General features: G+C 30.5%; 55 protein-coding genes, 2 pseudogenes and 1 other annotated feature. Of the genes and pseudogenes, 42 read left to right on the top strand and 15 right to left on the bottom strand.

The features are described 5' to 3' along the window. Positions 1–170 precede the first annotated feature (170 nt). From KTF99_RS14440 to lysS, 6 genes are all read left to right on the top strand, one after another. On the top strand, positions 171–932 hold the full coding sequence (locus KTF99_RS14440; RefSeq protein ID WP_003539299.1) for a MurR/RpiR family transcriptional regulator: 762 nt from the start codon (positions 171–173) through the stop codon (positions 930–932). Then, a complete protein-coding gene (locus KTF99_RS14435) occupies positions 919–1608 on the top strand; it encodes a hypothetical protein (protein ID WP_029482213.1) in 690 nt (229 codons plus the stop codon). The genes KTF99_RS14440 and KTF99_RS14435 overlap by 14 nt, the downstream gene beginning before the upstream one ends. 199 nt (positions 1609–1807) lie before the next feature. Continuing rightward, a complete protein-coding gene (locus tag KTF99_RS14430) occupies positions 1808–2635 on the top strand; it encodes an alpha/beta hydrolase (RefSeq protein ID WP_336244702.1) in 828 nt (275 codons plus the stop codon). Between the two features lie 456 nt (positions 2636–3091). Beyond that, positions 3092–4375: an O-acetylhomoserine aminocarboxypropyltransferase/cysteine synthase family protein gene (locus KTF99_RS14425; RefSeq protein ID WP_003539302.1), complete on the top strand. Its 1284-nt coding sequence runs from the start codon at positions 3092–3094 to the stop codon at positions 4373–4375. A gap of 126 nt (positions 4376–4501) precedes the next feature. After that, entirely contained in the window at positions 4502–4747 is a 246-nt protein-coding gene (locus KTF99_RS14420; protein WP_020994447.1) for a helix-hairpin-helix domain-containing protein, read from the top strand. 42 nt (positions 4748–4789) lie between these two features. Then, positions 4790–5025 (top strand) — a binding site (T-box leader). Between the two features lie 35 nt (positions 5026–5060). Next, positions 5061–6545, top strand: a complete 1485-nt coding sequence (lysS, locus tag KTF99_RS14415) for a lysine--tRNA ligase (RefSeq protein WP_003539309.1) — start codon at positions 5061–5063, stop codon at positions 6543–6545. A gap of 357 nt (positions 6546–6902) precedes the next feature. On the opposite strand, the gene KTF99_RS14410 is transcribed toward lysS, so the two are convergent. Further along, a complete protein-coding gene (locus tag KTF99_RS14410; RefSeq protein ID WP_029482226.1) occupies positions 6903–7568 on the bottom strand; it encodes a helix-turn-helix domain-containing protein in 666 nt (221 codons plus the stop codon). 336 nt (positions 7569–7904) lie between these two features. Between KTF99_RS14410 and KTF99_RS14405 the strand changes: the two genes are divergently transcribed. The 6 genes from KTF99_RS14405 to KTF99_RS14380 are packed head-to-tail and all read left to right on the top strand — an operon-like array spanning position 7905 to position 12062. After that, positions 7905–8870, top strand: a complete 966-nt coding sequence (locus KTF99_RS14405) for an AAA family ATPase (protein ID WP_029482228.1) — start codon at positions 7905–7907, stop codon at positions 8868–8870. Further along, positions 8867–9061, top strand: a complete 195-nt coding sequence (locus KTF99_RS14400; protein WP_029482230.1) for a hypothetical protein — start codon at positions 8867–8869, stop codon at positions 9059–9061. Before KTF99_RS14405 ends, KTF99_RS14400 begins: the two co-directional genes overlap by 4 nt. Beyond that, entirely contained in the window at positions 9062–10297 is a 1236-nt protein-coding gene (mobV, locus tag KTF99_RS14395) for a MobV family relaxase (RefSeq protein ID WP_029482232.1), read from the top strand. A gap of 12 nt (positions 10298–10309) precedes the next feature. Beyond that, a complete protein-coding gene (locus KTF99_RS14390; protein ID WP_029482233.1) occupies positions 10310–10549 on the top strand; it encodes a helix-turn-helix domain-containing protein in 240 nt (79 codons plus the stop codon). A gap of 3 nt (positions 10550–10552) precedes the next feature. Then, a complete protein-coding gene (locus KTF99_RS14385) occupies positions 10553–11707 on the top strand; it encodes a site-specific integrase (RefSeq protein WP_029482234.1) in 1155 nt (384 codons plus the stop codon). A 1-nt stretch (position 11708) separates the two neighbouring features. Further along, positions 11709–12062 carry a TnpV protein gene (locus KTF99_RS14380; protein WP_029482236.1) on the top strand — a complete coding sequence of 118 codons (354 nt, stop codon included), beginning with the start codon at positions 11709–11711 and terminating at the stop codon, positions 12060–12062. Positions 12063–12093: 31 nt separating this feature from the next. Here the strand turns inward: KTF99_RS14380 and KTF99_RS14375 are convergent, their stop codons facing one another. Next, positions 12094–12810 carry a TRM11 family SAM-dependent methyltransferase gene (locus KTF99_RS14375; protein ID WP_029482237.1) on the bottom strand — a complete coding sequence of 239 codons (717 nt, stop codon included), beginning with the start codon at positions 12808–12810 and terminating at the stop codon, positions 12094–12096. A gap of 174 nt (positions 12811–12984) precedes the next feature. Between KTF99_RS14375 and KTF99_RS14370 the strand changes: the two genes are divergently transcribed. The 17 genes from KTF99_RS14370 (at position 12985) to KTF99_RS17445 (ending at position 26351) form a co-directional block, all read left to right on the top strand. Continuing rightward, complete coding sequence (locus KTF99_RS14370) at positions 12985–13833, top strand: DNA adenine methylase (protein ID WP_029482239.1); 849 nt, start codon at positions 12985–12987, stop codon at positions 13831–13833. Continuing rightward, the gene (locus tag KTF99_RS14365; protein WP_195992520.1) at positions 13826–15166 is read left to right on the top strand and encodes a type II restriction enzyme; all 1341 of its coding nucleotides are present in this window, start codon (positions 13826–13828) and stop codon (positions 15164–15166) included. Before KTF99_RS14370 ends, KTF99_RS14365 begins: the two co-directional genes overlap by 8 nt. A gap of 14 nt (positions 15167–15180) precedes the next feature. Beyond that, positions 15181–15663 carry a hypothetical protein gene (locus KTF99_RS14360; protein WP_029482241.1) on the top strand — a complete coding sequence of 161 codons (483 nt, stop codon included), beginning with the start codon at positions 15181–15183 and terminating at the stop codon, positions 15661–15663. A gap of 241 nt (positions 15664–15904) precedes the next feature. Next, entirely contained in the window at positions 15905–16213 is a 309-nt protein-coding gene (locus KTF99_RS14355) for a hypothetical protein (protein WP_155854238.1), read from the top strand. 160 nt (positions 16214–16373) lie between these two features. Then, positions 16374–17537 (top strand): AIPR family protein, encoded by a 1164-nt coding sequence (locus tag KTF99_RS14350; protein ID WP_029482247.1) that lies wholly within the window; start codon positions 16374–16376, stop codon positions 17535–17537. Between the two features lie 49 nt (positions 17538–17586). Then, the gene (locus KTF99_RS14345; protein ID WP_029482249.1) at positions 17587–17796 is read left to right on the top strand and encodes a helix-turn-helix domain-containing protein; all 210 of its coding nucleotides are present in this window, start codon (positions 17587–17589) and stop codon (positions 17794–17796) included. Between the two features lie 388 nt (positions 17797–18184). Next, complete coding sequence (locus KTF99_RS14340) at positions 18185–18460, top strand: ArsR/SmtB family transcription factor (RefSeq protein WP_003539311.1); 276 nt, start codon at positions 18185–18187, stop codon at positions 18458–18460. Positions 18461–18560: 100 nt separating this feature from the next. Further along, on the top strand, positions 18561–19565 hold the full coding sequence (locus KTF99_RS14335) for a permease (protein ID WP_029482251.1): 1005 nt from the start codon (positions 18561–18563) through the stop codon (positions 19563–19565). Positions 19566–19846: 281 nt separating this feature from the next. Continuing rightward, the gene (locus KTF99_RS14330; protein ID WP_003539315.1) at positions 19847–20182 is read left to right on the top strand and encodes a thioredoxin family protein; all 336 of its coding nucleotides are present in this window, start codon (positions 19847–19849) and stop codon (positions 20180–20182) included. Between the two features lie 93 nt (positions 20183–20275). Beyond that, positions 20276–20686, top strand: coding sequence for an arsenate reductase/protein-tyrosine-phosphatase family protein (locus KTF99_RS14325; protein WP_008792624.1), 411 nt, complete (start codon positions 20276–20278; stop codon positions 20684–20686). 601 nt (positions 20687–21287) lie between these two features. Next, positions 21288–22466 (top strand): S8 family peptidase, encoded by a 1179-nt coding sequence (locus KTF99_RS14320; RefSeq protein ID WP_009008873.1) that lies wholly within the window; start codon positions 21288–21290, stop codon positions 22464–22466. 102 nt (positions 22467–22568) lie between these two features. Then, positions 22569–23141, top strand: a complete 573-nt coding sequence (locus tag KTF99_RS17305; RefSeq protein ID WP_254210192.1) for a LysR family transcriptional regulator — start codon at positions 22569–22571, stop codon at positions 23139–23141. Between the two features lie 21 nt (positions 23142–23162). After that, a complete protein-coding gene (locus KTF99_RS17300; protein ID WP_254210190.1) occupies positions 23163–23462 on the top strand; it encodes a hypothetical protein in 300 nt (99 codons plus the stop codon). Positions 23463–23574: 112 nt separating this feature from the next. Then, the gene (locus tag KTF99_RS14310) at positions 23575–24543 is read left to right on the top strand and encodes an aldo/keto reductase (RefSeq protein WP_008792627.1); all 969 of its coding nucleotides are present in this window, start codon (positions 23575–23577) and stop codon (positions 24541–24543) included. A 166-nt stretch (positions 24544–24709) separates the two neighbouring features. Next, entirely contained in the window at positions 24710–25765 is a 1056-nt protein-coding gene (locus KTF99_RS14305; RefSeq protein ID WP_003539326.1) for a YdcF family protein, read from the top strand. A gap of 24 nt (positions 25766–25789) precedes the next feature. Next, the gene (locus KTF99_RS14300) at positions 25790–26152 is read left to right on the top strand and encodes an MmcQ/YjbR family DNA-binding protein (RefSeq protein ID WP_003539327.1); all 363 of its coding nucleotides are present in this window, start codon (positions 25790–25792) and stop codon (positions 26150–26152) included. A 73-nt stretch (positions 26153–26225) separates the two neighbouring features. Continuing rightward, positions 26226–26351: a hypothetical protein gene (locus KTF99_RS17445; protein WP_003539328.1), complete on the top strand. Its 126-nt coding sequence runs from the start codon at positions 26226–26228 to the stop codon at positions 26349–26351. Here KTF99_RS17445 and KTF99_RS14295 read toward each other — a convergent pair. Further along, on the bottom strand, positions 26333–26995 hold the full coding sequence (locus tag KTF99_RS14295) for a Crp/Fnr family transcriptional regulator (RefSeq protein WP_008792629.1): 663 nt from the start codon (positions 26993–26995) through the stop codon (positions 26333–26335). The genes KTF99_RS17445 and KTF99_RS14295 overlap by 19 nt on opposite strands. A 130-nt stretch (positions 26996–27125) precedes the next feature. On the opposite strand from KTF99_RS14295, the gene hcp reads away from it, so the two are divergent. The 4 genes from hcp to KTF99_RS14275 all read left to right on the top strand — a co-directional run bounded on the left by hcp (position 27126) and on the right by KTF99_RS14275 (position 31478). Continuing rightward, complete coding sequence (gene hcp / locus KTF99_RS14290; RefSeq protein WP_003539332.1) at positions 27126–28964, top strand: hydroxylamine reductase; 1839 nt, start codon at positions 27126–27128, stop codon at positions 28962–28964. Between the two features lie 10 nt (positions 28965–28974). Then, complete coding sequence (locus KTF99_RS14285) at positions 28975–29547, top strand: hypothetical protein (protein WP_003539334.1); 573 nt, start codon at positions 28975–28977, stop codon at positions 29545–29547. Between the two features lies 1 nt (position 29548). After that, the gene (locus tag KTF99_RS14280) at positions 29549–30037 is read left to right on the top strand and encodes a hemerythrin domain-containing protein (RefSeq protein WP_003539336.1); all 489 of its coding nucleotides are present in this window, start codon (positions 29549–29551) and stop codon (positions 30035–30037) included. Between the two features lie 124 nt (positions 30038–30161). Further along, positions 30162–31478, top strand: a complete 1317-nt coding sequence (locus KTF99_RS14275; RefSeq protein WP_029482256.1) for a sensor domain-containing diguanylate cyclase — start codon at positions 30162–30164, stop codon at positions 31476–31478. Positions 31479–31588: 110 nt separating this feature from the next. Here KTF99_RS14275 and KTF99_RS14270 read toward each other — a convergent pair. Continuing rightward, a pseudogene (locus KTF99_RS14270) lies at positions 31589–32308 on the bottom strand (glucosamine-6-phosphate deaminase). A gap of 882 nt (positions 32309–33190) precedes the next feature. Between KTF99_RS14270 and KTF99_RS14265 the strand changes: the two are divergent. After that, positions 33191–33766, top strand: a complete 576-nt coding sequence (locus KTF99_RS14265) for a histidine phosphatase family protein (protein ID WP_003539341.1) — start codon at positions 33191–33193, stop codon at positions 33764–33766. 39 nt (positions 33767–33805) lie between these two features. On the opposite strand, the gene KTF99_RS14260 is transcribed toward KTF99_RS14265, so the two are convergent. The 4 genes from KTF99_RS14260 to KTF99_RS14245 form a co-directional block, all read right to left on the bottom strand. Then, complete coding sequence (locus KTF99_RS14260) at positions 33806–34873, bottom strand: 6-phosphofructokinase (protein WP_029482258.1); 1068 nt, start codon at positions 34871–34873, stop codon at positions 33806–33808. Positions 34874–34907: 34 nt separating this feature from the next. Next, complete coding sequence (gene ppk1, locus KTF99_RS14255; protein WP_029482260.1) at positions 34908–36938, bottom strand: polyphosphate kinase 1; 2031 nt, start codon at positions 36936–36938, stop codon at positions 34908–34910. A gap of 225 nt (positions 36939–37163) precedes the next feature. Beyond that, positions 37164–37931 (bottom strand): protein-ADP-ribose hydrolase, encoded by a 768-nt coding sequence (locus KTF99_RS14250; protein ID WP_008792635.1) that lies wholly within the window; start codon positions 37929–37931, stop codon positions 37164–37166. Next, positions 37928–38779, bottom strand: coding sequence for an SIR2 family NAD-dependent protein deacylase (locus KTF99_RS14245; protein ID WP_003539353.1), 852 nt, complete (start codon positions 38777–38779; stop codon positions 37928–37930). Before KTF99_RS14245 ends, KTF99_RS14250 begins: the two co-directional genes overlap by 4 nt. Before the next feature lie 161 nt (positions 38780–38940). On the opposite strand from KTF99_RS14245, the gene KTF99_RS14240 reads away from it, so the two are divergent. The 4 genes from KTF99_RS14240 to KTF99_RS14225 all read left to right on the top strand — a co-directional run bounded on the left by KTF99_RS14240 (position 38941) and on the right by KTF99_RS14225 (position 43630). Beyond that, on the top strand, positions 38941–39264 hold the full coding sequence (locus KTF99_RS14240; RefSeq protein ID WP_003539364.1) for a winged helix-turn-helix transcriptional regulator: 324 nt from the start codon (positions 38941–38943) through the stop codon (positions 39262–39264). 185 nt (positions 39265–39449) lie between these two features. Beyond that, complete coding sequence (locus tag KTF99_RS14235) at positions 39450–40517, top strand: GTP pyrophosphokinase (RefSeq protein WP_254210189.1); 1068 nt, start codon at positions 39450–39452, stop codon at positions 40515–40517. A 277-nt stretch (positions 40518–40794) separates the two neighbouring features. After that, the gene (locus tag KTF99_RS14230) at positions 40795–42447 is read left to right on the top strand and encodes a glycoside hydrolase family 13 protein (protein WP_003539376.1); all 1653 of its coding nucleotides are present in this window, start codon (positions 40795–40797) and stop codon (positions 42445–42447) included. Positions 42448–42490: 43 nt separating this feature from the next. Next, positions 42491–43630, top strand: a complete 1140-nt coding sequence (locus tag KTF99_RS14225; protein WP_008792639.1) for a hypothetical protein — start codon at positions 42491–42493, stop codon at positions 43628–43630. Positions 43631–43770: 140 nt separating this feature from the next. Here the strand turns inward: KTF99_RS14225 and KTF99_RS14220 are convergent, their stop codons facing one another. From KTF99_RS14220 to KTF99_RS14210, 3 genes are read right to left on the bottom strand one after another with little or no spacing between them, the layout of a single operon-like run. Next, positions 43771–44367: a sugar O-acetyltransferase gene (locus KTF99_RS14220; RefSeq protein WP_003539380.1), complete on the bottom strand. Its 597-nt coding sequence runs from the start codon at positions 44365–44367 to the stop codon at positions 43771–43773. After that, positions 44368–44994, bottom strand: coding sequence for an HAD family hydrolase (locus tag KTF99_RS14215; RefSeq protein ID WP_008792640.1), 627 nt, complete (start codon positions 44992–44994; stop codon positions 44368–44370). It abuts the gene before it with no gap. After that, entirely contained in the window at positions 44981–45976 is a 996-nt protein-coding gene (locus KTF99_RS14210) for an ROK family protein (RefSeq protein ID WP_008792641.1), read from the bottom strand. Before KTF99_RS14210 ends, KTF99_RS14215 begins: the two co-directional genes overlap by 14 nt. A 172-nt stretch (positions 45977–46148) precedes the next feature. On the opposite strand from KTF99_RS14210, the gene KTF99_RS14205 reads away from it, so the two are divergent. Next, complete coding sequence (locus KTF99_RS14205; RefSeq protein WP_003539387.1) at positions 46149–46703, top strand: DUF3795 domain-containing protein; 555 nt, start codon at positions 46149–46151, stop codon at positions 46701–46703. A gap of 43 nt (positions 46704–46746) precedes the next feature. Here the strand turns inward: KTF99_RS14205 and KTF99_RS14200 are convergent, their stop codons facing one another. The 4 genes and pseudogenes from KTF99_RS14200 to KTF99_RS17685 form a co-directional block, all read right to left on the bottom strand. Beyond that, positions 46747–47139, bottom strand: a complete 393-nt coding sequence (locus KTF99_RS14200; RefSeq protein WP_003539388.1) for a GntR family transcriptional regulator — start codon at positions 47137–47139, stop codon at positions 46747–46749. Then, positions 47136–48509, bottom strand: a complete 1374-nt coding sequence (locus KTF99_RS14195; RefSeq protein ID WP_022007583.1) for a PH domain-containing protein — start codon at positions 48507–48509, stop codon at positions 47136–47138. The genes KTF99_RS14200 and KTF99_RS14195 overlap by 4 nt, the downstream gene beginning before the upstream one ends. A 137-nt stretch (positions 48510–48646) precedes the next feature. Further along, complete coding sequence (locus tag KTF99_RS17295) at positions 48647–48808, bottom strand: hypothetical protein (RefSeq protein WP_029482262.1); 162 nt, start codon at positions 48806–48808, stop codon at positions 48647–48649. Between the two features lie 132 nt (positions 48809–48940). Further along, a pseudogene (locus KTF99_RS17685) lies at positions 48941–48994 on the bottom strand (hypothetical protein); the annotation flags it as partial. Positions 48995–49014: 20 nt separating this feature from the next. Here KTF99_RS17685 and KTF99_RS14185 point away from each other — a divergent pair. The 3 genes from KTF99_RS14185 (at position 49015) to KTF99_RS14175 (ending at position 50424) form a co-directional block, all read left to right on the top strand. Then, positions 49015–49368 carry a hypothetical protein gene (locus tag KTF99_RS14185; protein ID WP_254210187.1) on the top strand — a complete coding sequence of 118 codons (354 nt, stop codon included), beginning with the start codon at positions 49015–49017 and terminating at the stop codon, positions 49366–49368. Positions 49369–49633: 265 nt separating this feature from the next. Next, positions 49634–50095, top strand: a complete 462-nt coding sequence (locus tag KTF99_RS14180; protein WP_003539392.1) for a helix-turn-helix transcriptional regulator — start codon at positions 49634–49636, stop codon at positions 50093–50095. After that, entirely contained in the window at positions 50095–50424 is a 330-nt protein-coding gene (locus KTF99_RS14175; RefSeq protein ID WP_029482266.1) for a hypothetical protein, read from the top strand. The genes KTF99_RS14180 and KTF99_RS14175 overlap by 1 nt, the downstream gene beginning before the upstream one ends. The last annotated feature ends 96 nt before the right edge of the window (positions 50425–50520 follow it).

Genomic DNA, 50520 nt, shown 5'->3' with positions numbered 1-50520 from the left:
AGAGGGCTGGCTCAGGCAGGAGCAAATGGAATCATCGTAGCACGTCATATTATTGAACATCTTAAATAGTAAGGTAAAAATCCTGTTTTAGACAGGATTTTTCTATTTTGACAGGTGTAGTATCATGGTGGTAAACTTAATAATAAGACCATAGGGAAGGAGAAACTTAAATGAATGTTTTTGTTACTTCATTATTAAAAATAATTAATAATCCGGATATTCAAGATACTAATTATAATATTGCTTATTATTTATTACTGCACTATTATGATGTTTTTGAAATGACACTTCAGGAAATTGCAGATGCATGTTATGTTTCTGTTTCTACTCTCAATCGCTTTTTTAGAATATTTGGATTTAAAAAATTTTCAATTATTAAAGATTTAATGCAAGTCCATGCGGCGGCACGAATAAGTCAGTTGGAGGAACGTTCGATTCGCAAAAATAATCAACAAGTTAATCAGCTTTTAAAACCGCTATTAGATAACGATGATTATTGGACAGTATCAGATCAAGGATTAATAAATCAGTGCTGTGAGATGATTAAAAAATGTAGCCGTGTTATTTTAATCGGTTCGAATGAGATGATGGATTCATTATTGCGTTTTCAAGGTGATATGGTGATGATGCAAAAACTTGTGATTCAAAATACTATTTATAATAATAATTATATCGAACCTCAAGCGGATGATTTAATTATTTTGCTTTCAATGACAGGAAGAATTGCGGAGTTAAAACCAACTTTGATTGAACATTTATTAGTGGGGAAAAACAATCTTATTTGTGTTGGCTATAAAAATTTTCTTTGTGAAAAAGCCCTATTTTTAAAAATTCCTAGTTACCTAGATGAGACGCTAGAAAATATGATTTTAGATAACTATTTTCAAAATATAGCTTATTGTTATTATGGTGGTTATTATGATAATAGGTAAACTAAACTTAATTTTGTGTACTTCTTCATATAATAGTAATGATTATCTTTTAGCAGCGTATCTGATCAAAAAAAGTAATCAGATTGAATCAATCAAGATGGTTGATATTTTAAAAGATACAAAAGTATCAAAATCAACTTTATTACGTTTTTTAAAAAAATTAGGCTATAAAAACTACACTGACGTTCAATACTTGATTACTAAAGAGAAAAAACATCAAGAAATATTTAAAGAGAGAATTATTGAGAAAAATTTAAGAGATAAGTTAGCAAAAAAACAAAGACTTATAGTAATTGGTGATAGTTACTCAGTTAGCTCACTAATTGTATATAAACAAAAGTTTTATGAAATTGGGATAGATTTAGATATCCAATTATCATTAAAGTCATATGGACAGATGGTAGTTGAAAAAAAGTTTACTGAGAGTGACTTAATAATAGTCGTATCTCTATATAAAAGTGATTTGGATTTAATGGCAGAATTTTTTAGTGGCTATCTTGAATTGAAACATTTTATTAAAGAACAAAAGATTGATCATTTATATGTAGGAAAGATTGCGACGGGGAATCGTAATCTTGATGAGTGCTATAGAATTGATGATAACATTAATTTTAGTGAAGCAATTTATCAGCTTTGTAGTTTGTTTGAGAAAATTTATAATTTTTATGCTTTGTAAGGTTCAAAATATGCCCCTTTTTATTATTTATCAATGATTTTCTTTATTATAGAAACCACGCCAAATAAAAGCAATTTCAAAATGAGGTTGTGATAAAATATTAATAGAAAAGAGAAAAGGAGGCTAGATTTATGAGAAGATTAAAATTAGAAATAATCAGCTTATTATGTTTATCATTTATAGAGGCTAATATAACAACATTGATGGCAGTAGCCAGCCGTTAGGTATATATTTACCGCATGACTATGATACAAATAAAACTTATAAGACAATTTATCTTGCACATGGTGGTGGGGGAAATGATGTTGAGTGGATGAATATCGCTTCAGCAAATAATATTATGGATAATCTAATTGCTGATGGTGAAGTGGCTGACGCAATTGTGGTTACTAAGGATAATACATATTTTAACTTTGAAAAGGGTGATAGCCTAAAAAATCTTACAGAATGCATTATGCTTTACATTGAAAAGAATTATAGTGTTTCAGCAAATTCCCAAGATAAAGTACTAGCTGGTCTGTCTAGTGGAGCTACAGTTACAGTTCAAGCAATGTTCTATAGTAATGAAACATTTGGCTATTATGGTGTATTTTCACCGAGTCGTACATTAGATTTTGTTGAAGAAACATTAACACTGGAAATGGTTGCAGCGTTTCCCAAAGTATCACAATACTATGTGAGTGTAGGAATTTTTGATATTTTTGTTAGGCGGAATGTCAATGTTCAAATTAATGAAGAATTGATAAAAGCCGGAGCTAATGTAGTTTTTGAATGGAAAAATGGAGCTCATGACTGGGGTGTATGGCGTAGTCAGTTCAGTGAATTTGTAAAAGATTATTTGTGGGATCGTGAAACAGTAGTTTCAACTCCATCTAATCCTGATGCCGATGTTGCTCCCCAATCAAATTCAACAGCTGCTGTAAAAACTGGCGATAGTGTCGATATGACAGGATTGTTGATCATAAGCGGTTTATCATTATTAGGAATTTCAATACAATACTATTATAGACATCGTAAAACACATTAATAAAAACTTTTAAATAATTAGATATAATCTCGCCAAAGTAGATAGATGTGATAATATAATCTTACCAAGACTATAGAAGTGAGATTTTTATTATGGAAAAAATTGAAAGGTATAGCAATATATTTAAGTTTTAGAAAGAACAAAAATTAAAGAAAGGAAATCATTAATAATATAAGACTATTGCTACCCCATAAAATGCTAGTTTATATCTAGTAAGTTAATTATTTTTGACCATTTGACAATAGATACATATAAATTTATAACATGACTTTTTATTTCCCTATTGACAGGTAGGAAATAGTTTAGTATACTCTATTCATACTATAACAGTAGGATAAGGGGAAGAAAAATGAATTTTGAACTACTACAACAGCTCAGAAATAATTTTCGGAATGGACGAATGTATTGTTTTTTATAAATCATAGATAACAAACATTAAGAAAAGAGGAAAATAAAATGAGTAAAGACAATTTAAGATTTGAAACTAAACAGTTACATGTAGGACAAGAAATAACTGATCCTACCGGAGCAAGAGCAGTGCCTATTTACCAGACAGCAGCTTATGTATTTGATAATTGTGATCATGCGGCAGCACGTTTTGGATTAAGTGATGCTGGTAATATTTATGGACGCTTAACTAATCCAACTGAAGATGTTTTTGAACAAAGAATGGCAGCTTTAGAAGGTGGGGTAGCAGCATTAGCAGTAGCTTCAGGAGCGGCTGCAGTGACTTATGCGATTGAAAGTATTACACGAAGTGGTGATCATATTGTGGCAGCTAAACAAATTTATGGGGGGACATATAATTTATTAGCTCACACACTGACAAATTATGGTGTTAATACAACATTTGTTGATAGTGATGATCCCGAGAATTTTAAATTAGCGTTACAAGAAAATACCAAAGCGATTTTTATAGAGTCATTAGGAAATCCTAATTCAAGTTTAGTTGATGTTGAGGCAGTTAGTAAAATTGCTCATGAGCATGGTATTCCATTAATTATTGATAATACATTTGGAACACCATATTTATTTAGGCCAATTGAACATGGAGCAGATATTGTTGTGCATTCAGCAACTAAGTTTATTGGCGGGCATGGAACTACTTTAGGTGGTGTAATTGTCGATTCTGGAAAGTTTGATTGGCAGGCTTCAGGGAAGTTCCCACAATTAAGTAAACCTGATCCAAGTTATCACGGTGTTATTTTTACTGAAGCTGCTGGAGCTGCCGCCTTTGTAACTAGAATTAGAGCAGTAGTATTACGTGATAAGGGAGCGACTATTTCTCCGTTCAATGCTTTTCTTTTATTACAAGGATTGGAGACATTATCACTACGAGTAGAGCGTCATGTAGAAAATGCTTTAAAAGTGGTTGATTATTTAAGTAAACATCCTAAAGTTGCAAAAGTTAATCATCCATCACTAAATAATAGTCCTTATCATGAATTATATCAACGATATTTCTCACATGGAGCTGGATCAATTTTTACTTTTGAAATTGCTGGTGACGAAAATGATGCTAAGAAATTTATAGATAATTTAGAAATTTTTTCTTTATTAGCAAATGTAGCTGATGCGAAATCATTAGTAATTCATCCTGCTTCAACAACGCATTCACAAATGAATGAAGCTGAATTAGCAGCATCTGGAATTAAAGCTAACACTATTAGATTGTCAATTGGTTTAGAGCATATAGATGATTTGTTAGAAGATATCGAAAATGCATTTGACCATGTATAAAAAATAAAAATACGTCAATAATATAACTAGAAATTGTTGTTGCTTAAAATTTCTATTGACCAAAAGCTATCCCAGAGGATAGCTTTTAAGTTATTAGTGGCTTATAATGTAATTGAGGTGATCATTATGAGTGAGTTAACTAAAATACCTTATGTTGGTAAAGCAACTGCTGCATCATTGAATTTAATTGGTTATGAAACGATAGCTTCTTTAAAAGGCGCTGACCCAGAAGAAATGTATCAAAAAGAATGTGATGTTAGAGGACAAATGGTAGATCGCTGCCAACTTTATATGTACCGTATGGTAGTATATTATGCAAGTAGTAAAAATCCAGATCCCAAAAAGTTAAAATGGTGGATTTGGAAAGATTGATATTGACAATAATTGGAAGATAAGTTAAGATTACAAAGATGAATAAAGGCGATGAATAGAGGAGTAATTGTATTTTATGTGTTTAAGAGAGTCTCGGCTGGTGGAATGGGATAACACAGGATATAATGAAAAAAGACTAGGAGCTGTATCTAGGATATTAAGGTTGATTAGATAACGTGAGCCACGTTACAGGCAAAACTATTATTTGATAGTTGTTGAGGTTAATAAGGTGACTTATTAACGAATTAGGGTGGTACCACGATACTCTCGTCCCTTTAGCGGATGAGAGTTTTTTATATTTTAGGAGGAAAAAATGGAAGAAAGAAAGTTTAGCGAACAAGAGTTAGTTCGCCGTGAAAAATTACAAGAGCTAGTAGATAAGGGAATTGATCCTTTTGGACAACGGTTTGATGTTACTGCATATTCAAAAGAAATTAAGGAAACTTACGGTGATAAGACGCATGAAGAATTAGAAGAAATGGCTGTTGAGGTTAAAGTCGCTGGAAGAATTATGACAAAGCGTCGCAAAGGGAAAGTGTGCTTCATGCATATTCAAGATCGAGATGGTCAAATCCAGTTATATGTACGTAAGGATGCAGTCGGTGAAGATGTTTATGAAATTATCAAAAAAGGTGATATTGGAGATATCGTTGGTGTAAAAGGAACCGTATTTATGACAAATACAGGGGAATGTTCTATTAAGGTTGAAGAGTATACTCATTTAACTAAGGCTTTACGTCCTTTACCAGAAAAATATCATGGATTAAGTGATGTTGAAGAACGTTATAGAAGAAGATATGTTGATTTAATCATGAATGAAGAAGCTCGTAAAATTGCTTTTGCAAGACCAAAAATAATTCGTTCTATTCAACATTATCTAGATAATCAAGGCTATGTTGAGGTAGAAACACCTGTATTAAATCCAATTTTAGGTGGTGCCAGTGCGAGACCTTTTGTTACTCATCATAATGCTTTGGATATGAATTTTTATTTACGTATTGCAACTGAATTAGGATTAAAGAGATTAATTGTTGGTGGTATGGATGCGGTTTATGAAATTGGACGTTTATTCAGAAATGAAGGAATGGATAGAACACATAATCCTGAATTTACAACAATTGAAGTTTATAAAGCCTTTAGTGACCTTGAAGGGATGATGGATTTAACTGAAGGAATTATTTCAAATGCAGCTAATGAAGTTTGTGGTACATATGAGTTAGAATATAAGGGAAATAAGATTTCTTTAGCACCAGGATTTAAACGTATTTCAATGACAGATGCAATTAAAGAAAAAACAGGAATTGATTTTGCTGATCAATTAAGCTTTGATGATGCTAAGAAATTAGCAGAAGAGCATCATATTGAGGTAGAACCTCATTTTGGCTATGGTCATATTATCAATGAATTCTTTGAAAAATATGTTGAAGAAACAATTATTGAACCGACATTTGTCTATGGTCATCCAATTGAGATTTCACCACTTGCAAAGAAGAATTTAGATGATCCACGTTTTACACAACGTTTTGAATTATTTATCTGTGGTAATGAATATGCTAATGCATTTACTGAATTAAATGATCCAATTGATCAGTATGAAAGATTTGCTAATCAGTTAAAAGAAAAAGAATTAGGTAATGATGAAGCTAATGAAATGGATTTAGATTATGTAGAAGCATTGGAATATGGATTACCACCAACAGGTGGAATGGGTATGGGAATTGATAGACTTGTTATGTTATTAACTGGACAAGAATCAATCCGTGAGGTAATTTTATTCCCTCATATGAAAAATAAGTAAGATAATTGCAAGTGAATAGAGATTGAAAAAGCTCGTTATAATCGTATAAACTCACGATTTTACGGGCTTTTTGCTTTGTGTGGGAAAGGAGTGATTTTAAAAAGAAAACTGTCAAAAAACTGTCAAGAATGTGAGGTGGAAAAATAAGTAAAGATTGTCATCACAGTGAGGCGACAATTCAAAACGATTAAAATAAATAAAATATTTTCCACGTAGTAAGTGGAAAATCATGATGGGAAGAAATATTGGACTCATTGAATCCAATATTAGAAAGTTTTTATATGTGAGTATAAGAGTACGGACTAAAGTACTGACTAAAAAAGGCTACCTTATGGCAACCTTCAACCTATGTATTTGTTATGTAAGTGATACTGTTCTAGTAACTGTACCATTCTTTACATCAAATTCAACAATATTTAAATTGAATTTTAATGGTAATTTATGACCTGAAAAAAGTCCAATAAACATTTCTATTGTTTGATCTATTTCATTAACAACAATATCAACACGTTTGAATTCATTGATTTTATCAAACATGAAGAATGGTGCTATGAAATCAGCCACAGTTCTTTGATTTACATTTTCTCCGTCTTTAATATTACATCTAGCATGAAATGAATCAACTAAGATTTTATTATTAGGCTCACGTTTTTTAGTAGCAACACCAGAAAAAATCATTTGTGAACCATCTAATGTAGTATATGAAGGATTAAAGATGACATTATATCCATTAAGGTATAAATAACATAAGTATCTTTGATATACGGAAATTTTATTGATTTCATCAGGTGTTAATCCATTTTTTTCAGTAGGTATTGTACACAGTATTTGTTGAGCAATATCAATTGGTTGAACTTCTAATATTTCAGCTAGTTTATGTATTGTTTGCATACTTGGATTTTTAACATTATCAGCAAGTATCTTACGAATTGCGACAGTAGTCATATCTAACTTGTTTGCTAATTCATCAAGTGACATATTTGAATTGTCTATTAAATTTTGCATAAATGTTGCATAACTCATTATATTCACATCCTTTACATGTTGATTATAACATCATTGAAGTGGAAAATAAACACTAAATTAAATAAACGCAAATAAATTATTGCAAATAGTTTAAATCTGTTATATATTATAGTTGTAAACTAAAGGCAATAATATATAATGCAAATAGTTTACAGAGAGGAGTGATGCTTATGATTGTATTAGAGATTGAAAATAAAAAGGTTAATTAGCCGCGTCTGGTAAACTTGCTAATTAACCACCAACCGAAAGAAGAACCCTTAGGTATTTTTCTTTCATTTAGAATTATATCAAATTTTGGTTCTTCTTTCTATCATTTATGAAAGGAGATTTAAAATGCCAAGTTATACACAAGAAGAATTGTTAAAAAAAGATTTTAAAGATGTTGATAAAGGTATTTTCGGTGGATTGCTTAGAAGTGGATTATATATTCTAGGTGCAACAAGTAAAGTCGGAAAAACAATGATTGCAACATCATTAGCCAATGCAGTAGCAACTGGTACAGAATATTTAGGAAGAACGAACAGAAAGGGGAAGGTTATTTATTTTGATAATGATAACTATGATTTTGAAACGAAAGATAGAATACTAGCCCTAAAATTCGTTGGAACACCTAATATTAGATATGTATTTGGAGAAGATGCATCAAGTATTCGCAATGTTAAAAATGAATTGAAATATGAAATAGAGGACTTAGAAAATTATATATTAGTGATTATCGATTCATTTATTGGACTAGATGAATTTATTGAAGAAGATCAAAGTTATCAAAAATTATATCCAGTTATTAAAGATTTAAGAGATTTCATTATAGAAAGAGGTTTAGTATGTATTATCTTACATCATACAAAGAAAGGTGAAGCAACTGGACAAGATAAGTTAATTGGTTCTAAAGCAATGACTGGTGCAACTACTGGAACAATTATTATCAATGTAGCAACAGAGTTTTCTAAAACAGGAACGCTAGAATTTATCTTAAGACATAAAAAAGATAGTATTCCAATTAAGAAAGATGTTGATGATATTAATTGGATTCTTGGCGAAGATGAAGAAGATGGAATGGAGGAAATTCCAAGAAATATTTTAAACTTAATCAACGCAGTAGTTTCTAGAGAAAGCAAAGAAATTAAAGGTACAGCCCAAGAAGGTGTAAATGAAACTAAAATGGAAGTCAATCCTTTTTCTTTGTTTAAGTATCTAGTAAAACACAAAGAAATTCTTGAACAAAATTATATTTATTTTGAAAAAGGCAAATCGGGAAAAAGATTTATTTTAGTTCGATATGAAGGAGAAAACGTATGATTTGGGACAGTTGGACAGTTACGAACGTATATGCTTTAAAGTGTCCGAAGTGTCCAATGATAAGATTAAAATTCGTGATTAAAAAATCAAAAGCAACACCAAAAAAATATGGTGTAGCAAGTTATACCAAAATGCGTGGCTTTTGGAAACTTGCCCTGCTGGGAGCTTTTGTTTTAAGTAGTGTGATGTAAATGGCACACGTTGAAAAGTATATGAGAAGTGATATTACAGGTTTAGCAATTCATTATGAACGTCGTGATGGACATCAGTTATCTAATGAAGATATTGATATAAGTAGAAAGCATTTGAATTATAATCTAGCAAGTGAATTACAACCTTTAACATCAGAACAATTTATCAAACAACGATTAAGTGAAGTGAAACATATCAATCGTAAAGATATAAAAGTGATGGTAGATTGGATTGTAACTTTACCAAAGAATGTACTTGAACAATACGAAGATAACTTCTTTAAATTCACTTATGAATTTTTAAAAGAAAGATATGGTGCTAAAAATATAGTTGGTGCATGGGTACACAAAGATGAAAAAACACCACATATTCATTTTAGTTTCGTTCCAGTAATTGAAGTTGATGGAGTTGAAAAATTGAATTGCAAGACAATAATTTGTAGATCAGAATTAAAGAGGTTCCATCCAGAACTACAACAACATTTAGAAGAGAAACTTGGATATACACCAGAAATTTTAAATGAAGCAACAATCAATGGAAACAGAACGATTAAAGAGTTAAAACAACATGAGGATCTAAACTTTAAAAAGAGTATAACGAATATCACGAATCATATAAATGCAAGTCAAGAAATAGTTGCACAAGCAGAGAAGATTGACTTTGAGGCATCAGGATTATTGGAAAAAACGAAATCACTAAAGAAAAGTAATGAAGTGATTGATGAGTTTAAATATCAAAATAAAGTATTACAAGCAGATAATATATCTTTAGGTCAATTGGTTGTTGTTCAAAAAGAAGAACTTGATTGTTATCGCAGAATGCCTTTGGCAAAACAATTAAAAGAGAAAGAACAGGTAATTGATAATTTGTATTCATCCATTGGTTCGCTCGAAAAAGAGATTGATGATTATAAATATGATAATTATAAACTTAGAGAAAACAATCATATAGCGACTAATAAGATTGACAAGTTAAAGCAAGAAAAACATCTGTTTGAAACATTTATTGAGATGGTCGGTTTATCAAAGGTGTTTGAAACTTTCAAAAGAAAGTATATTGCGAATGATTATCAAATAGATATTCATGATTTAAAAGATATTTGTGAGAAAGCAATTTCCAAAGTGAAAAAAGTGTTTGAAACCATCTCAAAGAGAATTGATTTCTTGAACAAAAATAATAAAGAACAGGATGAAATAATTATTCATCGAAAGAAAAACGAAGAACATTTACGTTAGGAGGTATATTGTATGACAGATTTAAGAATGTATACACAAGAAGAAGTGGCAGAAATGTTGCATACACATATTGGTACGATTACAACATTAAGAGAAATTGGTATTCTACCTGCAATTAGAACTGGTAAGAATTATATGATTACTAAAGAAAGTATTATGGAGTTTCAAAAGAATTATGCTGGATTAGATGTTTCTAATCGTGTAAAAGCAATTGAAGCTTATAGATTAGTTAAAAATAGATTGGAGGCTTAATATATGTCGATTCGTAAAAGACCAAGTAAGAAAGCATTGTCGGGGTACACTTATCAAGTGTACTTCCCATATGTTGATTCTATGGGAATTCATAGAGAATATTTTAAAGGTGGATTTACTACAAAGAAAGATGCGCAAACTCATGAAGCAATTAAGCGAAAAGAGTTTATGGATTATGGTGATGTGTTGGCAAATAGAGAAATTACTTTTAATGAAGTGTTTGAGGAATATATGGAAGTGGAAGGTATGGCGAAATATGCTCATTCAACCAAACTTTATTATCAGAATACCTATAAGAAACATATTAAAAATACAATTGGTATGTGTAAGTTAAGAATGTTGAAATATAAAGATATTCAGAAATATTTTAATGATTTAAAAGTTGGTTTAAGTACAGCAAAAAATATTAAGAAAGTATTTCATGTAACATTTAAATACGGTTTGCGTGCTGATTATATAAGAGAAAATCCTATGTCTTATGTACAGTTGCACATTGAACCTACCAAAAATGAAGAAAAGGAAACAATTGTGATTACAAAAGAACAGTTAGATGAAATGTTACAAAAGATTATTGTGGTAAATAAACATACTCGTGATTTTGATTACACACAGTTTAACTATTACTCATATGCAGTTGCTTTATTTATCGGTTGGTATACTGGACTTAGAATTAGTGAAACCTTAGGGTTAAAGAAAAGTAACTTTGATTTAGAAAATAATACGATTAAGATTGAAAGAAGATTGCAGTATCATGGTGTACGAAAGAAAGATTTACATGATACAAAGAGATTGAAATCAAAGAAAGCAAATGCGATCTTGCCTATGGCAGAAAAGTTAAAAGAAGGTTTGAAGATTTGGTTTGAGAAAAATCCATACGATAATGTAATTTGTGATATTTATGGTAATAAGATTTTACCAGCATCTATGAATTATCGTGTCAAATGTGTTGCAGTTGAAATGGGTATCCCAGAATTTCATTATCACTGTTTACGTCATACATTTTCTACTGCATTAGCAGATAATGATATTCGACCAAGAGTAAGAATGGAGCTGGTTAGACATTCAAATATTGATTTAACTGAAAGAGTTTATATGCATGTGAAAGAATCAAGCAAAGTAAAAGCGATTGAAAATGTGTTTGGAAAGGAAGGGATGTAGTATGAATAAAATTGAATATAGCAAGGTTGGGGATTATTATATCCCTAACCTTAAAGTAAAACCTAGAAGAAATGTATCATTAGGTAAATATGGAAGAATGAGATTAAATTATTTAAAAGAACACGAGAGTGCACATTACAATGCTCTCTTGATGAATGATGAATTATATGATCATTTGATTGAGATAGATAAACAAGCTTATGAAATGCACGATAGACTTGTTGAACAGTATAAAGAAAAATGGACAATTACTGAAGAATTAAAACAAACGAATCAAATGGAATGGGTTAGACAGATGAATTTGATAAAAAGAATAATTGAACAAATTGTGTATGATGCTCTTATTATGAAGTAAAAATTACTCCCCATGAAACGTGGGGAGTAGTTTATTTAGATAAAACAAAAATATATTCATGAGCTAAGAGATAAAAATTAAGATTTTGTATTTTGTTTTGCCAGTATTTTGTTGAACTACAATTATGTTGTTCCTTGATTATAATCTCTTTTAAAGTGAAGCCATTATTTAAGAAAACTTGCATTGTATTAAAACCTAAAGGTATAACATTCCCATTTTTTCTAATATCGCCAATCATAAAAGAACAATTATGTCCTTGTTTTAAAACACGATACAATTCTTTACTCACTTTATCCATATGTAATAAAAAATCTTTATAATCTAGTAATGATAAATCGTTCTCAAGATTTTTACTATATTTGATTATATTTGTATAAGGTGGATGAGTACAGATGAAGTCTATTGAATTATCTTTGAGCATAGTCATTTTTTTAGCATCACATTGATATAATTCGATTTTAGCAGAATTGTGACAATCAAAATGTAATCGTTTTTTAGAAATATTGAGAGCATCATTGTTAATATCTACTCCAATAGCATTTCTATTTAATAATTTTGCTTCAATAAGTGTTGTTCCTGAACCGGCAAAACAATCTAGTATAAGATCATTCTGTTTGGTATATTTGAGAATTAAATTTTTAGGGATATGAGGAGACCAATTTCCTCTATAATCGCCTTTGTGTGTAGCCCAACTTCCTCGATCAGGAAAACTCCATATAGTTGTATTTTGTAATTCGTATGTTTTCATATAAAACACCTCCTATTATATATATACGTAGAAAAATACAAAATTCCTTTAAAAAAATGCAAAAAGATTTAATTTTCTTTAGTTGAGTTTATTTTTCCTTGAAAAAATTCGTTTTTATTTAGTTTTACCTGAGAATATGATAAAATAGCCATGATATAGGAAGGAGTGTTTTTAATGGCAAATCAGAAAAATTTAGTATTAAGTCCAGTTTTAAAATGGGTCGGTGGCAAAAGACAGCTATTGAATGATATAATTCCTATGATACCTAAAAATTGTTCAACTTATGTTGAACCGTTTATTGGAGGTGGGGCTGTATTATTTGAATTACAACCCAAGAAAGCGATAATAAATGATTTTAATAGTGAGTTAATTAATGTTTATACAGTTATCAGGGACTACTCTGAAGAACTAATCAAAGAATTACAATTTCACAAAGATAATAATACATCAGAACACTTTTATGCAGTTAGAGAATATGATAGAAAACCAGAATTTTTTTCTCAAATGACCCCTGTACAAAAAGCAGCAAGAGTTATTTATTTGAATAAAACTTGTTATAATGGCTTGTATAGAGTGAATTCTGCTGGACAGTTTAATTCTCCATATGGGAAGTACAAAAATCCAAATATAGTGAATGAAACGGTCATTAGAGCGATGTCAAAGTATTTCAATGAAAATAATATTGTCATTAAAAATGAAGATTTTAAAGAAGCATTAAAAGGATTGAGAAGAGGTGCATTTGTTTATTTAGATCCACCATACATGCCAATATCTAGTTCATCTTCATTTACAGGTTATACTGAAAATGGTTTTAATGAAGACAAACAAAGAGAATTAAAAGAATTATGCGATAAATTAGATAAAAAAGGTATAAAATTCTTACAATCAAATTCTGATTGTGAATTTATACGAGAGTTATATAGTGGTTATAGAATAAAAACTATTAAAGCGAAAAGAGCTATTAATAGTAAAGGGAATTCTAGAGGAGAAATAAATGAGGTGTTGATATACAATTATGAGTAAAAATAAGGATTTATCAGTAGATGAAGCTTGGGAAAAGTTATTAGAAAAATATGACATTGTAAAGAAAATAGAAGAAGATGGGATATTTCATATTGAGGCTTCACAAATAAAAGAATTTAAAGAGCCGAGATTAATGTCAAAATGGGATAGTTCAGAACAATTGCCTTCTGCTTTGAAGCGCAATAAAATCAATATCTTGCCTAATAGTAGACGTTCTTATGTATTAGGAGATTTTCTTTTGTACCAAGATATTCCTGAACTGGAAGAACATGTAACAAAAATGACTGCAGTAGAATTACCAGAATATGAAAGTATAGATATTAACAATATTACATCTGAAGCTAATGCGATTAATGTATTAATATTATCAAAAATATTAGATGACTTTTTGGGTACTGATGAAAATGTTGGTACATTTAATGGGCGTATGGGTACAGGTACATTTGATTTCGATGTTAATACTGTGGGAGGATCGAAACAACATATTCTAGTCAATAACGCTCAATGTGAAATAGATGGTGGATTTGAAAATTCAGAGTCAGTAGTAATTATGGAAGCCAAAAATGTAGTCCATCCTGATTTTCACATTAGACAACTTTATTATCCATATAGATTATGGAAAACTAAAGTTAACAAACCGATTAGACTTGTTTTCTCAATATATTCAAATAAAATTTATCGTTTATTTGAATATGAATTTACTGATATAAACGATTATTCATCAATCAAATTGATTAAGAATAAAAACTATTCTCTTCAAGATACAGAAATTACATTAGAAGAACTAATTGAAGTTAGAAATGCTACACCAATAAAGTTTGATGATAATCAAGAAGATAAGAGTTTACCTCCATTTGTTCAAGCGGATTCATTTGATAGAATAATTTCTTTATTAGAGAATATGAATGATAATCCAATGAATGATGAAGAAATAGCAGAGTTAATGCATTTTGGTTCTAATTTAAGTAACGGAAAACCAGTTTTCAGACAATCTCAATATTATTACAATGCAGGAAAGTATTTAGGATTATTTGAAAAGATTCGTACTGAAGAAAATGAAGTGAAATCAGTTTTAACATCTTTAGGTAAAAAAATTTATAAAATGCAATATAAAGAAAGGCAATTAAAGTTAGTTTCTTTAATTTTAGAACATCAGGTATTTGCTGATTTCTTTGATGAGATTATTGCGAATTTTGGTGAATTACCTGAAAACAAGGATATTCAAGAAAGAATGAGAGAATTAAATGTTTGCAACGAAGGACAGATTGCTAGAAGGTCACAATCTGTAAGATGTTGGTTGAAGTGGATTTTCAATTTAATTAGATTATCATAAAAGGAGGTAATTTAGTGAACTTTTTGAATAATTTTCAATCTGAATTAATTTCTCAAACATCAATAGTTCATTATATTGAATTTCAATTTGAACAAGAATTAAACAAAGTAAGAAGATATCTTAATGTTGAAATTAAAGATGAGCTTTATAATAATAATTCAAATTATATGAAGTTGATTCTTTCGACTTGTGATGAGTTATTAAGTCGAAATTCTAAATCTTATGTTGCAGAGAAAGAGTTACCTGCTATCGCTAGAAATGTTGATGTTAGAGAACCTATAGGTGAAGTGATTGAATATTGCATTGAAACCTTGGAAGCCGGAGGAGAATTAGGAGTTGCTGAGTTAAAACAAGAATTAGATAAAATAAACAAAGAAAATGATGAAGATTATTGTTACTATGATTTTACAGAACAGCAGATAGAAGAAATGATTGATTCTGCATACATTATTAAAGATTATAGAAAAAATTATGAATTGAAAGAGCGAGATGAATGATCAATTCATTTAAAACTAGTATTAAACTTGTAGATAATTCATCATTATCAAATATATTTAGACAATCTTTTATAAATATTTTTTCGATTTTTGATGCTTATGTATTTGAATATATAGAAGAATTCTTTTGTGCTTATCCAAAAGAATTAAGCCTATTTTTAGAGGTGAAAAATAACGAAAAATTAAATTTACTTTAGACGAAGTAGTAGATTTTGAAGATATAGAAAATCTAAAAAACGAGATGATACATAAGCAACTTGCAGGTAGATACTTGAGCGAATTAATAAATAAATTAAAAAAATATAGACCTTCTCTATTTACAGGTGTTGAATATCCAGTGTTAATGGAAATGATCGAACGTAGAAATATTCATTTACATAATAAGGGAATTGTGGATGAAAAATATTGTGGTTTTTTTAATATATATCATTTTTGTGATGGAGAATACGCATTTATTGATGATAAATATTTATTCACTATAGTTTTTAATACATTATCTCAATTTACCAAAAACATGGAAAAAGAGTTGAATATTGATAATGTAAAATGATGATTTAAAAAATTATTTTCTATTAAGAGAGTAATTTTTTTTATTAATTTATTGACAATATAACGAAATAGCGTTATTATGATAATGCGATATCCGGAATATCGAATTATATATAAGTCTGTTAATATTATGGTGTTAACTAGACAGAAAAGAGGTAAATATGTTAGAAAAAACAATGGTGGTAAAAGATAGTTCGTTTAGAAAGTTGGACGATCCATTTGAAAATGGAAAATCAAGAAAATACGTGTTTTATGTAAAGGTTGATGATGTTGCTGAAGGAATTCCAATGACAACAAATCCAAGAGATCAGAAATTGACATCAAATGTAGCAAAAGCGATTACTGACTCTTTGACAAGCAACGATGGATATTTTCATTTGAAAAATAGAGGTATTGTTGTATCTGCACAAAAAGTGAATTATAATAATAAAACCGGAAAGGTTACTATTTATTTTGAGAATACACAATATCATGGGAATATAGATGGAGGACATACTTATAAAATTGTATGTGATCACAAAGGTGAAAATCTAGACCAATATGTTCAATTCGAGATAATGACAGGGGTAGAAGATATAATTGAAAATCTTGCTGAAGCAAGAAATACGTCTGTTCAAGTAGATGAAAAATCAATGGCAGAATTAGCTCAAAAATTTGATCCTATAAAAGAAGCTTTAGAAGGCATGCCTTTTTATAGAAGAATTGCATTTAGACAAAATCAAAGTTCAGTTGATGAGGAAACAGGACGAAATGAAAAAATGATTGATGCACGAGAGGTAGTCGCTATTATAAATATGTTTAATGTTGATAAATTTACTGGTAGCAATCATCCGATTCAAGCCTATTCGTCAAAAGCAAAAATGTTAAGTATCTATTTATCTGATGTAGAATCATATAGAAAATATGTAAATATCATTCCAGATATTTTTGATTTATACGATGGAATTGAACAAGAGTTTGCAAAGGCATATAATGAAGCTGGAGGAAAATATGGTAGAAAGAAATATTCTGGATTCAAAGATGGAAATGTAATTGCAAAAAGTAAATTTGGATTACATGAGTTACAATACAAGATTCCAGATGGAATAATGTATCCAGTAGTTGCGGCATTTAGATCGTTAGTTAAATTTAACGAAAGTACAGGAAAATATGAGTGGAATTCAGGGGTAAATCCTCTAAAAATCTGGGACAAATGTAAAACAGAATTAGCTAGCAAGGTGATGAGTTTTGCTTCTTCAATTGGAGATAATCCAAATGCAGTAGGAAAAGATCAAAATGTGTGGGATTTAGCATATATGACAGTGCTTTTAAATAAAAGCAATTAATTTTGTATCAATAAGTAAAGAGAATAATTAATTGAATGGAGGGATATTCTTGACATATGAAATTAAATTAAAGGTAAAGGATTTGATTGATGAAAAAGGAATGACACAAAAAACTTTGGCACAACTATCAGGCATTCGAGAATCAACAATTAGTGATATAGTACGAGGTACAAGAACAGTTATAAATTTTGAACATTTGTCAAAAATAGCGGAAGCCTTGAAAGTAAATGATATTAGAGAACTTATTGATTTTAAATAGTAAGTATTGAGAATGAACAAATATGAATAGTAAAATATATTGGAATAACTGTCAAAAAGCTGTCAATTTTCTTTTAAATGGTGTACAATAAGGATACACAAATGAAAATATTAAGTATTTAAGGGATATTATTGAACTGCTTATTTTCCTAGATAACGATACTTTTTCAATCTCACATGAAGAATAAGTAAAGTCATGTATTTTCTTGTGAGAATTTCGTGAGAATGAAGCAGATTTCTTAAATGATATCTGCTTTTTATATGCATGAATCTAAGAATAATATCATTTCTTTCAAGCACTATAATTACGATATATTTTACAAATATATTGACGAATATCGATATGTATGTTAATATCACATCGAAGAAGATAGATATGAGGTGGTTTGATGGAAAAACAGTTTAATCAAGATGCTAAGGTTTTTAAAGCATTCTGCGATCCTAATCGTTTAAGAATATTAGATATTTTGAAATCCGGTGAACATTGCGCATGTAAATTGTTAGATATATTAGATGTTAGCCAATCTACGTTATCGCACCATATGAAACTGTTAACTGACGCTAAAATTGTAAATGTTAGAAAAGATGGGAAATGGTCTCATTATTCTTTATCTAAAGATGGTATACAGTTTGCAATAGAATATTTACAACAGCTCAAAGTATGAAATATGTAAATAAGTTAACTGTTGTATAAATTACCACCACTAAATAGGTGGAAATTTATTTGTTTTATACATCGAAATATATCGATATAAGGAGGGTGCTATGAGTCAAATTTTGCTATTTTTTCAAGACCAGATTCTTGGGATGCGATGGTTAAATGAATTGATTGGATCAATATTAACTAGCATTGGATTAAATATAGATGAAAAAATAGGTGGGATGTTGCATTTTTTTATTTATGATAGTATTAAGATATTTATATTATTATCGGTATTGATTTATATTATTTCATATATTCAAAGTTATTTTCCACCAGAAAAAACAAAAAAGATATTAGGAAGATTTTATGGTATTTGGGCAAATATATTAGGAGCTTTACTTGGAACAGTTACACCGTTTTGTAGTTGTTCATCGATTCCTATCTTCATGGGATTTACAAGTGCAGGCTTACCCTTAGGCGTAACATTCTCGTTTCTGATTTCTTCACCTATGGTTGATCTAGGAGCGCTGATATTATTAATGAGCATATTCGGATGGAAAGTGGCTGTGTTATATGTTATAGCTGGTTTGATTATATCTGTTGTTGGGGGAAGGTTGATAGAAAAACTTGGTATGGATGACCAAGTGGCTGATTTTATTAAACAGACAGATAATGTAGATGTTGGTTTTGTGAGCTTAACAGTCAAAGATAGACGAAACTTTGCAAAAGAACAAGTCATAGAAACAGTTAAGAAAGTATCAATATATATATTTGTAGGTGTTGCTATTGGATCAGTCATTCATAATGTAATACCCGAACATTGGATACAGTCTATACTAGGTGATCATAATTTTTATTCTGTTCCACTTGCAACAGTAGTTGGTGTACCTATGTATGCTGATATATTTGGAACAATTCCTGTAGCAGAAAGTCTATTGTTAAAGGGGGCAGGGCTTGGAACTGTTTTATCATTTATGATGGCTGTTACAACATTATCTTTACCATCAATGATTATGCTATCAAAGGCAGTGAAGAGAAAACTTATGATTGTATTTGTGGCAATAGTAACAGTAGGTATTATATCTGTAGGTTTTATGTTTAATATATTTTCATTTCTATTATTGTAGAAGATATGTTTAATATGAGAAATATTGTACATTTTAATATAACGATGGAGATTAATTAAATGTTAAAAAGTGGTTTTAACTATTCAATTCACTCAGTTGGTGGATGTACATGTTTGGGGTTATAATTAAGGTAGGACGGGAAAGAAGATTTTGTTAAAGAAATTATTTTAGTTATAAATCAATATCTAGATGATAAATGGATGATGGCAGTTCCTAGATAAGAAAATCCATTATTAGATGTTGTCTCAAAATTTAATTATGAATAAAAGGAGAAATAAGTGATGAAATTATTTAAGAAAAAAGAGAAAAATTGTTGTAATGTTCAATGTGGTGATGGGAGTATGAAGAGAGGATTGGAAAAGAAAGATAAGGGTTCAAGAATTAAAGTCTTAGGTTCTGGCTGTGCTAAATGTGCAACTTTAGAGAAAAATGTTAAAGAAGCCTTGGATGAATTAGGACAGGAAATGAGTATAGAACATATCACAGATTTTACAGAAATAGCAAGCTATGGGATTATGTCTACACCTGCGCTTGTAATTGATGAGAAAGTAGTATCTTTTGGAAAGGTTTTAACGATAGAAGAAGTTAAGAATATCATATTAACAATAGATGGATGAATCATTGAAACAAGGTGTTTTTTGTGAAGGGGATTTAAGCGAGATGAAATTGCTTATTATTGTTTTTATTTAATATTAAACAATTTGAAAGAAATGAATAATATGCCAAGAGTCGCATTTATATGTGTTCATAATTCTTGTAGAAGCCAGATTGCAGAGGCAATAGCAAAATTGTTTGCTTCTGATGTATTTGAAAGCTATTCAGCAGGAACAGAAGTAAAACCGCAAATAAATCAGGATGCTGTTAGGATAATGAAAAAACGATATGATATGGATATGGAAAAAACACAACACCCTAAGTTACTAGTCGATATTCCAGAAGTAGATATTGTTATAACTATGGGATGTAATGTTAATTGTCCATTTCTTCCTTGCAGATACAAGGAAGATTGGAATTTGGATGATCCAACAGGTAAGAGTGATGAAGAATTTGGCAGAGTGATAGATAATATATTTGCAAATATTAATGAATTATCTACAAGAATATCCAAAATGAATATCTAAGGCAAATAAAATTTATAGGATAGGGAGTAATTCTATTCTTGTTGAGAATAATTATTATATATTTCAACTGACACACTTTCCATCTAATCTTTATACGCCCATAAATAAAAGTCATAGATTTTCCGTAAAAATAGAAATAAATAATCTTCAAAAATATATTAAACATAATAAGAATATGATTAAATCAGTACTTTTTGATTTTATAAAAGATGTACTATTACGTTACACATGAAGAAAAAATAGATAAACAATCAGGCAAGATGTAATAAGGATATTGTTTTATTTAGTACACAAGTTCTCAATATTAAAAAAGGTAAGTTGAATTGAAATTTATTTTTTTTAGTACGTATAATTAGTTGAAAAAATTAACGACAGGAGAAAATATATGAAATTATAAAAAATATAAAGATAATTTGATTAAGTTTTGGATTGACACTTTCACATGTTAAGAGTCAATTTTTTAATTACCATAGTTTAGCAAACAAAATTCACTTTATTCCTGCTATACAGTTTTATTTTCAACAAAGCGCTGCAATAAATATAGTAATGAATTGGAAATAGTATCATAAAATATAAAGTATATAGGTAAGGAGGAAGTAAAATGAATAATAATTATGAGCTTGGAAAAGTAATTGTAGCATTAAATATAAATATTACTTCTAAAGATGTACTAGACTATTATATTGATCTTGTTTTAGATGGGATTGATTATGAAAAAGCAGAAATCATCTTCCATTCAAAGAATACTGAAAGTCTAAATGAGGGAACTAATATAGTTCTTATTTATTTAAAAGATAAAAATCCTCATGCAGTTACTAATGCAGTTGCAAAATTATCATCAAGTCCATATATTGTTTATGCAGAACCGGATTATATTGAAGAAATGCATATTATCTCAAATGATCCTTTATACAATCAGCTTTGGGGAATTCAAAAAATCAATGCACCGCTTGCATGGGATTATACAACTGGTGATAGTAGTATCAGTGTTGGAGTGATTGATACAGGAATAGATCAAAATCATCCGGACATAAGAGAAAATATGTGGACTACGTGGAATGGAAGATTAATTTATGGCTGGAACTTTGCAGATAATAGTAGTGATTCAATGGATCTAGATGGTCATGGTAGTCATGTTGCAGGGACGATTGGTGCAGTTGGAAATAATCGTATTGGTATTACTGGAGTATGCTGGCAAGTAAGAGTAGCAGCTTTAAAATTTGGTCTTGATGTTGCTTCGGCAATTGCGGCAATAGATTTTGCAAATTATTATAAGATTTCTATTTTAAATGCCAGTTGGGGTGGACGAGCTTATTCACAAGCTTTAAAAGATGCCATTGATCAGTATGATGGCTTATTTGTTGCTTCGGCTGGAAATGATGGAACTAACAATGATGTTGATCCAATGTATCCAGCATCATATGATTGTAAAAATATTATTTCTGTAGCAGCGGTCGATCCCTATGATACTTTAGCCCGTTTTTCAAATTATGGTCTTAAAACTGTTGATATAGCAGCCCCTGGAACAAACATTCTCAGTCTTGACCTTGCTGGTGAGTATAGCCCCTTGAATGGAACTTCAATGGCAGCCCCACATGTAGCAGGAGCAGCAGCGTTATTAAAATCAAGTATGCCGAATATCTCAACAATAACTTTAAAAAGAATTATTTTATCAAGTGCGATGGAAAACCCAGAACTTAAGGGAAAGATATTAACGGGAGGAATATTAGATATGGAAACAATGTTTAAACTAGCTAACTGCTGGCATGGACGAGAATAACAATATATATCTAATAAAAATGTGATGAATAAGAAAAATAGGTTATAAAAACATTTTAACTATTCTTTAAATAATTTAAAATAGAATAAAGGAAGTGAGAATATGTATAACCCTCAATTAGAAACATTTATAAAGGTTGTTGATCGCGGTAGTTTCTCTAAAGCTGCTGAGGACTTATTTATTAGTCCTAGTGCTGTAATTAAACAGATAAATATTCTAGAGACAAATTTGGGTTTAAAACTTCTAAAAAGAACTCATCAAGGGGTATCTTTGACACCAGCAGGAGCATCTTTATACAGGGATGCCAAATATTTAATTAAATATGCAAAGGATTCAATTGTACGAGCACACAAGGCGATGGAAAAAGAAGAAATGGTAATAAGAATTGGAACATCAAATACAACACCAAGTCAATTTCTTATCGATTTATGGCCGCGGATTCATGAATTATGTCCTAATTTAAGGATTCAACTAATTCCATTTGAAAATACTCCGGAAAATGCTCGAGAAATACTAGCTAATTTAGGCGATAATATTGATTTGGTTGCTGGTGTATTTGAAAAGGATAATTTCAAACAGCGGGGCTGTGATTCTCTAGAAATAAAAAAAGAATCAATTTGTCTTGCTTTATCTATTTATGATGAATTAAGTAACAAAGATAAGCTGTCTTTGTAAGATATTCATGGACGTGAATTAATGCTGATTAAAAGAGGCTGGAATAAATATGTTGATGAAATGCGTGATGATTTAATTAAAAATGATCCTACTATTATAATCAAAGAGTTTGAGTTTTTTGATATCTCTGTTTTTAATGAATGCGAAAATAATAAAAGTTTGCTTATGAGTGTCAAGAGCTGGAAAAATATTCATCCTTTAATTAAAACTATTCCAGTTGAATGGGATTATTATATGCCTTATGGTTTATTGTTTTCATTAGAGCCTTCACGGCAAGTTATTGAGTTTGTTAATGCAGTAAAAAGAGTTTTAGATATATAGTATCGATATAACCCTAAGGTTATATCGATACTACTTATTGAGACTTCTATGTTTATAAATAATTATATATTATAAAGATGCAAAAGAAATATAAATATAGGAGAAGATAAAAATGAGAAAAACGAGAATATTAGGTCAAGGATTAGAAGTATCTGCTATTGGGCTTGGATGTATGGGAATGGATCATGCTTATGGGGCTCCTGCTGATCGTGAAGAGATGATTAAATTAATTAGACATGCGGTTACTTTAGGATGCAATTTTTTTGATACAGCTGTTGTATATGGTGAAGCAAATGAAGTTTTATTAGGTAAAGCATTGGAGATTTTCCCTCGAGATGAAGTAATTATTGCTACAAAATTTGGTATTTATGGACAAGAAATCGTTGATGGTAAACCACAAAATATTTTAAATAGTAAGCCGGATTCGATTAGAGAACAATTAGAGGGATCGTTAAAACGACTAGGCGTTGATTATATTGATCTATATTATCAACATCGAGTTGATCCTGAAGTAGAACCAGAAATAGTGGCTAGCGTGATGAAAGAGTTAATAGCTAAAGGAAAAATAAAACATTGGGGTTTATCAAATGCACCATTAGATTATTTAAAAAGAGCACATGCGGTATGTCCAGTAACTTGTATTGAAAATCAGTATTCAATGGTCTTTAGACAGCCTGAAAAGGAAGTGTTTAAAGTTTGTGAGGAGTTAAATGTAGGATTTGTTGCTTATTCTCCACTAGGAAACGGATTTTTATCAGGTAAATATACGCCAGCAACAAAGTATGCTGAAGGTGATTTTAGAAATAATATGGGACGTTTTAATCCTGAAGTAATGAAACGTAATCAGGCCTTATTAGATTTAGTGCAAGAAATTGCTGAACGTAAAAATGCTACTAGCGCACAAATTGTTCTAGCTTGGGAGATTAATCAAAAAGATTGGATTGTTCCTATTCCAGGAACAACCAAAATACATCGTTTGGAAGAAAATTTAGGAGCAATGGAAGTTGAGTTGACTGAACAGGAGATGGCGGCTATTAATCAAGCATTAGACAATCTTGATATTGATGAAACACATTTTTAAGCAGAGAAAAGTACAAAGGAATTTGTACTTTTTAGTGTTATACGTTTAATCCTGAATAATGAATAATATAGAAACTATCACGGTGTATTTAGTTTTGAAAAAGTGTATTATTTGGTATATCGGCGTTATTAGTCTATAATAGAGTTGAAAGAAAGCCGGTGGTAAAATGATGCCCTATATATTGATCTTGGTTATTCTAACACTTTTATGGTTAGGCGCATTTTGGAGGATAAAAAGAAAGCAAAATATAAACTTACTAGCTGGCTTTTTATTTTTCATGTTTTTAAGTACCTTTGCTAGTTTTTTAGTAATGTTAGGAATTAATTATTCAAATAGATTAGTATATTTATTAGTTGGTGTAATTTTTTTATTTGCCTTGTTTGTTTTATTATTTGGAGTCTATATCTTAATTGCATTCTTATTAATAAATAGTGTTATCATTCTTCGAAAAGAGAGGTTCAGTCTTTCGCATATTTTGACTTTGTTGGTAGCAGTAGGGATAATTTTACTGATTACACTATCATCATTTTTAGGTAGGATTAATCCACCATTACCAATTATGGCATTGTGGAGTGGCCTGATCGTAATGATCTTATTTCTTACTTTTCATATTTTCTTATTTATAGAAACTTTGATATTAACAAATCTTTTTCATCCTAGAAAGAATTTAAATTATATCATTGTTTTAGGAAGTGGACTAATTAATGGAAATGTTTCTCCTTTATTAGCAAAGCGTATACAAGCGGCTTTAAAGTTTGCTAAAAAGCAAGAAAAGAAAAAAGGATTTGCACCTTATTTGTTGATGTCCGGAGGACAAGGAAGTGATGAAACGAGAGCCGAAGCTCTAGCAATGAAAGAGTATGCGATTGAACAGGGTTATAGTGAAGAATTAATTATAACGGAAGAAAAGTCTAAAAACACTCTTGAAAACATGCAGTTTTCTAAAGCGGTCATGGAAGAAAAAAGCCATGGTGAAAACTATAAATGCGCTTATGCCAGCAGTAGTTATCATTTAATGAGGGCAGGTATTTATGCCCGCCAAGTTGGTCTGATAATGAGCGGATTAGGTGGTAAGACTGCTTTCTATTATTTAGCCAATGCTGTATTAAGAGAATATATTGCCTATCTAGCAATGAATAAAAAGCTTTATTTGGTTGTTTTAGGGAGTATTTTTATGTTTGGAACTTTAATGTACATTTTGTTTAGTGCATTAATTGGTTAAACAGGGGTCAAAGGAGATTAAAAGGTGAAATATGAATGGATAGACAGTTATTTATTAGCGAAGGCGGGAATTTCTAAAAATCTTCAAACAGAATGGAATTGGATTAGATATGTTATTGACGGTAAGATGTGTGTGGCAGTTTGTCTAGATGAACAAGATAATCCATATTATATAACTTTAAAATTAAGACCAGAAAACGGAATGGATCTTCAAGAACAGCATGAAGATATAATTCCTGGTTACTATATGAATAAAAAACATTGGAATTCAATAAAAGTAAATGGTTCGATTAGCGATCAATTACTAAAGGATATGTTAGATGAAGCTTATGAGTTGGTATTGTCGAGCTTTAGTAAAAAAAGACAGTTAGAGATATTATCTTTATAATCAAAAGGGGAATTTTGATGAAACGATGCATTGGAATGACGGGAATAGTTTGGAAATTTAAAGGAGGATTAAAATGACTATTCTAGAAAAGAAGATTGCTAAAAATATTGATATTATTAAATCTGGAAATATTACAAGATTAAAGAGGGAAGATGATAAAAATCATGAATTTATATATTTTCATGATTTTTTTAGTTGAAATGTATTCTTTTTATAAGCAATAATACCATTTTTCTGTAGTTTACTTAATTCACTAGATAAAGCACTTCTCTCTACTGCTAAGTAGTCAGCTAGTTGTTGACGATTAAAAGGAATTTCAAAAGTTAAAGAATTATTTTTTAGTGCTTGCGAATTTAAATAAGAAAGAATTTTTTCTTGAGTTGTTCGTCTAGTTAAGTGATGAATTTTTTGAGTTAAAAGGACATTTTTGTTTGAGACGATTGAAAGGAGATTTTGAATTATTTTATGATGAAAAGAACATGAGTGTTGGCATGATCTAATAAGATGGGAGATATCTAAGAAAAGAATTGTTGTTATTTCTGTAGCTACGACATTTAAATCAATTTCTTGTTGTAAGGCACAGGCATAAGATTCTAAAAAGAATTCACTGGCTTTAATTTCGCTAATAATTGTTTTATTACCCCAAAAATCAATATGATAAATATGTGCTTGACCGTCAAGAACTAATCCAATTTCATGAATAATATCACCTTGTCTGATAATTGTTTCGTTTTTTTGATATGTTTTTTCATGGCTTTTCAAGCAGTTTAATAGTTTTTCAATTTCAGCAGGATCAATTCCTTTAAATAATGAACATTGTTTTAAAATTTGTAATTTTTTCATAATTTGCTCCTTTTGTTGTAAAAACAACATAAATGTTATAAATACTTTATTATAGTATGGCTGTGGAGTCAAGATTAATACTCTCGATTAATGTGATTATTAAAAATATAGAGATTATAAAGGAGAAATTATGATGGAAAATAAAATGTTTTGTTATCAGTGTCAAGAGACAGTAGGAAATCAGGGATGTAGTCAAGTTGGTGTTTGTGGAAAGACCCCAGAAACAGCAGGGCTGCAAGATTTATTAATTGATGTTACGAAAGGCTTAGCTGAGGTAATTAATGAGGTACGTTGTAAAGGTAAAGAAATCAATAATGTATATGATGATCAAGTGAGTGAAAATCTATTTATTACAATTACTAATGCCAACTTTGATGATCAAATGATTATTGAAGCTGTTAGAAAAACACTTACTTTAAAAAAAGAGCTGCTTTTACAGTTAGATGATCAAGCTGTACTTTCAAACAGAGCTCTTTGGATGGAGATGGAGATAGAAGCAATTGAGAAAAGAATGCAGATGGTTGGAGTTTTAGAAACAGCAGATGAAGATATTAGAAGTTTAAAACAGCTGATTACTTATGGTTTAAAAGGAATGGCAGCATATAATAAACATGCTCATGCATTAGGGTTTCGAAAAGATGAGATTGATCGTTTTATTGAAACTACTTTGGTTAAGATTGAAACTTCAACGATGTCTTTAAATGATTATGTAGCATTAACGATGGAAACTGGAAAATATGGTGTTCAGGTAATGGAATTATTAGATCAAGCTAATACTAGCACTTATGGAAATCCAGAAATAACAGAAGTTAATATTGGAGTTCGAAATAACCCGGGAATTTTAGTTTCTGGTCATGATCTTAAAGATTTAGAAATGCTATTAGAACAGACTAAAGATACGGGAATAGATGTTTATACTCATAGTGAGATGTTACCTGCTCATTATTATCCATTTTTTAAAAAATATCCAAATTTTGTTGGAAACTATGGTAATGCCTGGTGGAAACAAAGAGAAGAGTTTAAGGCTTTTAATGGACCGGTCTTATTAACAACAAATTGTTTAGTACCGCCACTTGCTAGTTATCAAGAACGGGTTTATACAACTGGAGCAGTTGGTTTTGAGGGATGTGTTCATATTGATAAAGATGAACACGGCTACAAGGATTTTTCACAAATCATTGAGCATGCTAAAAAATGCTTAGCTCCTACTCAAATTGAAACTGGTAAGATTGTTGGTGGTTTTGCTCATCATCAAGTACTTGCGTTGGCTGACCAAATCGTAACAGCTGTTAAAAATGGGGATATTAAAAAGTTTGTTGTAATGGCGGGATGTGATGGGCGTCATCCAACCCGTCAATATTATACTGATTTTGCTCAAAGCTTACCGACAGATAGTGTTATCTTAACAGCTGGTTGTGCTAAATATCGTTATAATAAACTAGATTTAGGAACAATCAATGGTATTCCTCGAGTATTAGATGCTGGTCAATGTAATGATTCTTATTCACTAGCGATGATTGCTTTAAAACTTAAAGAGGTATTTGCATTAGAAGATATTAATGAGTTACCAGTTATTTATAATATTGCCTGGTATGAACAAAAGGCTGTAATTGTTTTATTGGCATTGTTATCATTAGGAGTTAAAAATATTCATTTAGGACCAACTTTACCAGCCTTTTTATCACCTAATATTGTTGATTTTCTTGTAGATAATTTTCAAATTTCTGGTATTCAAAGTGTTCAAGAAGATTTAAATTTATTTTTTCCTCAGACAAAAAAAGAAGATAAGTTTCATCGCGATATGCTAGTTGGAAGTATTATTGGTATGGATCCACAAGCAGCACAAATTTTAAGCGATAGTGGAATGGGGTGTCTTGGTTGTCCGGCATCGCAATCTGAAACTTTAGCTGATGCTTGTCTAGTCCATGGTTTAGATGTTGAAGAAATTTTAAAACAATTAAATCAGTAGGAGGAATTTAATGAGTGCGTTTTTAGGGCCAGTACATTATTGGTTATATAGAAAAATTCAATATCAAGAACAATTAAATCAAAAGATTCTTAAAAGAATTTGTCCCCAGCTTAATGAGATTGTTGCTCAGGAATGTGGCACAATTCAAGATGGAAGTCTAGAGGAAATTATTGATCATCAAGCAATTCATCAATGGCTTTCTATGGAATTGATGATAGTAGAAAAACGATTTGCATTTATTGTTGAACATATAGAAAAAAGTGATTTTGAGGAAGTTAGGGAAGTGTTGTTCGAGGCTGGCAAAGAAATTTCAATCAATGAGAACTATCATAACTGCATAGAATTATTCAAAGTAATTAATAATTATCTTATCGATGGAATGCCTTGTGATAAAGGTATTAAAATAATGAGCCAAGAGGAAAATCAAATTATTTATGAATATAATGAAATGGTTCATCAATATTTAGATTTTGAAATATTTCAAAAATATCGCAAAGCTTGGCTTGATGGGGTACTTTCAGATAGCCATATAGTATTTTCAAGACTTAATTATAATACTTATATGTTAAAGATGGAGGAATAAAATGACAAACAATATAATTAAAGATTTAGAAGCTGATCATCAAAAAATATTAGCATTTGTTAATGAATTAGAGCAACGTTTAATAGAATTTATGGAAGCAAATATTTTTGATTATGAACAAATGAAAAGAGATATTTTATTTATTAGAGAGTTTGCTGATAAAGAACATCATCAGCGTGAAGAAAAGATTTTATTTAGATATATGATAGAGTATTTAGGTAAAGTTGCTGAAAATTTGGTTCGACATGGTATGATTGTTGAACATGATCTTGCAAGATTGTATGTTAAACAGTGGGATGAAGCACTTCAACGTTATCATCGCAATCATTTGTTAATTGATAAACTAACAATAATTTCAAATGGACATGCTTATTGTATGTTACTAAGAAGGCATATTGAAAAAGAGGATACAGTAGTTTATCCGTTTGCTAAAAAACATTTATCAGAAGAAATCTTTGCTGAAATGATCAAAGAAAATCAAAATTATTAAGTATAATATAAGTGAAAAGCAGCTATTTTTGTAATAGTTGTTTTTTTATTAAAATTACTTAAATTGAGGAGTGTTGCAAATAGTGATATAATTATGTTCTATAGTTATGATAGGGGGTAGAGTGATGATAAAGAAACATAAGCCATTTATTGCTGCAATTTTAATATTTATGATAATGAGCATTCTATCATTTTTTATCTTGTACGGTGTCATTAATGATAAGGTAGCAGCAGCCAAAGAGAAAATTCATTATTTTACAGAGGCTCAAGTTAGTCAGCTAGATCGGGTCCTGTCTTCGTATATTCAAACTGCTGAAACGTTGAAGCTGCTAATTGTAGATAGTAATGGTAATATTAATGATTTTGATCGAGTTGCACATCAACTATATAATGATGATAATACATTTAGAAGTATTCAATTAGCTCCGCAGGGAGATGTTCAATATGTTTATCCTCTTGAAGGTAATGAAGGAGCTTTTGGAAATATCTTCGAAGATCCAGAACGTGCAACGGAAGCTAAAAAAGCTCGTGATACTGGGGAAACTACCTTGGCTGGACCATTCGAACTCTATCAATCAGGAAAGGGAATTGTTGTTCGACAACCAATTTATTTAGAAGAAAATGGAGAAAATAATTTTTGGGGATTTGCAATTGTTGTTTTAAATGTACCAGAAATTTTTGATTCAGTACATCTAGATTCATTTAAAAATATGGGATATGAATATCAGTTATGGCGTATTGATCCAGATAATAATAAAAAACAGATTATTTTGAAATCCGATCATGAACTATTAGATGACACAATAAATTTAAGTTTTGAAGTTCCAGGAAATACTTGGACTTTGAGTGTTTCACCAATTAACGGATGGGTTCGAAGTAGTGATTTGATGCCAGTTATTATATTAGCTATCTGTTTGTCATTGTTGATACCGTTATTAGTTTATACATTACTAAAAATTAACGAACAGCGCCGAAGAATGATCGATATTTCTAATCGTGATTATCTAACAACGCTTTATAATGGTCGGAAAATGAATTTTGTTTTAAACGACTTAATTGCTCGTCAAACTTCGTTTATTTTTGTTTATTTAGATGTAGATAAATTTAAAGTTGTAAATGACACATATGGTCATTTAGCAGGAGATGTGTTATTAAAAGAAATAGCTTTACGGATCATGAGGTACTTATCACGAGAGGATTATGCTTTTCGAGTAGGTGGTGACGAATTTGTCATCATTATTAAAAATAATTCTTCCACCAAGAAGACCCTCCAAATAATTGCTGAGCAAATAACAGAAAAGATAAATTTAGATGGCTTTGAATATTATCCGGAAGTTAGCATGGGATATGCTGTTTATCCTAATGATGGTAAAAGTTTAGAAGAGGTTATTAAATGTGCTGATAGTCGGATGTATGAAATCAAAAAACATAAGAATATATAATATAAAACACAGTGATTGTTAAATGATATGATTCCTCATAAGTAGTTTTTGGTCATTTGCCCTATCTACTTGATAGAGAGAATATCAAAAATAGATCACTGTGTTTTTTGTTATAAATTAGAATATTGTTGTGGATCAATCAAACTAGCAGCTGCTTGATCGCAAATAACAGTAAAGTTAGGGTGAAGCTTTAAAATTGTTGCCGGCACATCTTGATTAACAGGCTCATCTAAGAAGCGTTTAAAAATTTCTGCTTTTTCTTTACCATTAACGATCATGACTAGATGTTTGACTCGCATTAGACTTTTAGGACCCATTGTCAAAGTATGAGGTTGTCGAGGACGGTCTCCATAATCTGGATTAACGGCCTGCTTTTTCTTGAAATCAATACAGTAAGTATAACTGTCAAAAGGTGTACAACGAGGACAATTACCACAAAAATGTCCATCATATCCAAGACCAATCACCATTACATCAATTCCTCCAGCATTTCTAATTTTATTATCATAGTCTTGTCAGTCATTTGAAGTCATAATGTGAATACGCTCATCAGGAATATTAGCGGCTTTAAAAAATAATTCTTGCATATCCTTCCAGTTTGGTCCATAAGGTTCATCAATATATGGGTTTTCATCAAAAAGATAATACTCAATATCTTTAAATTTAGCCTGATTTTTTACATAAGGAATCATCATGTCATACATCGTTTTAGGAGAACGACCGGAAGTAAGTGAAATATTGACACGTTTATCTTGCATCATGGCACCTAATAGAATAAACATTGCACTTTCACTCATTTTTTGTTCATTTTCTTCAATTATTAGTTTCATTTTAGTAAGCTCCTTTTCAATTTTTGATTAAAATGATGTAAATAAAAAAATGTAATATATAATTTAAGTATACTGTATTTTTTTAGATACACAAGTTTATCGGTTGTAAATGATCAAGAAAAGTTAACTATATATAAATCAAGTAATTTTTGATAATTAGCTAAAATATTTTTTAGTTCTTTGAAAAGTGAATTTTGGTTACGCTGAAAACTACTACTGCATGCAGCTTTTTAAAAATATTAAGTTCAGCATTTTTAAATGAGCAGTTTTTATCAAACTATATGTTTTCAGACAATAATTTATAGATTACTCTTGTAAGTTTTCGTACTGAGTGGTCCTGGGCACATCTGTGGAATTTACCTTACAGTCGTTTTAGTTTATAATATTTATTGAAAGTGAGATTGTACTTGCAGACTGGCAGAATGTATTGATATAGCTTTTTCTTAATAGCGCGAACCACGTTTTGACTGTGCTGTTCGAGAAATTGACTGATAAGTACCGGGGTCTATACCTACAAATTCTATGACTTTGACAGTAGAGCTGAAGTTATGGATATCGCTAGTCTCATCTAAATTTGTCAACATCGATATCAGTGTAAAATATGGAAAACACATCCTTTCTTTATATAAGGTAATGAAATGTGATCAAACCACAAACAGAGTATCAAAGACCTAGTGCGAAATACAAGTTCAAAAACTTATCTAACTGATTACAATTAAGATACAAAGATGTGGTATTAACCTTTTCCAGGTAGTCGGGCTACAGAAGGCAAAAACAAAAGTACCTATTCACAATTCGATTCTAAATGAAATCTAATGAAAGGAAGAGGTGTATACAATTGACGGTTAAATAAGTTAATTACAATATACCAGAAGTCAAAATATGAAAACATTATATATGATGCGTCATGGACAAACGTTATTTAATCAAAAAAGGTTAATGCAGGGGTGGTGTGATTCACCTTTGACAGAACTGGGAAAAAGACAAGCAAGATGTGTAAAAGAGTATTTGGAGAATAATGAGATTGTTTTTGATGGTGCTTATGCATCATCTTCAGAAAGAGCTTGTGATACTCTAGAAATTGTAACTAGCCTCCCATATCAGCGGCTTAAAGGTTTAAAAGAATGGAATTTTGGTATTTATGAAGGAGAAAGCGATGATCTTGATCCCCCTTTTCCATTTGGCAATTTCTTTAAGAAATTTGGTGGTGAAAGTGAAAATGAAGTAAGTGAACGTGTTTCAACAACTGTTTTAGAACTTATGAAAAATACTGATCAAGAAACAGTGTTAATAGTCTCACACGGTCTTTCTTGCTATTGTTTTGCGAAAAGATGGGAACAAAATCAGCAAGTATCGCTACCTAATGATATGCCCAATTGTGTTGTTTTAAAGTATCAATTTAATGATGAGCAGTTTTCATTAGTTGAAGTCATTGATGTAACTAGTGAATTAAAGTAAAAAAGTCTAGATATAGAAATTAATCTATATTTAGACTTTTTAATCACCAAATGAGATACCTAGTAACTTAGCGTCTTTAACTTTTGCTCCTACAGCATCAACATATTTTAGTTTACCAGCACTTTCAACTAAGGGAATAGCAGTAACTCCATTATTTTTTAAGATAACTAATTTGCCATAATCTCCGCCCATAACTAAACGGGCTCCAGCTACCCCAAATTGAGTTGAGATCATTCGATCGTATGGACATGGCTGTCCTCCGCGCTGGGCATGACCAATACATGACACACGAATTTCGCTATCAATATATTTTTCTAATTCTGCTGCAATCTCGTAAACAACTGATTGACCATTGCGGGCTTTAACTTTAGCTTTATACTCTTTTTTTGATAGTGTTGCTTCTTCTTTGGATAAAGCGCCTTCCGCACAAGCGATAATACTGAATTTTTTCCCATTTTTTTCTCTAGTTTTAATAGCCTTAGCTACTTCTTTAATATCGTAAGGAATTTCTGGTAACAAAATTACATCAGCGCCTGAAGCAATTCCTGCTGACAAACAAATATGGCCAACTTTATGTCCCATTACTTCAATTACAAAAACACGGTTGTGGCTGGCAGCGGTAGTATGAATTTGATCAAGGTATGCGGTTGCAATATCAATTGCAGACTGATAGCCAAAAGTATAATCAGTTCCCCATGTATCATTATCGATTGTTTTAGGTAGCGCTATAACATTCAATCCTTCTTGAGAGAGCATGTTAGCTGATTTTATAGAACCATTTCCGCCTAGCACAACAAGACAATCTAATTTTAATTTTGCATATGTGTTTTTCATTGCAGCTACTTTGTCAAAGTCATCTTCAATTACTCGCATTTTTTTAAAAGGACAACGTGATGTTCCTAAAATTGTCCCACCAATATTAATTATTCCAGAAAAATCCTTGGGCTTCATAATTTTATAATCTTCATACATTAACCCTTTATAGCCTTGAAGAAAGCCAATAATTTCTATATCGTTTACATTTCGATATAAAGTTTTTGCTAGACCACGCATTGTTACATTTAGTGCTTGGCAATCACCACCACTTGTTAAAATACCTACCCGCATATAATCACTCCTTTATTATTATTTATATTGCCAATTATTTGAAAAAATATTCCTGACTATTCAATTCTGGCTCTTTATTTTTTACTCGTTTGTAAGTACCATCTTCTAATAAGCGGCATGCTTTAACATTATCTTTCAACATTGCATTAAACATTGTAATAATTCGTTTTCTTAATTTTTCATCTAAAATTGGGGCAGCGACTTCAACACGACGTGATAAATTTCTTGTCATTAAATCAGCAGAAGAAATGTATACTTTTTGAGCACTGCCTTTACCAAAGATGTAAATACGTGAATGTTCCAAGTACCTACCAACAATAGAAATTATTCTAATATTATCAGTTAATCCCTCAACACCAGGTAAAATACAACATATACCACGAACAATCATATCAATTTTAACCCCTGCCTGGCTTGCTTCGATTAGCTTATCGATCATTTCTTTACTAGTGACGGAATTGCATTTAAATCCAATATAAGCTTCTTTACCCGCTTTGGCTAAAGCAATTTGATTATCAATATGTTCAAATATTTTTGTAATCATACAGTTAGGAGCAACCATTAAAAGATTAACTTCATTTTCTGTTTCGCCAAGACATAGATGATTAAAAATGCTGTTGATTTCTTCCCCAATTTCGTAGTTAGATGTCATTAGTGATAAATCAGTATAAAGCTTTGATGTATTTTCATTATAGTTTCCTGTTCCCACCTGGCTAATATAATGAACACCCTGATTATTTTTATAAGTTATTAAACATAATTTTGAGTGAACTTTAAGTCCATCTAAACCATAGATAACACGGCATCCAGATTCTTCAAGTCGTTTTGACCAGTCAATGTTATTTTCTTCATCAAAACGTGCTCGTAATTCAACTAAAACAACAACTTCTTTACCGTTTTCAGCAGCTTCAATCAATGATTTAATAATCTTAGATTTCTTTGCAACACGATATAAAGTCATTTTAATACTGGCAACATTTGTATCTCGACTAGCCTCATCTAATAAACGGAGAAATGGTGACATCGACTCATATGGATATGATAATAAAATATCTTTTTTTAAAATTTGTTTGATCATTGGAACAGTATTTTCAACTAAAGGACTGTTTTTAGCTTCTAATTTTTTATAGAACATTTCTGGGTGAATGTAGCGTAAATGATCACGTAACTCACTAGTGAATTTCAAATCTAATGGAGCATTACACTCGAAAACCTGATGTTTTTTGAGGTTCAAGAAGTTCATTAACATCAAGATTTCTAACTCTTCTAAGCCTGGTGATACTTCCAAACGAATAGGACATAATTTTCTACGTTGTTTAATTAATGTTTCCATCATTTCTCGATAGTCTTCATGACCTTCTAAAGAGTGATCATCTTCATCAATATCAGCACTTCTTGTAACTCTGATGAAACCTTTATTTTTTATTGTATATTTAGAGAAGATATTAGAAATAAAATGCAGGATGATATCTTCAATCAAAATAAACTTCCCTTGCATACTAGGAATCGCAATCATTCGTTCATCCATAGCATTTGCACAAGAAACGATTCCCATCTTTCTTTTTCCCTTCTTTGATTCTAACTGAACAACAACATAAACTTCACGGTTATTTAAAAAAGGGAATGGTTGACGTTTTGAAATAACCTGGGGAGAGATTAATGGAAGAATTTCTCGTTCAAAATAACTTTCAAAATATTTACGATCTTCTTTGTTCTTTAAATCACGGTATTTTACGATTCCCCATCCATGAGTTTTTAATTCATCCATAATACTTTGATAAATACGATCTTTCTTTTTATTTAAATAAGTAATTCTTCGTAAACATGCCTTTAGCTGTTCTTCACCAGTCATTCCAGTTTTATTGTCTTTAGAACTAGGATAGAATAGCATTTGATCATATAATGATCCAATTCTAACCATAAAAAATTCATCAAGATTTGATTGAAAAATAGAAATAAAACTTAACTTTTCACCTAAAGGGACTTTATTATCTTTAGCCTGCATTAATACTCGATCATTAAATTTAAGCCAAGATAATTCACGATTTTCTTTACATTTATTCATTGAAATGGCGCCTCCTATTTTGTTTCTAAAAATAACATAATATTTATTAAAAAAATTATCAAGTAAAGTCGGATTACTTACAAAACTCTTACGCAAATTTAACGTTTCTTTAATATTAGTATAGCACTTTTGATTTTAGTATTCATCAAAACCATAAATATGTAAAATGATTTAAATCATTCAAAAGAAAAAGGTGTTGTCAAAACACCTAAAAATATTACGATTCTATTTAGATTTATTATTTAGTAATTGCTGATAGATCATTTCATCGTCCTCTTTGAAAACGTTAAAAATAACTTTTTCAATCTGACTTCCTTTAAGAAATGTGGATACTGTATTGATTGCAATTTGAGCTGCTTCTTTTTTAGGAAAGTTAAATACTCCTGTAGAGATACAACAAAAAGCAATACTTTTTAATCCATAAGCCTCAGCTTTTTTTAAACAATTACGATAACATTCAGCTAATAAAAAGCGCTTTTCATCTGTTAGTACATTATGAACGATAGGACCAACTGTATGGACGATATAACGACAAGGAAGATTATAAGCATTAGTTATTTTTGCTTTTCCGGTGGGCTCAAGATAACGCTGTTTAGACATGATTTGGTGACATTCATTTCTTAATTGAACTCCTGCAAAGGTATGGATAGCATTGTCGATACAATTATGTCCAGGGATAAAGCATCCTTCCATTTGATTATTGGCAGCATTTACAATGGCATCAACTTTTAGTTGGGTGATATCACCACGCCAGATATTCATTGATTTTTTGAAATTGCTTGAGTCAATGATTCCTTTTCGTTTAATTTCATTTTTTAACATTTTGTTTTGAATCATAATGAATTTGTCAGTAGCTGTTTTTGCTTCACGAATATTTACTAATGAGCGATAAAGGGAAAATAGTTGTGCTTGTTCTGTAGGAAGTTCAATTTCAAGTTTATTTTCTTGAATTAAATAGTTAATTAAAAATTGTAATCGGGTTATTTGATTCATAGCAATTTCTCCAAAGACGATAAGACATTATGAATGTTATCGTTGATCATGATAGTCTGTTTTTTTAATTCCGAAGGTAAATCAATAATATCTTGATTGATGCAGGCATAAATAGCTTTAGGATTCTCTATAGTTAATTGCCAAAATGGATATTTGATAATTCCAGGGGTATTATAGCCAACTCCTAATTCTAAATAAACGATTTTGGAATAATGATATTTATTTAAAAAGTGATAATAACGTTCTTGGGCATGATACCAGCCGGAATCTTGAACAAATGTTTTATCACAGCGAAGATTCATTGTCATTGGAGCATTACATATTGGACAGTACGGAATTAGTGAACTGGGAATTTTCAAATCATGCTGTTGTTTGATCATTGTAACAACTGTCTCGTAATTATCATAAGTTTTTTGATGGCATGGTTTTGAACATTGCCAAAGTCCGTAATCTCCTTGAGTATAAAATAATTTTTCTTTAATAAAACCAGCTATTTGAAACTGATGATCAACATTTGTTGTAATGACGAAATAATCTTTATTAATGAGTAGGTTTAATAATTTTTTATAAGTATCTTTAGGGGCTTCCAAATAGCGGTTATAATAAATATGACGACTCCAATAAGCCCAGTATTTCTCTAAACTAGGATAGGGGTAAAAGCCTGCCGAATACATATCTTGTAAATGATATTTTGTAATGAAATCATTAAAATATTTTTTAAAACGGTTCCCTGAGTATGACAGACCGGCGGCGCTAGAAAGTCCAGCTCCAGCTCCAATTAAGATTGCATCACATTTTTTGATTGCTTGACTCAATTTTAAAATATCAAGTGATTCTCTTTGAAACATTATAACACTCCCTTCTCATCGTTATTATCCTTCAATGGTTGCTATTTGTGAAGTACGCACATAAAAGTGGCTTGGTTTCTTTTATGTAACTAACTTGACTTTCATAAGTATAGTTTATAAAATATACTTAGTTACTATAAGAAACTATAAGGAGTACACATATGAAAGAATTTCCAAAATGTCCAGTTGAAACTACATTATTATTAATAAGTGATAAATGGAAGGTTTTGATTATTAGGGATCTGCTACCAGGGAAAAAAAGATTTGGTGAGTTAAAAAAATCAATCGGAACGATTTCTCAAAAAGTATTAACTTCAAACCTTCGGGCAATGGAGGAGAGTGGATTGATTAGTCGTAAAGTTTATCCCGAAGTTCCTCCTAAAGTCGAATATTCGCTAACTGAGTTAGGTTATAGTTTAAAACCAATCTTGGATGCTATGTATAGCTGGGGTGAAGATTTTAAGAAAAATCATCAATCAATATAATAATGGATAGAGTCTCAGTGTTAATATTTTTTGGATGGCTGAATGATCTTAAAGGGGGTTCAGTAAAAAATAGAAATTGATAAAAATACGACTCATAAAGATATAAAGTGTCAAATTTCTAGTTTCTTAACAAGTATAATAGTGCATGATAATAACTTATGACTAGAGAGTTAGAGGGGAAAATTATGGATAATGAAGATTTAGTAAGAGAATATAGCAATAATCTTACAACATATGAACAATTTACAAATTTGATGGAAACATATATATGTAATTTGTTGAATCGTGAACAAATATCGTTTCATTCAATCACTAGTAGAACAAAGAGTATTGAGAGTTTATCTAAAAAGATAGAGTTAAAAAACAAGTATCAAAAATTAGATGAAATAACAGATTTATCAGGTATTAGGGTAATTACATATTATACGGATACTGTTGATCAAATATCGAAATTAATTGAAAATGAGTTTATTATTGATCGTGATAATTCTATTGATAAAAGAAAGAGTCTGGATCCAAAACGTTTTGGGTATCGTTCGTTGCATTATGTGGTTCAAATTGATCCTAAGTATGTTAAAGCACAGGAATATCTTAAGTATCATAATTTAAAATTAGAAATTCAAATTAGCTCAATTCTGCAATACACATGGGCTGAGATTGAACATGATTTAGGTTATAAATCTCAAGAAGAGATTCCCTATGATATTAAAAGGAGTTTTTCACGGTTAGCTGGATTGTTAGAATTGGCAGATGAGGAATTTTTAAGAATTAAAAATGAGATCTTTGCATATCAAAATCATTTGCTGCTTTCTTATTTAAGTGCTGATATTGATAAAGAATCATTAGCTGTATTTAAAGTCAAAAGTCCTGAATATAATGAATTGACAGAATTTTTAATTAAAGAAATGAAAGCTAAGAAGGTTAGTCAGGGTAATTTTGAGAATATCATTAGGATGTTTGAGTATTTGAATATAAGTAAACTTCATGAGGTAGATCAAAAATTAAAGCAATATCAACAGCTGATAATGGAACACATTGATGTTCTTTATCGTGATGCAACAAGGACTAAAACAAATATAATTTCTGGTGATATGCCATTGTTATGTTTATGCTATTTTATTTTAGTAGTAGAGAAAGGTGAAGTGGAGTTTGAGAAGTTCACAGAACAGTTTATTTCTAGTGTTAATTTTAAAAATCGATTAATAGAATTAAAAAGAATATTGAAAGATTATAAATTAGAAGCTGCTGATTAAATTAACAGCTATTTAAACTAGAGTTAGCTCTAGTTTTTTTATAATGTTTAAAGTATTTATAATAATGGATATAAATGTAATTGTGATCAGTCTTACGAGTTTGCTAGGGGCTTTTTATAAGTTATTTAGAACTTACAAGATATTATAATGATAACGCTTGCTTTTTCTGAGGAAAAAGATGTTTATAATAATATTTATGGTATAATTATGATGTTAGTATTATTAATTGTTTCGTTTATATTGGGCTATAGTTTAGGATTTGAGGAGGAATAATAAAATGAAAAACTGGTGGCAAAAGAGTGTTGTGTATGAAATATATGTGCGGAGTTTTAAAGATACCAATCATGATGGGATCGGTGATATTAATGGGATTACTGAGCAGTTAGATTATTTAGCAACATTGGGAGTTGATGTGTTGTGGATCACGCCAATTTATGAATCGCCAAATGATGATAATGGATATGATATCTCAGACTACTATGAGATAATGCAATGTTTTGGAAATATGACTGATTTTGAGAATCTTTTAACGCAAGCTCATAAGCGAAATATTAAGATAGTTATGGATCTTGTTGTTAATCATACCTCTGATGAACATAGATGGTTTATCGAAAGTAAGAAAAGTAAAGATAATCCATATCGTGATTATTATATTTGGAAAGATGGTAAAGAAGACGGCAGTGTACCAAATAATTGGACAAGTTGTTTTCTAGGTTCAGCTTGGCAGTATGATGAGACAACGAAACAGTATTATTTACATTTATTTTCTAAAAAACAACCGGATTTAAATTGGGATAATACTGATGTTAGAAATGAAATTCAAAAAATGATTGCCTGGTGGCTTGATAAAGGAATTGATGGATTTAGAATGGATGTCATTAATTTGATTTCTAAAGATCAAGATAATATTTATCAAGATAGTCCAATAAAGGGGCATAGTGTCAGTGCTAATGGACCTCGTGTCCATGAATATATTCGTGAGTTAACAGATAACGTTTTTTCAAAATATGATGTGATGACTGTTGGAGAAGCTCCAGCAGTGACAACAAAAGAAGCTATTCAATATGCAAGTAATGATGGAAAAGAAATGAGTATGGTTTTCCAATTTGAATTAATGGATGTTGATGGTGGTGAAAAACAAAAATGGAGTGATGAAAGATTTAAATTAACGGATGTAAAAGCAATTTTAAGAAAATGGCAAATTGATATGCATGGACGAGCATGGAATTCGTTATTTTGGAATAATCATGATCAACCACGAGTAGTTAGTCGTTTTGGAGATACAAGTTCTAAAGAAACTTGGGAAAAATCAGCAAAAATGCTTGCTACTGCCCAATATTTTTTACAAGGGACTCCTTATATTTATCAAGGTGAAGAACTTGGAATGACTAATGTTGAGTTTAAGAATATTGGTGAGCTTAGAGATATTGAAAGTATAAATTCTTATCATCAGTATGTTGAAGTGGAAAAAATGTTTACCCCTGAAGAGATGCTTCGATTTATTAATAAATCAAGTCGTGATCATGCACGTACTCCAATGCAATGGAATGATCTAGAAAATGCAGGATTCTCTGATGCTGAACCATGGATCAAAGTTAATCAAAATTATAAATGGCTTAATGCACAAGCACAAATAACTGATGAAAACTCAATTTTTAATTACTATAAAAAAATGATCTCAATTTTAAAGGAAAATGAAGTTGTTCAGTTTGGTGATTATCAAGAATATTATGAGGATAGTAATGAAGTCTATGTTTATAAACGGGAGTATGACGGAAAAAAATTATTTGTCTTATCTAATTTTACAGCTAAAGAGGTTACCTATGATAAAACTTTATTTGAAGCTGAAGCAAAGGTGTTACTAGGAAATTATAATGATTTGATAAGAGGGAAATTACGGGCTTATGAAGCGGTTGTACTAGTTGTTTAAAGTTAGTATTAGGGATGATCTTGAATGATCAGGAGGTAAGAAAATGCCTAAAAAATATTTTAAGATTGGTTGCACTGTAATTATAGTAACTTTAATAGGATTATTTTTAAAAAATAATGCTCCGGCTAATAATTATAAAAATCCCGATACTTTGAATATACAAGATAAACAAAGTATGATGATGGCAGATAAGGCTGTTGAAAAAATAGCTAGGGGAACATCCGGGAAGTTTGAAACTTTATATTTAGGGGCTGATGGTCAATTTCAATGGAATATTTTAAATCCGGAAGAAACTAGCTTTTTTGATGAAGATGGAAAAGCTATTAAATCCATTTTATTAATTTCAACAAAGCTTCAAACCTCAACACCATTTGATCAGGAAAGTAATCGCTATGAAACTAGTACTTTACGACAAGCAGAGATTGCGTTAGCATCTCAAACTTTATCACCAAAAGAAGCGGAAGTAATATTTAATACTACTCAACCAGGTGGTGACGTTGTTACTGTTACTAGTTATTCATTTATAGAATCACAGTTATTTGGTGATAAATTTTTTGCCCCAACAGCAAAAATAATGAATTCAAATAGTTGTGGACTTGAAGATCGTCATTATCGTCAGGAGGGGAATTATTACTGGTTGTCAGCAGCTGCTAAAGATGATCCTAAATTAGCGGGATATATCTCTAAATGTGGAGTTTTTGCACAATTAGATATTACTGTCGAGCATCTTAGTGCAAGAGCTACTGCTAATCTTGATCCTCATGCAGTTTTATTTTTTGCTGCAGCCCAAGGTGGTAAAGTCAGTGGAGTAGTCGGGAGCAAAGCAATGCAGGACGTGGAACATCAAGAATTACTTAGTGATTATCGTTTAACATTAAAAGATGCTTCACAAACCTTAGTTGTGAGCGATCAGGTTAAAGAAAATAATAAAATAAGTTTTAATTATAATGCCCAAGGCGATGGGGATTTACTCAGTGCAGTTATAATTGATAAAACACAAAATGAGATTGTATCTTATGGTCAGTTAGCTGATATTAGTGTTACTAAAATGGGTGTTGCTTTAATTGAGTTGCCAAAAAAATATGATCATGATAACTATCAGATAAAAGTGTTTAGTGAGCAATATAACGGGGACTACAAAACGGATTATGCCAGTGAATTAGTTGATTTGAAGATTGAATAAAATAAAAAGAGCTGGATTTAACTGTACCGACCTCCTAACCGTTAGAATTTGATATGTATCTAAAATTCAGGGCACATATCATTTTTGATCTAACTTTCTGAGGTCACATCAAACGATTTGTTAAATCTAGTTCTTTTTTATTAAATACTTTTGCTGCGTTCATTGGCTTTATGAACTTTACAAGGATTGCCATAAGCAATTGTATCAGCAGGGATATCTTTTGTAACAACACTACCTGCTCCAATTACGGTATTATCACCAATTGTAACTCCCGGTAGAATAATTGTTCCCCCGCCAATCCAAACATTTTTACCAATAATAACTGGGGCTGTTTGTGTTTTACAAAAATTGAATGTTTCATTTTCACTGATAGTAAAACGATCAAGATAATGAGTAGGATGATAAGCGGTATATATTTGTACATTTGGAGCAATTAAAACATTATCACCAATAATAATTTTATTATCATCGAGAAATGTACAATTCATATTAACTTCGCAGTTATTCCCAAAATATATATTACAGCCATAATCAACATGAAAAGGTGGGGTAATCCATAATTGGTTTCCAACTTTACCTAATAATTCATTAAGAAGCTCACTTTTTCTTTTAGTATCGCTAGAATTGGTTAGATTATAATCTCGGGCTAGATCTTTGGCTCGATGCCATAGAGCAAGTAATTCGGCATCGCCACAATCATATAATTCCCCAGCTAACATTTTTTCTTTTTCAGTCATTTAAGATAATAACTTTAATAGATCAAGTGGCTGCTCAAACACGTGATCTGGTTTATCAATACCTTTAGCGGAAACACTTCCCCATTTTGCATAACCAAAGTCGATACCAGCGTTTTTAGATGCGAGATAATCAGAATGAGCATCACCGATATAAATAACATCTTCAGGTTGCAAAGATAATCGCTTTAAACATTCTAATAACGGTTCGGGATCGGGTTTATGCTTGACTGTATCGTTAGCTAAAACAGCAGTTTTCATATATTTATCTAAACCTTTTGCAACAAAATCAATTTGATACTGTGCTGTTGTTTTTGCTGAAGCAACTGCTTGAATGATGCTTCCGTCAAATGCTTCAAAAATTTCTTCAAACCCTGGGTATAAAGAAGCGCCTTCTTCATATTCATTGACATATTTAACCCATCTAGCGTAAGCCTTTTCTTTATCAGCTACTTGTAACTCTTCCATTACTTTCATACCTGGATAGGGTAAAAATTTTAAGACTTGTTCAAATGTCCAATCTTCACCAGTTTCTTCTTTAATAATCTTAATCAAGGGATACATATTCATATTTATTGTATTTAATACTGTTCCGTCAAGGTCATAAATAATTGCTTTATATTTTTTCATTACTTTCCTCCACTAATTGTTTTAATATTTTTTCAATTCCTAAATAATTTAACCCATGGAATAAGTTATCTAAATATTGTTTATAAACTTTAATATCATAAATAAATTGTGAGTGTAGATAAGTATAAATAGTTTCATTAATTAAATGCCAATCCAAGTCCCAATCAAGTTCAAGAGAAAGGTCAACATGCTCAGGGTCTAAAGACGTTAAAACAATTATTAATAGATAAGCAATAATGTTTTGAAAGTCTTTTGGCTTGTTACATGTCCTAACTGCTTGATTTAAGGAAATATCGTGATAAGGAATAAGTCCTATTTCACCAGCAATTCCATATTTGCCATGAACTAATTGTCCATTATACATATATGAACTACCAATTCCCTTTTTGTTTAGGTGCAAATAAATTGAACTATTTTTATGATGATGATAACAAGTACCTAATTGCATCGCTTTGACATCGTTTTCAACTAGAATAGGAATATTGATACTCTTTTCTAACTCTGTGATCCAAGTGTGGGTTTCAAAGTGGTTATTGTGGTCGGTTAAATATTCATTATCTCTAACGATTCCTTCAACTGCAATAACGATACATTGACAATTGAATTTGGTGAGAAGCACTTTAATTAGGGTAATTAATTGTTGTTCATCCTCAAATTCCAGAATATCGGTTGTTAGTATTTTTTTGTAAGAATGAATTTGATAAGTTATTTTAGGGTTTTGAATATAAAGACAGATTATATTAAAATGCTTTTCAACTAATGCAAAGCGGGTTGGGCAACGTCCACCGGTTGAATGATCGTTACCTGTTTCTTTAACAATATCGTGTTGTTGCAAAAGGCGAATCATATTTCTTACACTAGGCTGTGATAATTGAGTATCATTGCTCAATTCGCTCATTGTGGCACTGTCTCTACTAAATAATGATTGTAATAATAGATGTAAGTGATGTTTTTTTACATCTTTAAGAATTTTTTTGGTCATGTGTGCCTCCTACTTTTATTATACTTTAATAAAAGTTATTTACAAGCTAATAATAAAAAATAAATATATTTTTAAAAATGGAAAGATTTTATCTGCTGGTTTATATTTTATGGAAATTTATGCTAGAATTAAAGATAATAAGTTAAACTATTAATAATATGGGGAGAAAAAAATGAAAGGATTTAAACGAAATAATCAATTATTATCTTTGTGCGGTTTGAACTGTGGTTTGTGTCCGATGCATATTGATGGTTACTGTCCAGGATGTGGTGGTGGAGCAGGAAATCAAAGTTGTAGGATTGCTCGTTGTAGTTTGGAACATGATAATCTCACATATTGTTATGAATGTTCATCATATCCTTGTGATAAATACATGAAATTTGCTAAATATGATTCATTTATTACACATCAACATTATCATCAAGATTTAATGAAAGCTAAAGATGGTGGTATAGACACATATAATCAAGAGCAGCTTGAAAAGATAGATATTTTAAAAATATTTTTAGAAAAATATAATGATGGACGAAAAAAGAGTTTTTATTGTCTTGCTGTAAATCTTTTAGAGTTAGAAGAACTTAAAAGTCTAATTAAACAGATAGAAACTAATTCAAAGCTGTCAGCTCTAACAAAAAAAGAGCAAGCTAAATATGTATTTGATTTATTTCAAGATTTAGCCAAACAACATAGCTTAATCTTGAAATTAAATAAGAAGAGTAAAAAATAATTTACCCGTAAGATTAGCAAGAGTAACTAATTTACGGGTATTTTTATTGTACAATTGAAGCATCATATTGAATTGTTTGTAATAAAGCTTTACAAGTATTAATAAATTCATCCTTATTCATGCCTTTAACAATTGCTTCACTAGCTAGTAACTCTAGCTCATCAAGTAATTTTTCTTGATGTTCATGAGAATTATCAATCGTTGGTTGAACTTTAGCACCATGACGGCGATCAATACAAATATAGCCTTCTTGTTTTAGCAGCCCATAAGCTTTATTAACGGTCATATTATTTACTTGAAGATCTTGAGCTAAAGTCCTAACGGTTGGTAATGACTCGCCGTATTTAAATTGACCGTTAGCAATACCTTTAACAATTTCATTACGTAGTTGCAAATAAATTGGAATTTCACTTGTATAGTCTAGATTAATAATCATTGGCTAAGCACCTCCTGAATTTCTTGATAGATGAGTTTAGTATTTTGAATATCATCATCATTAACGATATAGGTTATATCATCAGTATACAAAATTATATAGCAAGGATGCAAACTTGCCATGTATACTTTACACTTACCATAACGGTCAAAAGTATAATTTCCCTTACCATAAACAAAAGTATCGGTTCCATTAGTTCTAATTCCTTTACCTAAATCATCGGCTAATTCTGCTTTATTAACTTTTTGAAGATCAATTGAAACATCGTAGAAAGGACTATCAACAACTACTGCTTGATCGGTTAAAGAAAGATTGACAAGATTATTAGTTATATCTAAATAATACGGATATCCAAATAACCATAGCAATAAAGCAATAACAAATGTCCAAATACCAATAATAAAAATTCGATAAGCCGGTTTTGCAGTATTAAATGTCATCTGTGTTCCATTTGGCGCTGAAATAAGTGTACGTGGATCAGCTTTATTATAATACGTTGGACCAAACCAACCGATTTTCCAGCAATCATCATTACTGATAGTATATTCACATTCGTTGTAATGAGCGAGAATCTTTGCCTTTTTCTCTCGATAATGGTTAGCTTTAATGACAATGATAATTACACAAAGAATCATTATTAAGGCAACTAAAAGGAGTATTACAAAAGGTAGCTTTTCAAGTAAGAAAAATTGTAAAGCTAAGTTAAAAATACTATCACCAGTGATTAAAAAGAAAAAACAATGATGAAAAGAATCACGACGTAGTAAATTCAATGTTATATTTACTTCACTGTTTTTACAGAATGTTTTATTTGGTAATTTTTTAATAAAGACAATTCCAAGTACTAAGACCATAAATTGTAATACCATGTAAAGATACATGGCATTTTCAGCGTGGAAATAAATCATATTCCCTAATACAGATAGATCAATTATTAAAACGAAGAAGTAACGTCTTAAATTAAAAGGGTGTTTTTCCATATAGGCTGATAATGATAAATCAATTTTAATTTTTTCTATTTTTTCATCTGGCCAATTGCGCAATTTTTTTAAAGCTAATAATTTAGCACGTGCTTTTCTATACGGAACATAATAGACGGAAACGTTAAACCATATCACAATCATAAAATAAAGTAATAGCCATTTAGTTGAAAAAATAAATAAAGGAATAAATGTTATAAATGAGATAATAAATACCCATAAATGTTCTTTTTTAAACTGTTTCTCAATTTCTTTAATTTCAACAGATTCATAAGCCCAATCAGGGATTGTAACTAAAAATAAGCGTCCTTCATTATAACGGCTCTCTCGTTTAGAAGAAAAGTACATTACTACATTAATAAAAACTAAACATAAAATTAAAATCCACATATTACTCACCTCTTATATTTGTATTATATAACATAATACAAATAATACAAAATAAAATAATAAAATATTATAACATATTTTGCTGAAAATGATTCGCAACAAAAAGCAGAATCGATTCGATTCTGCCAGGTTGATAATTATTCAGCTGTTTCTAAACCTTGTTTTTTAGCAGCTTTATTAGAAGCTGATACAAGTGGTGCATAAACTAAGAGTCCAATTATGGTTATAACGATCTGTGAGGGCGTACCCCGTATATCACCAGTAGATAGATAACCAGAAAGTAAGGGGGAGTTACCCATGGGATAACAATATAAGTATGTCCTACTAAGCCAACTGCAGTTGCAAAATATGCTATTAAAGTTGAAACAAATAGAAACAATACAGAAAGGAACAGTATAAATAGGGTTGAAAACGACAGGAAGTCCAAACATAATTGGTTCACTGATATTGAAGATACTTGAGACCTCACCCAAACGGGCAATCACTTTTTCTTGAAAAGATAAATATGGTAACAACTAAGATTAATAAAATCATTAAGAAAAATGAAACTTTTGTAAGTCAGTATAATGATGATTTTAAAGATGCAGTTCGTTTCAGTGTTATTGATTATGGCGCAACAGTAGGAACAGCTAAAGAGATGGAAACAAAATTTTCTGAAACAATTAGGGTTGCAAGTCAAGGTTATAAGTTAGAGGCTTATATGCATGGACCATATTTGGAAGTCAATCCAGAACATCGAATTTTCTTTATCGAAACGCCAAGTCCAAGATTATCTAAAGCAAAACTATTAAAAGCCTATGAATCACAGTATACGGAGCACGTGTTTGCTATTACGAAAGCACAATCAATAAGACCTTAGCATTAGATATTGCTTTAGATGAGTATCAGGCTGCATATTTACTAATTATTCTTTTCCAAGTAATGACGTGGTGTATTGCTAAAAGTAAAGAAATTGATTTGACGAAATGGATTTATACAGATTTTTCTCAAGCGGTCAAGAGTAAAACGGCTGTTTAAGATTATGTCTAGAAAGGCTTGTCAAAAATATTTGACAACATTCCTAATATCTTTGGTAGCATTATTTTGATGGTTTATTTATACTATTAATTATAGGAGGAAAGTAGATGTTAGGCGAAAAATTAATGCGATTAAGAAAAAAACAGGGCTATAGTCAACAAGAGGTTGCAGATAAGTTATCAGTGAGTAGACAAACTATTTCTAACTGGGAATGTGATCAAGCCTTACCCGCAGTTGATAAAGCCATGGAATTGGCACAGTTATATAATATAAGTTTAGATGATTTAATGGAAAATGAGATTGAAATAGTTAGTAATAATAAAACTAAAGACCTACATCTTTTACAATATTTGATCGGAAAAACTTGTACGCTGGAGTGCACACGAGATGCCTATTTGTTAGATATATCTACAAGTGATGGAAAGGTTCTAATTGTTGATGTCAATGATGATTGGGTTAAAGTGCAGTATCATCGAACAAAAAAAGGTTCGTTTATAAAAAAAGAAACTGTTACCAAACTAATTGATCTATCATGTATTAGCGGCTTTAAGGTCGAGGGGGAATTATAATGACGACTATTATTGCAATTATTGCTTTAGTTATAAGTATTTGTGCAATATATGAGATTGAAAAACTAAAGAAAAATGATGTTAAAAATATTGAAAAAGAAATTAAGGAAACAGATCGGATTAAGAATATTTTAGCAGGATTAAAGCAGTGTGATTGCGAATTGATTGTAAAAGAAACCATGTTTTTGATTGATGTCCCATATAGTGTAGAAGGTAAAATCATTGATTTAGATGATGATTGGGTTTTAATTGTTAGTATGGGAAGAAAGACGATTAGTAGAATGATTAGGATAAACATGATTAAAGATGTAATAGAATTGACTAAGTAGACAACTAAGGTTGTCTTTTTAATTACCTGTTCAAATTGAAAATTTGAACATATAGACTTAAGTCAGTTGAGCATACGAAGTATGCGAAATAAAAAA

Origin of the sequence: Erysipelatoclostridium sp. MSK.7.34 (assembly GCF_019041935.1) — a bacterium.
GTDB lineage: Bacteria > Bacillota_I > Bacilli_A > Erysipelotrichales > Coprobacillaceae > Thomasclavelia > Thomasclavelia ramosa.
Note: the sequence above shows the minus strand (reverse complement) of the source record. Positions and strands in the feature narration are given on the sequence as shown.

Coding starts and splice junctions, on each gene's coding strand:
- KTF99_RS14220 (WP_003539380.1), bottom strand. CDS start 44,367: ATGACTGAAAAAGAAAAAATGTTAGCTGGGGAATTATATGATTGTGGC.
- KTF99_RS14265 (WP_003539341.1), top strand. CDS start 33,191: ATGAAAACATTATATATGATGCGTCATGGACAAACGTTATTTAATCAA.
- KTF99_RS14325 (WP_008792624.1), top strand. CDS start 20,276: ATGAATAATATGCCAAGAGTCGCATTTATATGTGTTCATAATTCTTGT.
- KTF99_RS14440 (WP_003539299.1), top strand. CDS start 171: ATGAATGTTTTTGTTACTTCATTATTAAAAATAATTAATAATCCGGAT.
- hcp (WP_003539332.1), top strand. CDS start 27,126: ATGATGGAAAATAAAATGTTTTGTTATCAGTGTCAAGAGACAGTAGGA.
- KTF99_RS14285 (WP_003539334.1), top strand. CDS start 28,975: ATGAGTGCGTTTTTAGGGCCAGTACATTATTGGTTATATAGAAAAATT.
- KTF99_RS14390 (WP_029482233.1), top strand. CDS start 10,310: ATGACAGATTTAAGAATGTATACACAAGAAGAAGTGGCAGAAATGTTG.
- KTF99_RS14350 (WP_029482247.1), top strand. CDS start 16,374: ATGTTAGAAAAAACAATGGTGGTAAAAGATAGTTCGTTTAGAAAGTTG.
- KTF99_RS14355 (WP_155854238.1), top strand. CDS start 15,905: ATGATACATAAGCAACTTGCAGGTAGATACTTGAGCGAATTAATAAAT.
- KTF99_RS14200 (WP_003539388.1), bottom strand. CDS start 47,139: ATGATTATTAATCTAGACTATACAAGTGAAATTCCAATTTATTTGCAA.
- KTF99_RS14235 (WP_254210189.1), top strand. CDS start 39,450: ATGGATAATGAAGATTTAGTAAGAGAATATAGCAATAATCTTACAACA.
- KTF99_RS14340 (WP_003539311.1), top strand. CDS start 18,185: ATGGAAAAACAGTTTAATCAAGATGCTAAGGTTTTTAAAGCATTCTGC.
- KTF99_RS14405 (WP_029482228.1), top strand. CDS start 7,905: ATGCCAAGTTATACACAAGAAGAATTGTTAAAAAAAGATTTTAAAGAT.
- KTF99_RS14320 (WP_009008873.1), top strand. CDS start 21,288: ATGAATAATAATTATGAGCTTGGAAAAGTAATTGTAGCATTAAATATA.
- KTF99_RS14245 (WP_003539353.1), bottom strand. CDS start 38,779: ATGTTTCAAAGAGAATCACTTGATATTTTAAAATTGAGTCAAGCAATC.
- KTF99_RS14335 (WP_029482251.1), top strand. CDS start 18,561: ATGAGTCAAATTTTGCTATTTTTTCAAGACCAGATTCTTGGGATGCGA.
- KTF99_RS14370 (WP_029482239.1), top strand. CDS start 12,985: ATGGCAAATCAGAAAAATTTAGTATTAAGTCCAGTTTTAAAATGGGTC.
- KTF99_RS14310 (WP_008792627.1), top strand. CDS start 23,575: ATGAGAAAAACGAGAATATTAGGTCAAGGATTAGAAGTATCTGCTATT.
- KTF99_RS17295 (WP_029482262.1), bottom strand. CDS start 48,808: ATGGGTAACTCCCCCTTACTTTCTGGTTATCTATCTACTGGTGATATA.
- KTF99_RS14410 (WP_029482226.1), bottom strand. CDS start 7,568: ATGAGTTATGCAACATTTATGCAAAATTTAATAGACAATTCAAATATG.
- lysS (WP_003539309.1), top strand. CDS start 5,061: ATGGAAGAAAGAAAGTTTAGCGAACAAGAGTTAGTTCGCCGTGAAAAA.
- KTF99_RS14240 (WP_003539364.1), top strand. CDS start 38,941: ATGAAAGAATTTCCAAAATGTCCAGTTGAAACTACATTATTATTAATA.
- KTF99_RS14215 (WP_008792640.1), bottom strand. CDS start 44,994: ATGAAAAAATATAAAGCAATTATTTATGACCTTGACGGAACAGTATTA.
- KTF99_RS14230 (WP_003539376.1), top strand. CDS start 40,795: ATGAAAAACTGGTGGCAAAAGAGTGTTGTGTATGAAATATATGTGCGG.
- KTF99_RS14385 (WP_029482234.1), top strand. CDS start 10,553: ATGTCGATTCGTAAAAGACCAAGTAAGAAAGCATTGTCGGGGTACACT.
- KTF99_RS14400 (WP_029482230.1), top strand. CDS start 8,867: ATGATTTGGGACAGTTGGACAGTTACGAACGTATATGCTTTAAAGTGT.
- KTF99_RS14295 (WP_008792629.1), bottom strand. CDS start 26,995: ATGAAAAAATTACAAATTTTAAAACAATGTTCATTATTTAAAGGAATT.
- KTF99_RS14435 (WP_029482213.1), top strand. CDS start 919: ATGATAATAGGTAAACTAAACTTAATTTTGTGTACTTCTTCATATAAT.
- KTF99_RS17445 (WP_003539328.1), top strand. CDS start 26,226: ATGACTATTCTAGAAAAGAAGATTGCTAAAAATATTGATATTATTAAA.
- ppk1 (WP_029482260.1), bottom strand. CDS start 36,938: ATGAATAAATGTAAAGAAAATCGTGAATTATCTTGGCTTAAATTTAAT.
- KTF99_RS14275 (WP_029482256.1), top strand. CDS start 30,162: ATGATAAAGAAACATAAGCCATTTATTGCTGCAATTTTAATATTTATG.
- KTF99_RS14205 (WP_003539387.1), top strand. CDS start 46,149: ATGAAAGGATTTAAACGAAATAATCAATTATTATCTTTGTGCGGTTTG.
- KTF99_RS14175 (WP_029482266.1), top strand. CDS start 50,095: ATGACGACTATTATTGCAATTATTGCTTTAGTTATAAGTATTTGTGCA.
- KTF99_RS14365 (WP_195992520.1), top strand. CDS start 13,826: ATGAGTAAAAATAAGGATTTATCAGTAGATGAAGCTTGGGAAAAGTTA.
- KTF99_RS14380 (WP_029482236.1), top strand. CDS start 11,709: ATGAATAAAATTGAATATAGCAAGGTTGGGGATTATTATATCCCTAAC.
- mobV (WP_029482232.1), top strand. CDS start 9,062: ATGGCACACGTTGAAAAGTATATGAGAAGTGATATTACAGGTTTAGCA.
- KTF99_RS14185 (WP_254210187.1), top strand. CDS start 49,015: ATGGTAACAACTAAGATTAATAAAATCATTAAGAAAAATGAAACTTTT.
- KTF99_RS14195 (WP_022007583.1), bottom strand. CDS start 48,509: ATGTGGATTTTAATTTTATGTTTAGTTTTTATTAATGTAGTAATGTAC.
- KTF99_RS14305 (WP_003539326.1), top strand. CDS start 24,710: ATGATGCCCTATATATTGATCTTGGTTATTCTAACACTTTTATGGTTA.
- KTF99_RS14330 (WP_003539315.1), top strand. CDS start 19,847: ATGAAATTATTTAAGAAAAAAGAGAAAAATTGTTGTAATGTTCAATGT.
- KTF99_RS14260 (WP_029482258.1), bottom strand. CDS start 34,873: ATGCGGGTAGGTATTTTAACAAGTGGTGGTGATTGCCAAGCACTAAAT.
- KTF99_RS14280 (WP_003539336.1), top strand. CDS start 29,549: ATGACAAACAATATAATTAAAGATTTAGAAGCTGATCATCAAAAAATA.
- KTF99_RS14210 (WP_008792641.1), bottom strand. CDS start 45,976: ATGACCAAAAAAATTCTTAAAGATGTAAAAAAACATCACTTACATCTA.
- KTF99_RS14225 (WP_008792639.1), top strand. CDS start 42,491: ATGCCTAAAAAATATTTTAAGATTGGTTGCACTGTAATTATAGTAACT.
- KTF99_RS14420 (WP_020994447.1), top strand. CDS start 4,502: ATGAGTGAGTTAACTAAAATACCTTATGTTGGTAAAGCAACTGCTGCA.
- KTF99_RS14375 (WP_029482237.1), bottom strand. CDS start 12,810: ATGAAAACATACGAATTACAAAATACAACTATATGGAGTTTTCCTGAT.
- KTF99_RS14180 (WP_003539392.1), top strand. CDS start 49,634: ATGTTAGGCGAAAAATTAATGCGATTAAGAAAAAAACAGGGCTATAGT.
- KTF99_RS14425 (WP_003539302.1), top strand. CDS start 3,092: ATGAGTAAAGACAATTTAAGATTTGAAACTAAACAGTTACATGTAGGA.
- KTF99_RS14250 (WP_008792635.1), bottom strand. CDS start 37,931: ATGAATCAAATAACCCGATTACAATTTTTAATTAACTATTTAATTCAA.
- KTF99_RS17305 (WP_254210192.1), top strand. CDS start 22,569: ATGTATAACCCTCAATTAGAAACATTTATAAAGGTTGTTGATCGCGGT.
- KTF99_RS17300 (WP_254210190.1), top strand. CDS start 23,163: ATGCTGATTAAAAGAGGCTGGAATAAATATGTTGATGAAATGCGTGAT.